The organism is Mycobacterium marinum, from assembly GCF_003391395.1.
In the GTDB taxonomy this organism is placed as follows: domain Bacteria; phylum Actinomycetota; class Actinomycetes; order Mycobacteriales; family Mycobacteriaceae; genus Mycobacterium; species Mycobacterium marinum.
Map to the genome: position 1 here is coordinate 113,646 of NZ_CP024190.1, position 57,671 is coordinate 171,316.

The following is a 57,671-nucleotide window of genomic DNA, read 5'->3' on the forward strand; positions in this document are numbered from 1 at the left end:
TCGACGGCGGCGATGGGGCTGCGGTCTCAGTGGAGCTCGCCGATGCCGCGGGGCTACCGGTGTTGTCAGTGGATTCGCTGGTCACCCGTCCCGTCACCGCCAACCAGCTCAACGCGGCGATAGCCGCGGCAGCTGGTGCACCCGATCACAAGCTCTTGGAAGTGGCGTGGTCACCAATAGCGCTCAACGACCGCACCATTGGTGGCCGCGGTGACCTCCCAGTGATGCTGTGGGATGACTACCGCGATGATGACGCGCACGGCGCTGGCACCGTGGTGATCTGGGAAAGCTGTTGCGCCGCTGATGATGATGTAGTGCGGTCGGCGTACGCCGCTACGCATGCTGCTCTTGCCGTCCTGCAATCATGGCTAAGTGGGGACCGGCCAGGGACCCTGGTGATAGTGACCCATGGTGGCGTGGCACTCACCGATGAGGGTGTCAACGATCTGGCTGCCGCGGCGGTGTGGGGATTGGTGCGTTCAGCGCAATCCGAACACCCCGGGCGAATTGTGCTGATCGATACCGATTCGGCACCAACAGATCCCGAAGTGTTGATGGACTTGGCGAACCTGGCCGGCCGCGGCGAACCGCAACTACTGGTCAGTGGTGATGCTGTGTACGGCGCCCGGTTGGCCCCCATCCCACCGGCGCTGTCCGCCCCTGATGGGGATTACCCCACATCGGATGGTCCGGCCGAACTGGCGTCGGTGCTGGATCCGGCCGGAACGGTGTTGATCACCGGAGGTACGGGGATGGCTGGCGGCGTGCTAGCGCGGCATGTGGTCGGTGCTGGTGGGGTACGCCATGTCGTATTGGCGAGTCGCCAGGGTGAGCAGGCCCCAGGGGTGGCCGAGCTGGTGAGCGAGCTCTCCGCGGCCGGTGCTGAAGTACTGGTGCTCGCCTGCGATGTGGCTGATCGTGACGCGGTCGCCCAGATGATGGAGCAGGTAAGGCGACGGTGTCCGCCTTTGACCGGGGTGATTCACGCCGCTGGTGTTCTCGACGACACGGTGATCGCCTCGCTGACTCCCGACCGGATGAATCCGGTACTGCGGGCCAAGGTCGACGGCGCGTGGCACCTGCATCAGCTCAGCCGTGGTCTGGGGCTGTCGATGTTTGTGTTGTGTTCCTCGATCGCCGGCGTGATGGGTTCTCCCGGACAAGGCAACTACGCAGCGGCGAACACGTTTTTGGACGCGCTTGCGGCCCACCGGCGCGCTACGGGCTTGGCCGGCCTCTCCGTGCAATGGGGTCTATGGGAACAAACCAGCGCGATGACTGGCCACTTAGGTGAGCGTGATCTGGCCCGCATACGTCGTAGTGGCCTGGCGCCGATGAGTATTGGTCAGGCAGTGGAACTACTTGACGCCGCTGTGTTGCTGGATCGCTCCACGGTGGTCGCCGCGTGCCTGGACCGCAACGCGCTGGCCAGCCCGGCTGTCAGCGCCGAGCTACCAATGCTGTTTCACTCGCTGCTGCCTCGACCGACCCGGCGCGTGATCAACAAGGACGCCACCACCCACGAGTCGGGGCTGACTCAACGGCTGCAGGCGTTGAGCCCCGACCAACAACACCAGCTGCTGGTGGAGACCGTGAGAAATCAAGCGGCAGTGGTGCTGGGACGACCCAGTGGTCAAGACATCGACCCCGAATGCACATTCCAGGATCTGGGCCTGGATTCACTCACCGCCGTGGAGCTACGCAACCGGCTCAAAGCCGCTAGCGGCCTGAGCTTGTCGCCCACTCTCATTTTCGACTACCCCACCCCGGTCACGCTGGCCAGGCACCTCGCCCAACAGCTCATCGGTACCGGCACAACCGGCAGCGCACAGATCGAAAGTCAACTCAAGACACTTCAACAAACACTGCTGGCAATCGAGGACGGCGATAAGCAACGTGTGGCCGCACAATTGCGCAAATTCCTCACCAGACTGCTGGCCCCTGCCGAGAGTGGACGCCCGCTGGATGACCGAATCAAAGACGCGACGAGCCCGAGCGAGATCCTCCAGCTAATCGACGCGGGATCCATCGAATCATGAAAGGAGCAAAGACCATGAACCCTGAATGCATGGACCCGGAGCACAACAACCTATTCGAGGCGTTGAAAAGGGTTGCGGTCGAGCTGAACCAGACACGAGCACAGCTGCGGGAACACGAGGAGCGCGCGGATGTGCGGGTGGCGATTGTGGGTGTGGGGTGTCGGTATCCGGGTGGGGTGGAGTCGGCGGGGGGTTTGTGGGATGTGGTGGTGGGGGGTCGGGATGTGATTTCGGGGTTTCCGGTTGATCGGGGTTGGGATGTGGAGGGGGTTTTTGATCCGGATCCTGATGCGTTGGGTAAGACGTATTGCCGGTTGGGTGGGTTTTTGGATGGTGCTGATCGGTTTGATGCGGGGTTTTTTGGGATTGGGCCTAGTGAGGCGTTGGCGATGGATCCCCAGCAGCGGTTGTTGTTGGAGTGTTCTTGGGAGGCGTTGGAGGACGCGGGGATTGATCCGGTGTCGTTGCGGGGTTCGGTGACTGGGGTGTTTACCGGGTTGATGAGTTCTGATTATGGGGCGGGGCGGGTGTCTGGGGATTTGGAGGGTTATGGGTTGACGTCGGCGGCGGCGAGTGTGGCTTCGGGGCGGGTTGCGTATTTGTTGGGGCTAGAAGGTCCGGCGGTGTCGGTGGATACGGCGTGTTCGTCGTCGTTGGTGGCGTTGCATTTGGCGGCGGCGTCGTTGCGGTCGGGGGAGTGTGATGTGGCGTTGGCGGGTGGGGTGACGGTGATGGCCACACCGGCAACGTTTGTGGGGTTTTCTCGGCAGCGGGGATTGGCGGCTGATGGGAGGTGTAAGGCGTTCGCGGGGGCTGCGGATGGGACGGGGTTCTCTGAGGGTGCTGGGGTGGTGGTGCTGATGCGGTTGTCGGAGGCGCGGCGGCGGGGCCTTGCGGTGTTAGGGGTAATCGCGGGATCGGCGGTGAATCAGGATGGTGCTTCTAATGGGTTGACCGCACCCAATGGGCCTGCGCAGCAGCGGGTGATCGAGGCGGCGTTGGCTAACGCGGGGTTGACCGCTGCGGATGTGGATGTGGTGGAGGGCCACGGGACGGGCACCACGTTGGGTGATCCTATTGAGGCGCAGGCGCTTTTAGCGACTTACGGGCAGGCTCGCCCGGCCGATCAGCCGTTGTGGCTGGGTTCGATCAAGTCGAATATGGGCCATACTCAGGCCGCGGCGGGAATCGCTGGGGTGATCAAGATGGTGCAGGCGATGCGCCATGAGCTGATGCCGGCGACATTGCATGTGGATGTGCCTTCCCCGCATGTGGATTGGTCCTCGGGGGCGGTGTCGTTGTTGACCCAGCCGCGGCCCTGGCCGGCGGTGGATGGCCGGCCGCGTCGGGCGGGGGTGTCGTCATTTGGGATCAGCGGCACCAATGCGCATGTGATCGTGGAACAGGTTTGCCCTGAGGTGGTGGCCGAAGCCGTTGATGTGTCCCCGGATTCGCTGCCGTGGGTGGTTTCGGGCAAGTCGGAGGCCGCGGTAGCCGCGCAGGCAAAGCGGCTACTCGCTGCCGTGCAAGCCGATGAAGGCCTCGATCGGCTCGATGTGGGCTTCAGCTTGGCACGGCGCACGGCGTTTGAGTATCGGGCCGTCGTCCTGGGCGAGGACCGTCCGCAGCTGATATCGGGATTGACCGAACTGGCCGCCGGGCAGCCCGGCCCAACAGTACTCAACGGCCGAGCCGCCACGGTAGGCAAGACCGTCATGGTATTTCCCGGCCAAGGCTCGCAATGGCCGGGAATGGGCCGCGAATTGTTAGCGGCATCGCCGGTGTTCGCGGAGCACATGCGCTTGTGCGCAGAGGCGTTGGGCGAGTTCGTGGATTGGTCGTTGCTCGATGTGGTCAACGGCGTCGCGGGGGCGCCGACGCTGGATCGGGTGGATGTGGTGCAGCCCGTCTTGTGGGCGATGATGGTGTCCTTGGCCCAGTTATGGCGCTCGGTGGGCGTGGTTCCCGACGCGGTGATTGGGCACTCGCAGGGTGAGATTGCTGCGGCGTGTGTGGCCGGGGCTTTGTCGCTGCGTGATGGCGCGGCCGTGGTGGCCTTGCGTAGTCGGGCGCTGGTAGATCTGGCTGGCACCGGCGGCATGGTTGCTATCGCATGCGGTGTCGAGCGGGTGCGCGAGTTGCTGGCCGACTACGGAGATCGGCTGAGCTTGGCTGCGGTTAATGGTGTTGCGGCGGTAGTGGTTTCCGGCGAAGCCGAAGCCTTGCGCGGATTGACGGGGCGTTGCGAGGCCGCGGGCATGAGGGCGCGCCGTGTCGAGGTGGACTATGCGTCGCATTCCGCGCAAGTGGAATCGATCGGTTCTAGCCTGGTGGCAGCCCTGGCCGGGGTGCGGCCGCGTTCGTCAGACATCGAATTTGTCTCGACGGTGACCGGTGCGTCGGTGGATGGCGCTTCGTTGGACGCCGACTACTGGTATCGCAACATTCGGCAGACGGTGCGCTTCGATCGAGCGGTGCGTTACTGCCACGAGCAAGGGTGCCGGACCTTCGTTGAGGCCAGTCCCCATCCGGTGTTGCTGGGCGGTATCGAAGAATCGCTGGCCGAGGGGATCGGGCGGCCCGATTCCGCTGGGGTGATCGTGATTCCGACATTGGGCCGCAATGAAGGCGGCGTAGAGCGGTTTTGGATGTCGCTAAGCCAGGCGTGGCTGGCCGGGGTGGGGGTGGATTGGTCGGCGGTGTTTGCGGGCTCGGGTGGTCGGCAGGTGGAGTTGCCGACGTATGCGTTCGCGCGGCGGCGGTTTTGGCTGGACGGCTCGGCCAGCGCTGCCGATGTGGGCGAGGCGGGGCTGGTAGCGGCTGGGCATGCGTTGTTGGGTGCGGTCGTTGAGCAGCCCGATACCGGTGCCGTGGTGCTGACCGGACGGTTGTCGTTGGCGCGTCAGCCCTGGCTGGCCGATCACCTGGTCGGCGGCGCGGTGCTGTTCCCCGGCACCGGATTCGTGGAACTGGCCATTCGCGCCGGTGATGAAGTCGGATGCGGTGTGGTCGAGGAGTTGACGCTGGCGACGCCGTTGGTACTCAATGCCGGCACCGCGGTACAGGTGCAGGTGGTGGTGGCTAGTGCCGGGCAGTCGGGGCAACGGTTGGTGTCGATGTACTCCCGCGCGGACCAACCCGATCAGCATTGGGTGTTGCATGCGCAAGGCAGTGTGGCACCCGCAGCGGTGCAGCCGGCCCCGGCCGCCTCGGCCGAGCTGTCGACCTGGCCCCCGGCCGGTGCAGAGGCGGTCGATATCGGTGGCCTCTATGAACGGCTGGCGCGACGAGGCTATGGGTATGGCCCCGCCTTTCAGGGACTGCGCGCGGTCTGGCGGCGCGGCCGCGACGTCTTCGCCGAAGTCGGCCTGCCCAACGACGAGGGCCTGGACCTGACCGACGTCGGGATCCACCCAGCACTGCTGGATGCGGCATTGCACGCATGGCTGTGCGTGGGTGGCGACGGCGAGGCGACGGTGCTGCCATTTTCCTGGCAGCACTTGTCATTGCACGGCTCGGGCGCTTCGCGGCTGCGAGTTTGCATCGCGCCGGCTGGACCGAGCGCGGTATCGGTGGAGTTGGCCGATGGTGCGGGTCTTCCGGTCCTATCGGTGGGTTCGCTAACTACCCGCCCGGTTGGCGCCGCGCAGCTACGGGCCGCGATGTCAGCGGGAGGCGATGGCACCGGCCGGGAGCTGTTGAATGTGGTGTGGACGCCGATCACGTTCGAGCGCGACAGCGTTCAGCGCGAAGGCGAACGCCGGGTGGTCTCCTGGGATGACTTCCTTGCCGGGCGTTGTGCCGCTGCGCGGGACCTTGACGGGGACGTTGCGGTTGTGTGGCAGTGGGAGTCCGGCGGCGCGGAGTCGGTGGTGAACACGGTGTATGCGGCCACCCACCGAGTCCTAGAGGTACTGCAGCGCTGGTTGGCTGACGACCTGCCCGCCGTGTTGGTGGTGTGTACGCGGGGGGCGATGGGGCTCGCCGGCGAAGCCATCACTGACCTGGCCGGGGCCGCGGTGTGGGGGTTGGTGCGGTCGGCCCAGACCGAACACCCGGGTCGCATTGTGCTGATCGACACCGACACATCGATGGCCCTGCCCACGGTCATCGGCGTAGGGGAACCGCAGTTGGTGGTGCGCGCGGGTGATGTGTACGCCGCCCGGCTTGCCCGAGGCAGGGCGGCGCTGCGCACACCGGACGCGGGCCAAGGGTGGCAGCTGGCCGCCACCGGCGGGGGCACCTTTGATGACGTCGTGTTGGAGCCGTGCCCGCGGTCGGATGAACCACTGGCGGTGGGCCAGGTGCGGGTCGCATTGGCTGCGCTTGGGGTCAACTTCCGGGACGTGCTGGTGGTGTTGGGGCTGTATCCCGGCAACAAGCCCACCCTCGGCGGCGAGGGCGCCGGGGTGGTGGTCGAGGTCGGCCCGGGAGTCAGCGGGCTGGAACCCGGTGATCGCGTCCTGGGACTGATGAGCGGCCGTTCGGAGTGTGTGGTTGATCAGCGGCTGTTGGTTCCGATACCGGCAGGGTGGTCGTTTGCCGAGGCGGCCAGCGTGCCGATCGTGTTCCTGACGGCCTTTTACGGGTTGTCGGATCTGGCGGGGCTTCGTCGTGGAGAGTCGGTGTTGGTCCATGCGGCCACCGGCGGGGTGGGCATGGCAGCGATTCAACTGGCGCGGCTATGGGGGGCGCGGGTCTTTGTGACTGCCAGCCGCGGCAAGTGGGACACATTGCGCGCAATGGGTTTTGACGATGATCAAATCGCGGACTCCCGCACGTTGGAGTTTGAGGAGAAGTTCTCGGCGGCCACCGGCGGCCGTGGAATCGATGTTGTGCTGAACGCGCTTGCGGGAGAGTTCACCGATGCCTCGCTGCGGTTGCTGGCCGACGGGGGGCGCTTCATCGAGATGGGTAAGACCGATATCCGTGACGCCCAGGAGGTTGCTCAAGAACATCCTGGCGTCAGCTATCGGGCATTCGACCTGGCTAACGAGGTTGCGCCGCAACGCCTTGGGCAGATGCTGGCCGAATTGATGACGCTGTTTGCGGCCGGGAAGCTGCATCGGCTGCCGGTCAAGACCTGGGATGTGCGGTGCGCTCCGCAGGCCTATCAGTTCGTCAGTCAGGCCCGTCATATCGGCAAAGTGGTCCTCTCCGCACCAACGGAACTGCGCGATGCGCTGGCGGCAGGCACGGTATTGATCACTGGCGGCACCGGGCTGGTCGGCTCGGTGTTGGCTCGCCATTTGGTCAGTGCCTACGGCGTGAGGAATCTGGTGCTGGTCAGCCGCATGGGCGAACAGGGCGCGGGTGTGGCCGAGCTGGTGGATGAGCTCTGCGAAGCTGGCGCCCGCGTGCTGGTGGCCGCTTGCGACGTGGCCGATCAGAGTGCGGTGGAGAAATTGATAGCCGGCTGGGGCCGGGAGTATCCGGCGCTAACTGGGGTCATTCATGCGGCCGGGGTGCTCGATGATGCGGTAATCACCTCGATGACACCGGATCGAGTCGATTCGGTGCTGCGGGCCAAGGTCGACGGGGCGTGGAATCTACACCACGCGACTCGTGGTCTCGGGCTGTCGATGTTCGTGTTGTGCTCCTCGATTGCGGGGGTGGTTGGGGCTCCCGGTCAGGGGAATTACGCCGCGGCCAACGCGTTTTTGGATGCGCTCGTCACAGACCGGCGCGCACACGGGTTGGCGGGCGTGTCGTTGGGGTGGGGGTTATGGGAGCAGGCGAGCGGCATGACCAAACATCTGCGCGGCAGCGATGTGAGTCGGCTCAGTCGCGGCGGGTTCGCGGCGATATCCGCCCAGCAGGCGCTCGATCTATTCGACGCCGCGCTGATTGTGGATCAACCCACAGTACTGGCCGCCCGTCTCGATCGCAGAGCGTTGGAAAACCCGGCGCTCAATGCCGACTTGCCGACCCTGTTTAGCGACTTGATTACTCGGCCCATGCGGCGCAACGTCGATAACGACGGCACACCAACGGAATTGGCGCTCGTCAACCGCTTGAACATGATGACCCCGGATGAGCAGCACGACCTGCTGACCGAAGTTGTGTGTACCCAAGCGGTGATGGTGCTGGGCCGGCTCAATGCCGCCGACATCGACCCAAACGCTACCTTCAGCGACCTCGGGTTCGACTCGCTGACAGCTATCGAGCTTCGCAACAGGCTCAAAACCGTTACCGGGCTGACTTTGCCGCCCACTTTGATCTTCGATCACCGAGCCCCGAGCGCGCTCGCCCAACACCTCGGCCAACAACTGTGCGCCACCCATCAGCACGAATCTCACAACGCCATGGCGCCCGCCGATTCTGAGGACGAAAAGCTGCGGTCCATCCTCAGTGCGATCTCGGTTGCCGATCTGCGAGATGCCGGCCTGCTGGACAAACTGCTACGCCTGCGGAAAGACCCCGATCGAAATCTCCGGGTGGACCGGGTGGACAACGTGGGAACCAAGCAGCAGGAACTCGAAGGCATGATCAACTCGTTAAGCCCCGAAGAATTGGTAGCGATGGCGCTCGCCGAGCCCTCCGGAGGCAATCGCATAGATAGCGGCGGTTAGCCCTCGGGCCCGATGCGATGCAACAACTGGGTCCGAAGTGCGCTCGCGGTCAGCTGTCGCAGCCGGATAGGGCGTGGCTCGATACGGCGCGTTCGTCAAGGTCCCAGCCGAGCACCGACCGGCTTAGCGCGCTCAAACTCAGCGGGTCACAGTTGTCAGCCACCGGCGCTCGGGCAATAGGCCAGTCGACCCAAATATTTCCCCGCCACGTTTCCAAGTTTTCGCTGTGGTCAACGTCATCGGGGTGCAACCCCGACTTGAAATACATGTTTGCGTTGGGGGCGATGCCTTCAAAAAAATGGGATACGGGGCAGCATGATCGTGCGGCGCAGCGTTTTGATGGGATGGAGCCAGGCCCACGAAGCGCCGCCGAGCCATACACTTGCCGCGTGAACATCAGCAAGGCCATCGTCGGCGCAGCGACAGCACCTATCCGGGCCGGCGTCGCGGTGGCCGACGCCGGACTCAGCGTTGCGGCCGTCGCGCTCGGGGCTGTGAAGCAATCCTTGGGTGAGGAAAGCCCGAAGACGGTAGACCCGATCACCGACCTATTTCCGCTGCGCGGCGCAATCGTGGGCGCCAACCGAGTTGCCGAGTTGACCGAAAACGACAGGGCGATGGGGCGCGCTCTGGTCCGGGGCGGGGCGGCGGACAAGCTGATGCGTCCGGGTGGGATTGTTGACCTGTTGACCGCACCCGGGGGTTTACTCGATCGGGTATCAGCTGCAGACAGTTCCTCGCTAGAGCGGATCCTGGCGCCCGGGGGGCTCGCTGATCGGCTGCTCGCTGAGGACGGGCCGCTGGAGCGGATGTTCGCCGAGGACGGCATTATCGAGCGGATGTTCGCCGAGGACGGCGTCATCGACAAGCTGCTGGTCAAAAACGGGCCGCTCGAGCAATTCACCGAAGCCGCCGAAATCCTGAGCCAGCTCGCGCCCGCCGTGGACAAGTTGACGCCCACCACCGACACCCTCGAGTCCGCTGTCGTCACCCTCAACAAGATGGTCAACTCGCTCAGCGGCATCACCGATCGCATTCCACGGCGGCGGTCGACGCGGCCGGCGGTGCGCGCCAAGCGCACCACGGACCAAGCTGGCGTCGATGAGTGAGTCGACCGGCGCACCGGCACACCCCCGCTAAGCCATGGTGTCCGCCTGGCGAGCCCGTAGGTGATGGCGGTGGGGGAGTGCACCACGCTGATTGCCTGGGAGGCCTGGCGTTTCCGGCGCGGTGACGGCGCGGCGATCTCGCGGCGCCAACGGGCCCGATTGCAGATGCTGGTCCGGCATGCGCGAACGGCGTCCCCGTACTATCGCCGCCTGTACCGGGACATTCCTTCGGGGCAGGTCCCGCTGGCGTCACTGCCTGTCGTGTCCAAGCGCGACCTCATGGCGCATTTCGACGACTGGGTGACCGACCCGGACATCACCATCGAGTCCCTGCGGCGCGACTTCTTGTCCGACCACTCGCTGCTGGGGGCCCGCTATCTGGACCGTTACCACGTCGCGACGACATCGGGAACGAGCGGAGAGCCGGCCATCCTGATTCACGATGACGCGTCGTGGGCGGTGTTCCAGTTCGTGGGCCGCCGGGGCGAATCGCGGTTCATCGCTCGACGAGAGCTGCTGTCGGGGGTGCTGCGGCGCGGTCTGCGTGCTGCGGCGCTGTTCGTTGCCGACGGGCACATCGGTGCCTCGGCCGCGTTGGCCGCTGCGCGACGCCGCAGCGCCTTTCTGGCCAGCCGCGCACGGGTCTTCTCGGTGCTGCGACCGGTGCCGGATCTGGTGCGGGAAATCAACGAGTTTGAGCCAACGATCGTGGAGGGCTACCCGAGCGCGTTGGCGCTGCTGGCCGGCGAACAACGCGCTCGGGTAGCGATTGAGCCCCTGCTGGCGATCGCCGCAGGCGAGCAGCTGACGCCCGCGCTGCGCGCCGACATCGAGTCGGCGTTCGGCTGCCCGATCCAAAATCGTTATGCCTCAGCCGAATTCCCCGGCTTGTCGATGGAATGTCGTTACGGGTCATTGCATGTCAACACCGACTGGTATCTATTCGAGCCGGTCGATGAGAACTACCAACCCGCGGCAGCGGGGGCTGTCTCCCACACCGTTTTGGTCACCAACCTGGCCAATCGGGTGCAGCCGCTCATCCGCTATGACCTGGGTGACCGGGTGAAACCGACCGGCACCCCGTGCGCGTGCGGCAATCGGCTACCGGCCATCACGGTAGAAGGGCGCGCCGCCGATCTGCTCTCATTCGAGGCGCCCGATGGGACCGCGATCACGGTGTTGCCGCTGGCCCTGGTGACCGTAATCGAAGAAACCCCGGGTGTGCACCGGTGCCAGGCCATCCGCACCGGTCCACGGGCCTTGACGGTGCGGCTGGAGATGTCACCCGGCACGGACCCGGGCCAGGTGTGGCGTGCGGTCGACGAGCGGTTGCACGCGTTTTTCGCCGCGCAGCAAACCGCACCTGTTGCGGTGGAACACGCGGTCGAACCGCCCGCCGTCGACCCGCGCAGCGGCAAGTTCCGCCAGGTATGGTCAGCGCACTGATCGTCACCACCATCGCGAGTTCTTTTCGAACGCAACATGTTTGCGGTCATGCCCGGCAGGTGAAGGCAACGGCGACGCTGGGTCAACAGGGCTAGCGCCGCTTTGTCACGACAGATGGCCCCGGTCGATTTCCCGCTGAATCTGCTCTTCGGCTATCGGTCGCATGCCCAGGAATACGCCGAGGCCGTGAAAGACGAGGCCGATCCCCCAGCCCAGCGCGGGCCATATCGGCCAGAAGTACCCGCCGGAGGTAAAAAACCAGATCGCGACCAGCGCCGCGTTGCCGAGGATGTAAGCGCCCAGGTGCCACCAGAAACTGCGCTTCGCATGGATTCGGGCTGCGCCTGGCGTCGCTGTTCATCGGTCATATCGCCTCGTTCGAGCCGGCAATCTCCAATGTCCTCGAGCATACGGGCAGGCTCGACGGAAACGTAGTGCCTTGCTCGAGGTCGGGGCCCCTTTGCCGTCAGTGACGTAGCCGGCGCGCGCACCGGCTGGTCGGCTGTGGCCCGAAAACGCTTGCCCGGGTGAGTGGTCCAGATGCCCTACCGCGTGGGGCCCACCGGGGCCGCGGTCAGCTGAAGCGAACGTTCAGAGTCGCGAGGCCGAAGATCTTGCGGCCACCGGACTTTGCGGCGACGATGACGACGCCGGTGCGGGTCGCCGGGTCCAGCGACTTGATCCGGCCGCTGTATTCGATGTCCGCGCCTTCGGCGGCGGACACGATGGCGGGCTGGGACAGCCGCACCGCATAGCGGGTAACCGCGCCCGGGTCCCCCGACCATGCGGAGAGGAATCCGGCACCCAATCCCATGGTCAGCATCCCGTGGGCGATCACATCGGGCAGCCCCGCCAGCTTGGCGATGTTTTCGTCCCAGTGGATCGGGTTGGCGTCGCCGGCGACGCCGGAGTAGTTGACCAGGTCGCCGCGGGACAGTCGCGCGTGGCGGACCGGCAGCTCGTCGCCCACCTGCACGTCATCGAAGGACGGCGTACCCGGTGTGCGGGTCGTGCCACCGTCGGCGATGCGAATCTCGCCCTCGGGGCGCACCGTCTTCTGATATGCGGCATCGGCTGCGGCGATCTCGAGGATGTTCACGTCGTGCATGATCGTGTTCTGCACGGCCGACTTGATCGCCGGATCGACATCCTCGGCGGTGATGCCGACGACGGTGGTGTGCAAGGTGTGCACCCGTTCGCCGGCGGTGTCGGTGAAGGTGTTGGTCACGGTGATGAGGTCTCGGCCGGCGATCCTGCGTACCGAGGACAGTTCGACATCCACGTGCAGTTCGTCATCGGCCACGATCGGGCGGTGCTGCTCGAAGACTTCTTCGGTCTGCATGTAGGTGTCGTAGCCGACGACCACCGACTCGAACAGGTAGCGATTGGCGGCCATGGCCGGTATCGACGTGAAGGTCAGCGGCGTCACCAGACCGGAGTAGCCCAGCTTTTCGGCGGCGGCCATATCCCAGTGCGCAGGGTGGTAGTCCTGCACGGCGCGGGCATATTCGCGCACTTTCTCGCGGCCGACTCGGTAGGTTTCGTCCAGCCGGTAGTAGTGGCCGACCCGCGATTCCATCGCCGACGCTTCTGCTGCTGCGGTCATGAATTTGCTCAACTTTTCTATCGGCTTGTTCGGTGTGGCCGACCAGAGCACAGTAACGCGCCAAGGCCGCGTTAATAGACACCGATGGGGTTTGCCTGGCTGCTGTGGCCGGCGGCGGGGGTGTGCCGATGACCGGCCTGATCAGCCCGCCACGCCGTCCATGTGGTCCACCCCGGCGGCGCCATCGAGAATTTCTGTTCCGTCCGCGCTACGGTCCCTAATTGGCGTTTGTCGAATTGTGGCACTATTTTGCTGGGGTGATGTCCTCAGCTTTTGGTGCACTCGCACGCCGGATCGCTCCCTTCCTGGCCGTTTCGGCCGCCGCATACCTGGCGTTTTTTGCCGCCCCGGCGCCGGTCGTTCCGGCCCCGCCGATGACCCTGGTCGACGGGGCAAACCCGCTGGCCGGGCAGCCCTTCTACGTCGATCCCGGCTCGGCCGCAATGGTCGCGGCGCGCAACGCCAACCCGCCGAGTCCTGAGCTGAACGCCATCGCCAACACTCCGCAGTCCTACTGGCTCGACCAAGCGTTCCCGGCCTCCACCGTCGGCGGCACGGTTGCCAGGCAGACTGGTGCCGCGCAGGCCGCCGGCGCCATGCCGATTCTGACGCTCTACGGGATTCCGCATCGTGACTGCGGAAGCTACGCATCGGGTGGATTCGCGACGGGTGCCGACTACCGCGCATGGATCGACGCCATCTCGTCGGGCCTGGGCTCGGCGCCCGCGGCGATCATCGTCGAACCCGATGCGCTGGCCATGGCCGACTGCCTTTCGGCCGACCAGCGCCAGGAACGCTTCGACTTGGTGCGCTACGCCGTCAACACGCTGACCCGTGATCCGGCCGCTGCCGTCTACGTCGATGGCGGGCATTCGCGCTGGGTGAGCGCCGAGGAGATGGCCGCCCGGCTCAACCAGGTCGATGTGGGCCACGCGCGGGGTTTCAGCCTCAACATCTCGAACTTCTACACCACCGATGAGGAAATCGGCTATGGCGAGGCGATATCGGGGATGACGAACGGTTCGCACTACGTGATCGACACGGGCCGAAATGGTGTCGGCCCGGCCCCGGAGTCCCCGCTCAACTGGTGCAACCCTGACGGCCGCGCCCTGGGCGTGGCGCCCACCACCGCCACCGCCGGCGCGCATGCCGACGCGTACTTGTGGATCAAGCGGCCGGGTGAGTCCGACGGGTCGTGCGGCCGCGGTGAGCCTCAGGCGGGTCACTTCGTCAGCCAGTACGCCATCGACCTGGCCCACAACGCGGGCCAGTAGCGGTCTCACGTACCGGCCCATGCCGGGCCGGCCGGTCCCGTTGCCGCCTGGCTCTACCATATGGTAGGTCTATCTTTCCGGATTAGGTCTACCAAGCGGTATGGCTATTCCTCTGTGAGGGCGGGATAGGGGGGCGAGTGCGATGATCTCCACCAGCGGCACCGAGCGGCGTGCCGACGGCCGTCAGCTGCGCTATCAGCACCGGCGCGGCGAAATCTTCGACGCGGTCATGGCCCATGTGCTCGAACACGGGATCACCGGCCTGTCGTTTCGCACGCTGGCCGCCGCGGTCGGCGTATCGCATGTGACGCTGCGCCACCACTTCGGCACCAAGGACCAGCTGCTGGTCGAAATTCTTGGCGCGATCGGCACTCGGATCGTGATTCCGGAGCAGCTCGGCGCCGATGATGTCGAGGCGCTGTGGCGGCGTTGGAACGAGCCGGGAGCGCAGCGGCGGTCTCAACTGCTTTTCGAGGCCTACGCGCAGGCCGTGCGCCACCCAGACGAGTACCGCGGGTTCCTCGACCGCATCGTCACCGACTGGATCGAAACGATCCGTCAGCACGCTGTGCAGGCCGGATGCCCCAGCGAGGAGGCCGAGAATTTCGCCACGCTGCTCATCGCCCAGTTGCGCGGCCTGCAATTCGACCTGCTTGCTAGCAATGACCGAGCCCGTGTGGCCGTGGCACTAGGCACCGTTGTCGATGGCGTCCGCGCCAAACGCGCCGAATGGGACGCAAGTCGCTAATGGTGCGGTGAGACCGGAGGCTGGCGAATTTATGGAGTTCGGCGAAACGTGACGAGTCCGCAGCCCGAGTAGTACCGTGACGCGTCAGTCCTTCTTCACTATCCGGGAGTGGGCATGCCGAATATGGATATTCCATTTCAGCCGCTGCGAAATTCGTTGTACACGTCCCTAGAGCTGATGGGCGGCTTCGATCCGGAACGGCCACTCAGCGCCGCCGAAACGTTGGACTTTCAGACCTATCGTTACTTCACCGCCAATGGCGGGGCGTGCCCGAATGACCCCTACGCCGGGATGATGCAGGCATTGCACGATCACTCGATCATGCGCGCAATATCGAAGTTCTTCACCAGCGTCGACGTGCCCACGGTGGCGATCATGGGCGGCCATGACGTGCCGCGTAGCGCCGCAAGATACCTAGATGTCGTGCACGTTGCGCGGACCCTGACCCAAGGTGGATGTCTGGTCGCCAGTGGCGGTGGACCCGGCACGATGGAAGCCACCCACCTAGGTGCGCTGCTGGCGACCGCCTCGGATCAGGACGTGGCAGATGCGGTGCAGCACCTGAGGTCGCGGCCGACGTTGCCCGACACCACGTCGGTGGTCTCGCAGACCGGTGAGGTCGACACCGCGATCGTGCGCCAGTTGCACAGTTGGGCCAAACCCGCCTTCGAGATTGCCCAGACATTCACCGATCCCGGAGGGCGCAGTCTGGCCGTTCCCACCTGGCACTACGGCTGCGAACCGCTGACACCGCTGGCGACCCATGTGGCGAAGTATTTCCAGAACAGCCTCCGCGAAGACATGCTGCTCTCGCTGGCCGCTAACGGGATCATATATACCCCCGGCGCATCGGGAACACTGCAGGAGGTTTTCCAGAACGCCGCCCAAAACTATTACCCGAGATCCGGCCAGGAATTTTCTCCGATGATCTTCTACGGCAGGGAATTCTGGACCGAAAAACTACCGGTGCTGCCGGTTCTTGAAGGCCTATTCGTGGGTAATGCGAAGCTGACGCCCGAGGAATTCGGCCGGTTGATTCGGGTGGTCGATACCGCCGAGGAGGCGGTCAACGCCCTGCTGGAGCATCGCCCGTCGACCACCAAGATGATCCATCGGATGCAAGCCGAGGGATTTGGGCCGATCCTGGCGGCCGCCGCCGGATCCGCTGAGGCGGCCACGAGTGTGCTGGGGGCGCGCTAGGTTCTTGGCGCCAGTGCCCGCGCTCAACTAGTCGGGCGGGGTAACGGTTCGAGCACGTTTCGGTCGTGACGCGACAGGTCGTTCGGTGCCCTGGTGGTGCTGCCTGAACAATGCGGGCATGAGGCAATTGGCCGGCCCGCACGCGGCGGGGGCCTGACATTGGCGCGTGAGATCTCGCGCCAGGCGTTTTTGCGTGGTGCCGCCGGTGCGTTGGCCGCCGGTGCGGTGTTTGGTTCGGTCCGCGCCGCCGCCGAGCCGAATCCCTCCGGCTGGGAGGGGCTTTCTTCAGCCCTCGGCGGGAAGGTTCTACGACCCGACGATGGACCCCAGTTCGCAACGGCCAAACAGGTTTTCAACACGAACTACAACGATTTCACGCCCGCGGCGGTCGTGACCCCGACATCGGCGGCAGACGTGCAGAAGGCGATGGCCTTCGCGACCGCCCACAACCTCAAGGTCGCCCCGCGCAGTGGCGGACACTCCTACATCGGCGCGTCCACCGCCAACGGTGCCATGGTCCTCGACCTGCGACAGCTTCCCGGCGACATCAACTACGACGCCGCCACCGGGCAGGTCACCGTGACACCGTCGACCAGTCTGTATGAGATGCACCAGGTGTTGGCCGGGGCGGGGCGAGGCATCCCGACGGGCACCTGCCCCAGCGTCGGCGCCGCCGGGCACGCGTTGGGCGGAGGCCTGGGCGCTCATTCCCGGCACGCGGGCCTGCTTTGCGACGCGTTGACCTCGGCGGCGGTGGTGCTGCCCAGCGGCCAGGCGGTCACCGCGTCCGCCGCGAGCAACCCGGATCTGTTCTGGGCCTTGCGCGGCGGCGGTGGCGGCAACTTCGGCGTCACGACCTCGCTGACCTTTGCCACATTCGCCACCAAAGACCTCGACGTGGTGAACCTCGACTTCCCGCCCGAGTCCTTCGCGCAGGTTCTGCTGGGTTGGCAACAATGGCTGCGCACCGCCGATCGAAACAACTGGGCCCTGGCGGACGCCACCGTCGACCCGATGGGCACGCATTGCCGGATTCTTGCCACCTGTCCGGTGGGGTCAGGTGGCAGCGTGGCTTCGGCCATCACCTCCGCCGTCGGGGTGCAACCGATCGGTACCGACCACCACACATTCAACTACTTGGATCTGGTGCGGTACTTGGCCGTCGGGAACCTCAACCCCGCACCGCTTGGCTACGTTGGCGGGTCCGACGTGCTGCCCACCGTCAACGCGGGTGCGGCAAAAGGGATCGCCTCGGCGATCGACGCCTTCCCGCGCGGTGCGGGCCGCGCGTTGGCGATCATGCACGCACTCGACGGTGCCCTGGCCACTGTGGCGCCGGGGGCCACGGCCTTTCCGTGGCGCCGGCAGTCCGCGCTGGTGCAGTGGTATGTCGAAACCCCGGGCTCCCCGGCCGCGGCGAGCGGCTGGCTCAACACGGCACACCAAGCCGTGCAACCGTATTCGGCTGGTGGCTACGTGAACTATCTGGAGGCAAACCAGCCGGCGTCGCGCTACTTCGGTCCGAACCTGTCCCGGCTGAGCGCCGTTCGGCAGAAGTACGATCCCGGCCGGGTGATGTTCTCCGGACTGAATCTCTAGCGGCCAAGTGGCCGGCAATCCCGGGCTGCCCGATGGCTAGGGGCCTAGCGACGTCGCGAGCAGTTCCGGCACATACTGCACCAGGCTCGGGACGAGGCCGCCGACCGGTGGGCCGGTGATGGTGAGTGAATTCAGCAGGGGTAGCACCGGTGTCGTCGCCGTCAGGGAGAGTGGCTGTAGGGGACTGAGCAGGCCGGAGAACGGAATGTCAGCGGCCACGGACAGCCCGGGAAGCGACAGCTGCATCGATAGCGTCTGGCTGCCGTTGAGGAATCCGTTGGCGATATTGGCGGGGGTGTCGGCGAGCGTGCTGATTGCACCCATCGTGTCGCCGGCCTGTAGCGCACCGAAAATTGCTGTGCCGCTTGCTCCGGCGGCCAGGCCCGCATTGACGGGGGCGCCCAAAGCGTTGAGGGCCAGAAGCTGCGGTAGTCCGAGCCCGACCCCGAGCGATATGCCCGACGGAGTCAGCGACGTCAACGACAGCGAGACCGGGCTGCTGAACGCTTGATACAGGGTGGCGGAGCCCTGTGCGAGGTTTGCCGGTATCGCCAGCAGCGGCAGCACGTTGCCGCTGGCCAGTGAGGTGGAAATCAGCTGCGGATACCCGGTGACGGCGTGTGTCAGGATGGGCACCGTTTGGTTGGTCCAGGTGTCTGCAATGGTCTGCAGATTGGCGGTGGTGTTGGCGACCAGGCTCGGGAAACCGCCGGTTGTGACGGTGGCGGTAGCTGCGGTCTCGGCGCTGAGGTAGGCACCACCGCTTGCGGTCAATAGATCGATCAGCTGCTCGTGAAAAGCCTGCGCCTGGGCGCTGATCGCTTGGTAGTCGGAGCCGAAGGCACCGAACAACGCCGCGATCCCGGTCGATATCTCATCTTCGGCCGCGGCCGCTAATGCTGTTGTGGGGGCGGCAGCGGTCGCGCTTGCCTCTCCCAACGTGGAACGAATAGCCGCCAAGTCTTGGGCCGCCGTCGTCATCAGCTCCGGTGTCGCGAGTACAAAGGACATTTCCTTCTCCCATCGACGCATTACCGTGGGTGCCCGACGATAAGGGCGAAAATGAGCGTAACGGCACCTCAGCTCGCCGGGTGGGAAAACTGATTTTTGACTGATTGGGCAATTTGGTCCCGCGCGTTTTCCGGCAACGCCGTTCAATCACCATTCATTTGGGAGTGGCTCTGACAGCATGCCGGGTACGGGCAATGTTGAAGGCCCGAACCGTGGGGTTAGCCGCGTTGTGGGAGAAGGGACTTGAGCCCAGTGCCGGCTGGGGCGCCACCGATCGACTGCCGATACGGCCTGCCCGGCTACTACGCTCGAGTCCAGGCATTCTCGCCGACCCACTTGGAGGCTCCGATGACCGAGATCGATCCCACTCCACTCACCAAACGCCGCCTGGCCGTTGATGGCAAGCAAATGGCGTACCACGAAAGCGGTGAGGGCCGTACGGTTGTGTTCCTGCACGGCAATCCGACCTCATCGTATTTGTGGCGCAACATCATTCCGCATGTGTCCGATCGCGCGCGCTGTATCGCTCCCGATCTCATCGGGCAGGGTGACTCGGACAAGCTCGATGACACCGGACCGGGCAGTTACCGCTTCGTTGAGCATCGGCATTACCTCGACGGCCTTCTTGACCAGCTCGACCTCGGCGATGATGTCGTTTTGGTGATCCACGACTGGGGCTCGGCCCTCGGATTCGACTGGGCCAATCGCCACCGCGAGCGGATCGGCGGCATCGCTTTCATGGAGGCCATTGTGCGGCCGGTGACTTGGGCGGAGTGGCCCGAGTCCGCAGCGGGAATCTTTCGGGGGTTCCGCTCGGATGCGGGTGAACAGATGGTCATTGACAAGAACCTGTTTGTGGAGGCGGTCCTGCCCGGTTCCATCCTGCGCGGTCTCACCCCCGCCGAACACGACGAGTACCGGCGCCCGTTCGTCGAGCCGCGACACCGCCGGCCGACGCTGAGCTGGCCGCGTGAGATACCAATCGAGGGTGAGCCTGCCGACGTGCATCAGATCGCTTCCGACTACGCCCAGTGGCTGCCCACCGCGGATTTCCCAAAGCTGTTTATCAACGCCGAGCCCGGTGCCATTCTCACCGGACCGCAACGCGAGTTCTGCCGAAGTTGGACCAACCTGACCGAGGTGACGGTGCCCGGTAGCCACTTCATCCAAGAGGACAGCCCGCATGAGATCGGCCAGGCGATCGCTGACTGGCTGTCGAGTCTCGGCTGAACGCGCAACATGTCGCGATGTCTCGTTTCCAGAGATTCGGGAGTGATCGCTTTCTGTCTCAGCCCCCGTGGGCGGTGTCGTTTCTTCGGCGGTCTTGAATTGGCCTGAATAGCCCCTCCACGTGACCTCGACTTAGACTCACCCGGATGGGATCGGATCAACTGCTGGTCGTACTTGATCAGCTCGGGGTTGCGTCCAGCCAATGGCAGAGCCTTGGCGCCCGACTCGCTACCGGGGCAACACCGCCGGCACCGGGCCAGCCATTCCAAGCCACTACGGCGACGGTGAAGGGCATCAACGCAGCAATCGCCGGCGCTGCGGCGGCCTTGGCCACCCGAACTCAGGCTACGGCTACCGGGGTGACCGCTGCGGCCGCAAGTTACGCCAACCAAGAGGCGACCGCAGCGGGCGAGATGGCCGCCGTGACGCAGGTGAGGGTGGTGTAGATGCCGGCCACCCTGTCGCAAATCCGGGCGTGGAGCACCGAGCACCTCATCGATGCGGCCGGCTACTGGACCAAGACCGCCGATCAGTGGGAAAACGCGTTCTTCCAGATGCGAAACCAGTCCTATGCCCTGGGCTGGAGCGGCGCTGGCGGGGACGCGCTACGGGAACGGACCAGCGCCGACCTGCCGATTGTCGGCGCAAAAGCCGACATGCTGCGTCAGGCGGCCGGGATCGCGCGCAATGGTGCCAGCGACATCAGCGCAGCCCAAAGGCGAGTTCTCTATGCTGTCGAGGACGCCCACAACGCGGGATTCACTGTCGGAGAAGGCTTATCGGTCACCGACACCCGCGCTAGCGCTACGGCCGCCGAGCAGGCCGCTCGACAGGCTCAGGCGCAAGCATTCGCCGGTGACATCCGCTTGCGCGCCGAACAGCTCGACGGGGCCGAGGTCAAGGTTGCAGGCCAACTTGCCGCCACCACCGCCGGTCTCAGTAGCGTCACCTTTGCGCAGAACGGCGGCGGGGTTCAGTTGGTCGACTTCACACGAGACGACGCCACCGACCCACCCCCATTTGCACCATGGGACACCCCCGATGGAACACATGGAGCACCGCCTGGTGCTGGCCTGAGCCCTAAGTTGCAGCAGATGCTCCTCGGCGATGATCAAGCCAACCTGACCGGCCAGGGTCTTGTGGACAATCTGCAACGGCTCGTGCAGTCGCTGCCCGAAAACGACCCCAAGACCGCGTGGTTGCGCGGACAGGTGGCGGATCTACAGGCGCACGTCAACGACATCGACTACGCCCGCACCCACTGCAGCACCAGTGACTGGATCGGACGGACCACACAGTTCGCCACAGGTGTGATAACCACCGGCATCGGCGGGCTCACAGCAGAGACCGGGGCGGGAGTCGCCGTCGCTGTGGCCGGCGGTCTCAACACCCTCGTGGCGGGCGGGGGTCTGCTGCAATGCCTCACGGGAAGCAAATAATGGACGTACTAGCGAACGCAATCCTGACTGGCGCGTTTGGTCTGGCGCTGTGGGGTGCCTGGCGCCCGCACTACCGTGCAGCCTCCTACCTCGTGGCCGGCGCCGTCGTTGTAGCGCTGATCGCGGTGCTGGTGGCCGCCGGCCAGACCAACTTGGTCATCGTCTCGGTGGTGCTGTCGTTGCTGCTGTTCGGTCCGGCGGTGGTTTTCAACCACCGCAGATCGCAGCGTAGTCGAGGTTTCTCCAAAGACCGCAAGGCGTAGCGATCGTCGGCTGCTGACCATCTTCGGTGAACGTAACGACCCCTTGGGCTTTCAGCGACGATGGGCCGCGCTGTTTCCCGACACGGCACAACGGGGCCCTCGCGGGCGGCAAACCGGACGCGGCTACCGACGGCCTTCTGATGCGCGGTGTCCATCAAGGAATGCCGCGACCAGGGCACCGAAGTCTAGTTGCGATGCCAGTGCTTCGGCCCCGGTGCGCGACCACAGGCCGGCGGCCATCAGCGGTCCAAGCAGCATCACCAGCTTTTGGTAGGGGTCACCGGGTGCCAGTTGGCCTTGGGTCTGGTGCGTTGCGATCACCTGCGCCGCGTTGTGCAGGTTGGGCATCAGCGCCGCCATGGCCGTACCGAGTTCGGGATTGCGGGGCACCTCGACCGCCAGAGTCACCACCGCGCCCCCATACTTCTGGACGGTCTCGGCATAGGCGGTCACCAGTGCAAGGAGGTCGCCCCGGACATCATCGGTGGCCACCACTCGCGCGAATGGGGAGTTCGCCAAAGCGTGGGTGAGCGCGCTGTTGATCAGCGTGGCCTTGTTGCCGTAGCGGCGAAACAGCGTCACCTCGTTGACGCCGGCCCGGCGGGCGATCTCCTGGGTGGTGGTAGCCCGGTACCCGCACTCGGCGAAAACCGTCACCGTTATGTCGAATAGGCCATCGACGTCGATATATCTGGGCATTTGCCTCCGAACGTCCGGAATCAGAGCGTAGCCAAAGCGCTTAATGCAAGTGTACGCTTGCATTAAGCGGGCTCCGGTGGGACCAGATGGAGAGGTCGACGATGACTGACGCGCAGCAGCTGCCGCAGGACCACGACACGTACCCGACCCAAAGGTCGCGGCGCTCCATCCTGTGGCGCACCAAGGTCCGGTTGCAGTTCACCGGTTGGCTGCAATACCTGATCACCGCGGTCGTTGCGGGTGTGTTCCTCGCTGTCGCGGGGCTCGGATGGTTGATCGGGGTGTGGCAGCCGCTGCTGTTGTGGACGCCGTTGGGAATCGGCCTGCTCTTGCTGGTGATATCGATCCTCGATGTCATCACCGTGAAGTGGGGGCTACGGCCCGCCGAGTCGTTACCGCGGCGCAGCGATCATCCGAATGCCTTCGACATGATGCGCGCACGACGCTCGTGCCACTCCTTCCAAAAACGTGACCTCACTGAGCGTGATCGGAGCGAGCTGATGCGAGTGGCAGCGGCGTGCACTGATCGCGACCGGCTGATCGGCACCAGCCCAATCCGTTTCGAGTACATTCGGGCCACGCGGCTGGCCTGGACGGTCGAGGGAGCCCACGAGTTTCTGGTGGCCATAGCACCGCGAAACTACGACCGGCTAGCGCTGCTCGACGTCGGCCGCAGTCTGCAGAAGGTGGTGCTGCACGCCACCCGGACGGGGGTGGCCACCTGCTGGATCGGCCCGGGCGCCAACCAAACCCGGGTTGTCGAACACTTGGGTGATCGATTCGACCCCAGCCAGGATCACGTGGTCTGTATCTGTGCCTTGGGTTACCGATCACGGTTCCTGCCCTTGTTCATTCGGCTGATAGAACGGATCCAGAACCGTCGCCTGCCGCTGGCGTCCTTGTTTTTCGCGGACCCGAACCTGCGCGTGCCGCTGGCCGTCGACACCGCGCCGTTCGCCGCATTTGGCCGCTGCTACGAGGCCTGCCAATGGTCGCCATCGTCCTACAACGCCCAGACCACCCGATGTGTTGCGGTGACCGAATCCCGCAATGGCTCAACGCGAGTCGCGCGGCTCGACTTTTTCGCCACCACGACATCGCGCTTCTATGCACCCGTTGCGGTGGGCATCTGGTGCGCCAATTGGGAAACCGGCTGTGCGGCGCTGGGCATCCCGGGCCACTTTGCGGTACTGCCAGCGGATGCCCCGGGCATCCGGGGCTACCCGGACGTGCCGCACTATGACGTGAGCTGGATCGCTGATCCCAAGAGCTGAACAGCATCTCGGGCGGGCCGAGGGCGCCGGGCCGCAACAAAATCGGTTGACCGTCTGCTGGCCGGGTGTGATCCTGGTCCGTTGACCATTGCCCGACCAGTATCCAACCCGGTACCCGACCAGCAGACAGCCATGACCCTGACCAACGATGAACTGACCGACCTGACCACCGGCCTAACCGGCGGTGATGAGGCGCGCCGCCAGCCCATCACGGACGTCAACGCGTGGCTGGACGGGCTGGAGTACGGCGTCCGGCCCGCGCTGCGCGCACTCGGCGAGTTGCTGATCGGCGTCGCCGAGCGCGAAGGTTGCGAGAACGCCGATCGCTTCATCGCACGCTGTCTGGGCGTGCCGGATTCCGGGCACCTTCTGGACGAAGAACGCGATCTCAATCCCGTTTCCCGGTTGACCACCGCGCTGGCGCTGGCCGAATGGATCGAGCAACACGCGGACGCCTGCGAAGTCGGCCCGGGCGAGCACGCCTACCCGCCGAAGTGGACCCAGACCGAGATCGGTGGCCGCCGCTACCGCCACCCACTGTGCTTGTGCGTGCACTTTCCGGCCGGGACGCTGCTGGCTGAGACGGGTTGCGTCATCCACATCGAGGCGCGCGAGACGGTCATGCATTCCGCCGAGGTCAGCGCGTACGTAACGCCGGACAACCAGGCCCATGCCCGAGCCGTGCTGGATCGGCTCGCCGAACGGGCCAACGAACTCAACCCATACCGGGGCGAAGCGGTGCGCGCGACCAACAACCACGGCCTGAACTTCAGTGTGATCGACCTGCCATCGACGGCGACCCGCGACACCGTCATCGTCCCCGACGCGGTGTGGACCGAGGTAGATCTCGGTGTCGCCTCGGTGCGCGACCGCCACGAGCTGCTCAACGCGCACGGCCTGGGAGCACGGCGCGGTGTGCTGTTGTGCGGCCCGCCCGGCACCGGCAAGTCGGCGGTCAGCGCGGTGGTGGCGGCCGAGGTGGTCGGTGAATTCACCGTCATCTACGTCGAGGCCAAAGCGGGGGCGGACCTGCTGACCGCCGTTGTGGAAGAGGCCCAGCGCCTCGGCGGTCCGGTGCTCATCGTGTTGGAAGACGTCGACCTGTGGTGCCGGGACCGCCGGGCCGGTGATGGCGGCCTCTCGGAGCTGTTGGCGGCAATGGACATTCGGCCCGAGGCCCGCATCCTGACCCTGGCCTCCACCAACGACGCCGAGACCCTGGACAAGGCGGCGGTGCGCACCGGGCGGTTCGACTCCATCGTCGAGGTCGGCTACCCCAACCGCGCCGACGCCGCCCGCATTCTGGCGGCGTTGATCCGCGACATTCCCGGGGGAGCGGCCGTCGACACGGCGGCGGTAGTGGCCGCACTCCCCGAGCGGACCAGCGGTAGCGATATCCGCGAAGTCGTCCGCCGCGCCGTGCTGGCCGGCGATCGCGGCTCCGTGAGCACGGCAGCGCTGCTGGCTGAACTGGGCAGCGGGCGCTACCGGGCGACGGTGCCGCACGGGATGTACCTGTAGAGCCGCGGGCGGGATTGGTGCCGGTTCGCCACCACCGCCTCGGCGAAAGCCATTGCTTCAGTGGACCTTAGCCCGGTCCGGCGCGCGAAGGGCGCGGCGGCGAGTTTCGCCGCGGCCGGTTGGCCTGCCGATGGACGCGCCCGGCGATGTAGTTTGACGAGGTGGCCTTCCAGCGCTCGGCAGCATCTGGTGACGTTCCCGCCGAATACGACGAGGACTCGATCACGGTCACCTCGCCCAAACGCGAAGCCGCGGGTGTGCGCGCGGTGCTGGTGTCGCTACAGCGTGGCCTGGAACAGATGGGCGCATTTCGTACCGCGGCCGCGCTGGCCCGCCTGAATCAGCGCAACGGCTTCGATTGCCCGGGCTGCGCGTGGCCCGAAGAGCCAGGTGGCCGCAAACTGGCCGAGTTCTGCGAGAACGGCGCCAAGGCCGTTGCCGAGGAGGCCACCAGACGCACCGTCACGCCGGAATTCTTCGCCCGGCATTCGGTCACGGAATTGTTGGCCAAGCCCGAATACTGGCTTTCCCAACAGGGCCGCCTTTCCCATCCGATGGTCCTGCGGCCCGGCGACGACCATTACCGGCCGATCGGCTGGGACGAGGCCTACCGGCTGATCGCCGAGCACCTCAAGGCGCTGGGAAGCCCGGATGAGGCGCTGTTCTATACGTCGGGGCGTACCAGCAACGAGGCCGCCTTCTGCTACCAGCTTCTGGTCCGCAGCTTCGGCACCAACAACCTGCCCGATTGCTCGAACATGTGCCATGAATCCTCGGGGTCGGCCCTGAGCGAATCAATCGGGATCGGAAAAGGATCGGTCACCGTCGAGGACGTCGAGCATGCCGACCTGATCATCATCGCCGGGCAAAACCCGGGCACCAACCACCCGCGCATGCTGACGGTGCTGGAGAAGGCAAAAGCCAACGGCGCAAAGATCATTGCCATCAATCCGCTACCCGAGGCCGGGTTGATCCGGTTCAAAGACCCGCAGAAGATGAACGGGGTGGTCGGGCACGGTGTGCCCATCGCCGACGAGTTCGTGCAGATCCGCATCGGCGGCGACATGGCGTTGTTCGCCGGGCTGGGCAGGCTGCTGCTGGAAGCCGAGGAACGCGCCCCGGGCACCGTCGTCGACCAGGCCTTCGTCGACCAGCATTGCGCCGGGTTCGATGAATATCGGCGTCGTACCTTGCAGATCGAGATGGACACCGTGCTGGCCGCGACGGGCGTTGGCGCGCCGCAGCTCGAGCGCATCGCGGCAATGGTGATGGCCTCGCAGCGCACGATCATTTGCTGGGCGATGGGCTTGACGCAGCACAGCCACGCGGTGGCCACCATCGGCGAGGCCACCAACCTGCTGTTTCTGCGCGGCATGATCGGCAAGCCAGGCGCGGGTGTGTGCCCGGTGCGCGGACATTCCAACGTGCAAGGCGACCGCACGATGGGCATCTGGGAGCAGATGCCCGAACAATTCCTGGCGGCGCTGGATCGCGAATTCGGCATCGACAGTCCGCGCAAACACGGCTACGACACCGTGGCCGCGATCCGGGCCATGCGCGACGGGCAGGCGGCGGTGTTCATGGCGATGGGTGGCAACTTCGCATCGGCCACTCCAGATACCGCCGTCACCGAAGCGGCCTTGCGCAGTTGCGCACTGACCGTGCAGATTTCGACGAAACTCAACCGCAGCCACCTGGTGCACGGCAGCACGGCGCTGATCCTGCCGACCCTGGGCCGCACCGACCGCGACCTTCGCGACGGCCGTAAGCAGGTGGTGTCGGTGGAGGATTCGATGTCGATGGTGCACCTGTCGCGCGGCAGCCTGCATCCGCCCAGCGACCAGGTGCGCAGCGAGGTTCAGATCGTCTGCCAGCTCGCACGCACCCTACTCGGAGCGCAGCATCCGGTTCCGTGGGAGCGATTCGCGAGCGACTACGACACCATCCGCGACGCCATCGCCTCCGTGGTGCCCGGATGTGCGGACTACAACCTCAGGGTGCGTCAGCCCGACGGCTTCCAGCTGCCCCATCCGCCGCGCGATGCCCGCGAATTTCCCACCAGCACCGGAAAAGCGAACTTCTCGGTCAGCCCACTGCAGTGGGTTCCGGTGCCACCGGGACGACTGATCCTGCAAACGCTGCGCAGCCACGACCAGTACAACACCACGGTGTACGGGCTCGATGATCGCTATCGCGGGGTGAAGGGTGGCCGGCGGGTGGTGTTCATGCATCCCTCCGACATCGAAGCGCTGGGACTGACGGCGGGGGAGCGTGTCGATTTGGTGTCGGAATACCACGATGCGGGCGGCAATCTGCAGGAGCGGCGGGCAAAAGACTTTCTGGTGATTGGCTATTCGACTCCGGTCGGCAACGCGGCGGCCTACTATCCGGAGACCAATCCACTAGTGCCGCTGGACCACACCGCGGAAAAGTCGAACACCCCGGTCTCGAAGGCGATCGTCGTGCGGGTGGAGCCGGCCTCGGGTGGCGACGACCGCCGGTAGTGCGGCTCGGCGCGGCTCAATGCCCGGCGTCGAACTCGATCGGCAACGTTGTCGGTCCGCTCAGCCCGGTCAGCGACTTCCATGGGGCAGCGCCGGTGCGCCGGGCTCCGGGCATGCGCTGGGTGATGATCCGGAGGGCTTCGGTGAGTTCGCGGCGGGCGAGATTGGCGCCCAGGCAGTAGTGCATACCGGCACCGAAGGTTTGGATGGGCCCCGCGATCGGGCGGCTGATGTCTAGCCGGTCGGGATCACGGTAGAGCGCCGGATCGCGGTTGGCGGCGCCGGTGTTGGCGATCACCAGCGTGCCGGTCGGGATCATCACGCCGGCCAATTCGACGTCGTCCAGCGCGATTCGCAATGTGCTGAAGGTGATCGGCGAGTGGCGCATCGTCTCTTCGGCGGCGTTGGCCGCCAGGTCGGGATGTTGGGCCAGCAGTACCCATTGGTCAGGGTGATCGCATAGGGCTTGCACCGAGGCGGCGAGCTGGTTTCGCGTGGTGTCGGTGCCGCCGATGAGCAGCCCCGCGACGAGCATCCGCAACTCGTCGGAGCTGAGGCAATCACCGTCGTCTTCGGCGCGGATCAGCGCGGAGATCAGGTCCTCGGTCAAGCTGCCGCGCCGCGCGGCCACCATGTCGTCGATGTAGGCGTCGAGCTCGTCCCAGGCCGCCAGGATGGCTGGCTGCTGGGCGGCGGCATCCCAGCTGAAGGCCTTGAGGATGTCGTCGGTCCAGCCGGAGAACAGTTTCCAGTCACCCGCCGGTGCTCCCAGCAGCGCGCAGATGATCGGGATCGGGTACCGGCGAGCGATATCGGCGACCACATCACAACGTCCACGATCGGCACAGCGGTCGACCAAATCGGTGATGACCTCGGTGATCGTGGTGTTCAACCGCCCGGTCGCGCGGGGGGTGAAGGCCTGCGACACCAGCCGGCGCAGCCGATGATGCGCGGGGCCGTCAAGACTGATCAGGTTGGCGGCAAGCCGATCCCACAGAGGTCCGGACGTGATGCCCTGGGCGGCAAGGAACATGCCCGGCGGCATCCGGAATCGAGGGTCGCGCAGCACGGTGTGCACCAAGTCGTAGGTCAAGAGTTCGGGCCCATGCGGGCCGAGGGCGATCGGCGACCGGCACCGCGCTTCGGCGAGGATCTGGTGGGCCTCATCGGGGCTCTGTGCGTTCTGGTAGTCAATGTTCGGCAGACCGGCGGCAAAGACATTCGGGGCGACCTGGCGGTCAACGGTGCTGGTCATGATCTCCTCCTCGGGCGCGTCTCGGGCTCAACGATGAGGCTGTGCGGACCGCCGACCATCGGCCACGACGCGTAGATCTGCGCCAGCGGGGTCGTAGATTTGCGCAGTGCCGAGAGCGCACCTACGCGCTGACGCCGATGTTTCGCCACCTACACCCCAGCGATGCTGGCTAGCATGAGCGAGATCGACCCACGCGCGGAAGCACCGCTGGTGGACTGGAGTGATGTCGACATGGGCGAGCTGCTGCCGACCGGAACGGTCACCTTGCTGCTCGCCGATGTCGAAGGCTCTACCCGGCTGTGGCAGAACCAGCCCGAGCCGATGACGGCAGCCGTCGCGCGCCTTGATTCCGTGCTGGCCACGACCGTCGCGACTCATCATGGGGTGCGGCCGGTCGAGCAGGGTGAGGGTGACAGCTTCGTGGTCGCCTTCGCTTCCGCTCGCGAGGCCATCGCATGCGCGTTGGACTTGCAGCGATCACCGCTGGGGCCGATCCGGCTGCGCATCGGCGTACACACCGGCGATATCCAGTTGCGCGACCCCAATGACCCGACCAACTACATCGGACCCACCATCAATCGCACCGCACGCATACGCGAACTGGCCCACGGCGGCCAAACCGTAATATCCGGTGCCACGCAACTGCTGGTTGTCGACCAGCTGCCGGATGGGGCCTGGCTGGCTGATCTAGGGCTGCACCCGCTGCGGGACCTGCCCCGGCCGGAGCGCGTGGTGCAGCTGTGTCATTCCGGCCTGCAAAATGACTTCCCACCGCTGCGGACTACCAAATCCATTGCTGTGCACCGGATGCCGGCGCGACTGACCCGGTTCGTGGGGCGTATCGCGCAGATGGCGGACGTGCGGTCCCTGTTGGCGGACAACCGGCTCGTCACGTTGACCGGCGCTGGGGGTGCTGGCAAGACACGCCTCGCGGTGGAGATCGCGGCCAGCGCGGTGGACGAATTCGGTGACGGCCTCTGGTACGTCGACCTCGCGCCGGTCAGCCACGCCGAGGCCGTTCCGGTGACGGTGGCCCGCGCACTGGGCCTGTCCGATCAACCGGGGCGCTCAACGGTGGATGCGCTCGCTCGGTTCATAGGTGAGCACCAGGTGCTCGTCGTGCTCGACAACTGCGAGCACCTACTGGATGCGACGGCTGCCCTGCTGCTGGAATTGACCGGCCGCTGTCCGGCAGTGCGGCTACTCGCCACCAGCCGAGAACCCCTCGGTGTGCCGGGCGAGGTGACGTTCCTGGTGCCGTCGCTGTCGGTGACCGAAGCCACTGAGCTATTCACCGACCGGGCGCGGCGCGTTCGCCCGGACTTCGCGGTGACCGACGACAACACGACCGCGGTCACCGAGATCTGCAATCGGCTGGACTGCATGCCGTTGGCGATCGAACTGGCCGCCGCGCGAGTCCGAGCCCTGTCCATCGAGGAGATCCGCACGGGCCTGCATGACCGGTTTCGGCTACTCACCGGTGGCGCACGAACCGTGGTGCGTCGCCAGCAGACCCTACGGGCGTCGGTGGACTGGTCCCATGCGCTGCTGACCGAGCCGGAGCGGGTGCTGTTCCGCCGAATCGCAGTCTTTCTCGGGGGCTTCGACCTCGACGCCGCCCAAGCCGTCGCGGGTGACTCGCAGGTGCAGCGCTACCAGGTCGTCGACGAACTCGCGCTGCTCGTCGATAAGTCGCTTGTGATCGCCGAAAGCGGCGGGGGCCCAACGCGCTACCGGCTTCTCGAGACCGTGCGTCAATACGCCCAAGAGAAGCTCGCGGAATCCGGCGAAGTCGAGGCGGTTCGCTCGCGCCACGTCACTTACTACAAGTCAGTGGCGAAGCTGTTGGACGCGCCCACAGGCACCGACCATGAACGCAGGCTCGCGCAGGCCGAGGAGGAGCTCGACAATCTACGAAGCGCGTTCGGATGGAGCCTGGAGACGCGCGACTTCGACAGCGCACTGGAGCTGGCCACTTCGCTTCACCCGGTGTGGATGACGCGCGGCCAGGGCCGAGAGGGACTGGCCTGGTTGGAAGCCGGGCTGGGTAATGAAGCTGGGCTGGGTAATGAGGATGTCCAGGTTTCTCCTTCAACCCTGGCGCGCGCGCTCGCCGACAAAGTGACGTTGTTGGCGTGGACGGGGTCGATGGCAGGGTTTGATGACGCCGAGCGTGCCCTGACGATTGCGCGAGAGCTGGCCGACCCCGCACTGTTGATCCGCGCGCTCGTCGCCCGCGGAGTGATCACGGCCTACGACGCCGACGTCGCGCGCCCCTACTTCGATGAGGCGGCCCAGCTCGCGCGTGAACTCGGGGATTCCTGGCGATTGAGCCAGATCCTGAGCCTGCAGACCCGGGCGGCGATGGCCGCCGGAGACCCGATTGCGCTCGAGGCGGCGGGCGAGGAGGGGCTGCGGATCGCGGAGGCGATCGGCGATCGCACGACGTCTCGGGAGTGCCGCGGTGCGCTCGGCTGGGTGCGGGCCTGGCGGGGAGATCCAATCGGAGCACTGCACCAACTCGGCGAGGCAATCGCTGAAGCCAGCGCGGCCCACGATCTGTTGCTGCTGATGATAAGTCAAGTGGTGCAGGGATTTACCTATGCCTACGTCGGTGACGCAGACGGTGCGTGCGCCTGCGCGGATGCCGTCTTCACCAGTTCGGCGGAGCTGGTGGGCGCCAACGAGGGGCTCGGCTATGCGACAGCCGCAATTGCGTGCCAGGCCGCAGGGGATGCGACGGCGGCCTGGCAGGCCTATCAGAAGGCCCGCGAACTCGTGGGTATGGACCCGCAGATGGCCGGCGTTTTTCCCTTTGGGGCGTTGGCGCCGTTGGTGAGTGGGGACCTGAGCGCGGCGCGCCGTTGGGCCGACGACGTCGTGTCGACCAGCTACGGCTGCTACCTATCGGTGGCGCTGACGGCCCGGGCGCGGGTCGCGCTGGCGCAGGGTGAACTGGGGCAGGCCGATCGGGATAGCCATGCCGCCCTGTCGTGTAGCGCGGCCAACGGGACGACTCTAGGAGTCGCCGACACCTTGGAATGTCTCGCCGAGCTGGCAGCCACTGAGGGCGATCGCCGAGAGGCCGCCCGGTTGTTAGCTTCCGCTGAGGCGATTCGGCACCGCACCGGCGAAGTCCGCTTGAAAATCCTCGACGCGCACTGCGAAGTCGTTCTCGCCGAACTTCGCAACGAGTTGGGGGAGCAGGACTTTGCCGCGGTGTGGGGACAGGGCGCGGTCATCTCGACGGACGAGGTGATCAGCTATGTGCGGCGTGGCCGGGGCACGCGCAGGCGGCCCAGCAGCGGATGGGGTTCGCTCACCCCCACCGAGCATGACGTCGTTCGACTGGTTCAGGAAGGGCTGTCCAATAAGGACATCGCCGCGCGGATGTTCATCTCACCGCGTACCGTGCAAACCCACCTCACCCACGTCTACACCAAACTCGGGCTGACCTCGCGGATCCAGCTCGTTCATGAGGTCGCCCGTCACGCCTGATCCGGATTACGGCGGGCGGCGCGGGCGCCGACGGAGGTATCGCGCTGTTGGCGGTCTAGGGAAGAAACACAACGCGCCGGTCCGCGCCCAGCGGGCGCGTCCAGGCCGACGTTACGTCGCTTAGTGGCATCGCCTGGGTACGGACCTCGAATTCGCCCGCGGCGACGGCTTGGGCGATCCCGGGAATGTCGTTGCGGATGTCGCGTTCGGATACGGAGCCGATGCCGCTCCCGACGATCTGCAGGCGAGTGGAGCGCAGGGCCGCCGAGACGATATCGGCGCTGGGGCCACCCGTCGAGCCGATTTGGATCCAGATGAGCTCTTCGTGCGGGTCGCGACGATTGGTGACCAGGTCGACCATGCCTTTGGCGGTGGGCGGTCCCCACACATAGTCGAGGACGACGTCGACATCGCCGGCCGCTCCGAGCTGATCAAGGGTGAGTGTGCGGTCGGCGCCCAACGAGGTCAGTTCGTTGAGCCGCTGACGATTGCGTCCGGCGGCGATGACCTCCGCGGCTCCGAAACGTTTCGCGACCTGGATTGCCATGCCCCCGGAGCTGCCTGTCGCGCCGAGGATCAGGACTCGTGATCCGGGTTTGAAGTTGATCCGATTTCGTAGCGCCACCCACGACGAGAGCACGGGGTTGACCGCGGCGGCCACCGTGACCGGATCGGCGTCGTCGGGCAGCGCGACGGCCCACTGCTGGTCAATGATTGTCCGCTGCGCCATGGTGCCCAGCGTGGTGTCCGCGAGATGGGCGTAGTAGAGCGTGCCCTCGGCGTCGCGGACCACGGCATCGATACCGGGCACGAACGGAAGCTCGCCGGTGCTGGTGTAGTGCGACCCGTCGGCTTGGGCGCGAACCCGCGGATGCAGTGCCGTGGCGACGACGTCGACGATCAGTTCCCCCGGCTTGGATGAGGTGGGATCGGGGAAGTCCCCGAAGTGGGGCGGCTCATCGAAGGTGCGGACGATCGCGGCTTTCATGGTGTCCATTTTCTCCCCGGTCTTGCGCGGCGCGGGCGACTCCGCGCGATTGCCAGGGGTGGATTCGAGTAAAAATATGGTACTACGAACTATTATAGTTCGCAATCCAATCTATTTGGATATGGTTGTCGCCATGAGTGGTGACGGTTCGCCCGGCAAACAACTCGCGGATGATCTGCGAGATGCGCTGGTGCAAACATCTTTTGCGCTGATGGCGGTGCTTACCGAAGTGGCCGCCGAACACGACCTGTCGCTGACGCAGTTGCGCGTGCTGGGCATCATGCGCGATCGCGAACCGACGATGGGCGAGCTGGCGAGCTACACGGGCTTGGAGCGCTCCACGGTCAGCGGGCTGATCGAGCGCGCGGCGGCGCGCGGCCTGGTCGTCAAGACCGCCGATGAGAACGACGGCCGCGCGGTGCGGGTGAACCTCACCACTGGGGCCCGCCGCCTGGAGCAGGAAACCACCAAGGCGATTGAGCAGCGGATCGCACCAATGCTGGGGCGGTTGAGCACCAGGGAACAGCAGCGCCTGGCGGCGTTGCTGAGTAAAACGCTGGAGCGCTGATGTTGCGGTCGCGCCGCGCAAACGCGCCCGTTCAGCTGGCTGCGCTGGCCTTCAGCGTCGCCAGGGCATCGGTGCTCAATCGGGCCAGCTCGTCGGCCTCGCCATCGTCGAGCGCGGCACCGAAAATCTCGGCCATCCGGCGGTTGGTCGCCTCCTCGACCGCGGCGTAGCGGTCCTTCTTGTCCGTGCCATCGGCGAACGGCTCGGGCCAGCCGAACATGGTCGTGTACTCATGTCCCTTGTTGAGCATGTGTGCTTCGACCGGGGTGATGCCGGAAATGGTGAGGGCGTTGAAATGAACACCGGCCCGCAGCTCCCGCAAGACAAACATCACCTGCAGCGCCCGCGCCGCGGCGTCGTCGGCCAACGCCATGGTGCGCCACCCGGCATACAGCGGCAGGCCCGCGTCCGGTGTCGCCGCGATGATCTTCTCGCCCAGCGCCGCGATGCGATCCAGCCCCGTGGCGGCGGCCAGATACTTGCGGGCGAAGCCGGCGACCTGGTCCCAGTAGAGCTCGGCCGCACCGATCGCGCCGCGAACCGCGATGCCCGTTTCCCACATCCCATGGATGAAACTGGGTTCGAATACCGCGAAGACCGAATGCACCGTGACGCCGGTGGTCTCGCCCAGTACACCGGCGCGGCCTGCCACATATCCCGCGAACGGGTGCTCGTATCCGGCCTCGATGCTTTCGGCGAAGGTGTCCGGGTGCAGCATGAACACCGCGATCGCTTGTTCGATGGGTGAGCCCGCGGCACGGGCGGCGTCGAACATGTCGCTATCGCTCATGAAAATTCTCCTTCGCGGGGGTTTCCAACCTACCAACGCGGTGCGCTGGCCAAGCATGAATGTTTGACCTCAGTCGTGGACGATCACGCCGCGAATGTTCTTGCCGTCGCGCAGATCTTGATAGCCCTGGTTGACATCTTCGAGTCGATATTGGGTGGTGATCAGCTCGTCGAGTTTGAGTTGGCCGGCGTCGTAGAGCCGGAGTAGGCGCACGATGTCGTATTGGGGATTGGCCGATCCGAACAGTGTGCCCTTGATCGTCTTCTCGTTGAGGGTCAGATCCAGGCCCGACAGTTGCACCGTGAGCTTCTCCGGATTCGCCAACCCGGTGATGACCACGGTGCCGCCCTTGCCGATCACCGCAGCCGCGGCACTGACCACTTCCGTGTCGACCGTGCCGACCAGAATGAGCGCTTGGTCCGCGCCTTGGCCCCAGGTGATTTCGTTGACCTTCGCGGCCGCGCTGGCCGCGTCGGGGAAGGCATGGGTAGCGCCGAATTTCAGCGCGGTGTCCCGCTTGAACGCAACCGGATCGACCACCACGACGTGTTTGGCTCCGGCGCTCACCGCTCCTTGTACGGCGTTGATGCCCAGCCCGCCCGCGCCGTAGATGACCGTCGTGTCGCCGGGCCGCACGCCCCCGGCATATACCGAGGTACCCCAGCCGGTCGGAACTCCGCAGCCCACCAGCACCGCGGTGGTCAGTGGCAACCAGTCGTCGATCTTGACCACCGAGTGCTGCGAGATGGTGGCGCGCTCGGAGAAGGTGCCGAGCATGCACATCGCACCGAAGTCCACCCCCTTGCGGTGGAAGCGGAAGCTGCCATCGCTCATGCATCCTTCGAGGATGGTCGCGCCCATGTCGCAAAGGTTCTGCCGTCCGGTGGAACAGTATCGGCAGGTGCCGCAGTTGGGGATGAAGGAGCACACGACGTGGTCCCCGGGTTTGACCTTGCTGACCCCGGGACCGACTTCCTCGATGACGCCCGATCCTTCGTGGCCGCCGACAATCGGATACCGCGGTGGCAGGTCGCCGTCGGTCAGGTGCAGGTCTGAGTGGCACAAACCCGCGGCGGTGTATTTGATCAGTACTTCGCCGACGCGGGGGCCGTCGAGTTCGAGTTCCATGATCTCGAAGGGCTTGCCCGCTTCCAGCAACACGGCTGCTGTGGTCTTCATGATGCGCTCCTGATCGAATTGCGTTGTTGGAGAGCTTCTTAGAGGGCTATGTGGACGGCGTGGCCATGGTTGTCATCAGATACCCCCGGCACGTTGCTGGTCAAGGTGGTTCGCCGGTTTGGTGGTGCGCGGTGTCATACCGAGATCGATTCCACGGCCGGATAGAACCTGTCGGCGTGGATGCGCGCCTCGGGCAGGCCCTTCGCCTCTAGGAGCCGGCCGACGTCGTTGCACATCTCGGGCGCGCCGCACAGGTAGGCGGCATAGGGTGAGGCGTCCCTGATGTCGGTGGCGATGGCCCGGGTGACGCGCCCGGATCGACCGTTGGGCACCGGGTCGGGCGCCTGCTGCGACAGGCACGGAATGAACCGGAAATCCTTCAATCGCGTCGAGAGCGCCGCGATCTCATCCAGGTACACCAGATCGCGGACGAAGCGTGCTCCGTAATAGAAACGGAAGGGCACGTCCGGGTGCTGTTCGGCGGCATCGGTGAGCATGGACAGGATGGGCGCGATCCCGGAGCCGGTCGCGACGGCGATCACCGGATGCTCGGTGTCGCGCAGAAACATGGTGCCGAACGGCGCTTCCAGATGCAGCGTGGAGCCCGGTTCGATCCGGTCCAGCACCTTGTTGAACAAGCCATTCGGCACGCGTTTGATGCAGAAGGTCAGCTCGCGCGCCGAACTCGGCGGGTTGACCAGTGAGTAGGAGCGGCGTTCACCGCTATCCAGGGTGAACTCCGCATACTGACCGGCGCGAAAGCTCAGCGGATCGTCGAGTTCCACCCGCAGCTCGATCAGGTTCGAGGTCCGGGTCCGCAGCCCGAGGACCTTCGCCCGCCTTCGGCTGGGCGGGGTCATCGGTGGCAGCGCCTCGGCGCCGTCGTTCTGGTGGATCTCGATGACCAGATCACTGCGGGCAAACGTGCAGCAGAGCAGAATCGCCCCGTTCTCGCGTTCGTCCCGCGGGATCGCGTACACCGAGGCCGCCGAGTCATCGACGTCACCGTCGATGAGCCAGTGCTTACACGATGAGCAGTTGCCGTGCCGGCATCCGTATTGCAGATTGATGCCGCTACGCAGGGCCGCAGACAGAATGTCCTCGTCGGGGCCGACCAGGAATTCCTCGGCCCCGGGCTCGAGGGTTACCCGCGCCATGGTGCTGCTCAGCTGCTCGCCGGTTCGAGCTGGGACATCTCGGAGGTGATGATGAACGCGTCGTCCTCGACCCGGGCGCGCCCGTAGTAGCTCGACATGACCACCAGAAAACGCGACATGGTCAGCGGCTTCCCGAGGAACTCTTCGACCTCGGCCAACGGGATGCGGATCATGCCCTCGGTCTCGCACAGGTAGAACGTGTGTCTGTCCTGGATCCGGACCTGCGGGCATTCCGCGGTGAAGTAGGCGACGGTCGCGTCGGCCTCTTCGCTCTTCATCAAGACGATGCCGACGGTCGTGGACGCGTGCTGTTCGCTGGCGCTCATGACGTCACCTCCACCGGCGCGCGCAGGCCCGCCAGCTCGAGGATGTCTGCGGTCGCGCTGACGACGCGCCGTTTGGCCTGTTCACCACCACCGGAACCGACCGGGGCGGCGTCGAAGACCGGCAACAACGCATCGACGGCGGCCAACGCGTCCGGATACCAGGAATCCACCCAGCGCTGCATGAGGTCGCGGTTTTCTGCCGCCGGTACCGGCCGGCCCGCGCGGTCGGTGTCGGCGGTGAGCATCTTGACCAGCGCTTGCGTTGCGGCACGGTTGCGACGCCGGTCGGCCTCCACCGTCATCTCGATCACCGCGGTGACCGGGTCCCCGTGCAACGGGGCCAGCCGGCGGAAGAACTCGCTGCCGATCACCGTGGCAATCAGCGGCTCCACCACCAGATTGGTCATCGTCACCATCTCGCCCCAGTCCCGCAGCGAAAGGAGCCGTTCGACCAGGCGGCGGGCCCCCTGGCAGGCCGGGTCGTTGAGCCAGGCCTCCCGGCCGGCCCCTTCGGTGTAGCCGGGCGCCTGTTCGTAGAGGCCCAGGCTGTAGAGAGCGATGTCCTGCTGGTGCCGAAGCCGGTCCATCGCGCTGAAGGTGTATGTCATCGACAGCGTGTCCGACAAGGCCTCCCTGGTGACGAACGCGTGCGCCTTGAACATCCCCCACTCGAAGGAGCCGTACGCCTCGTAGTAGCGCGCCACGAGGTGCAGCCAGTCCGGTGCGATCTCGCCCAATGCGCCGTTGGCCTTCGCCGATGAACTTGCCCCGGCGATGGACCGTTCCTGTTGGGCCGCCATGTTGATGTAGGACCGCTGCCACAGCCCGGATGGGTCGCGATAGTCGAACCAATTCGGGTGGACCAGTGCGGTTGTCCGGGCGTCCTGGCAGCCCAGCCCGTCCGGGCGCAGTAGATACCAACCGCCGGAGTCGAACTGGCCCATGTCGGGCTGGGCGTTGCAGATGACGGCCTCGTATTCGGACAGTCGGCGCTTCTGGGGCTGGATGTAGGTCAGCTCGCGCTCCGAGTAGAACCCCTCACCAATAGCCTCGGGAGTCGCGCCTTCGGAAATTGCTCCGGTTGTCATCAGATCTCCGTGAAGGCTTCGGCGGGAAGCGCTTTGAGCGGATCCTGGATGGCGACCCCGGTGCGCCGAATGTCGTCGATGGTCCACAGCCAGCGTTCGTCGGTGTGCACGTGCGGCTGCCCCATCAGCGTCTTGCCATCGGATCGAAGCAGATGATTGATCTCGATGTAGCGCCACAGCTCGATGCCGTCATTGACTTCCCACCAGGTCTTGCCGGTGTGCCGATGCGGGGCCTGGCGGAAGATGTGCTGGCAGGCCTGCGAGCAAAATGCGTGCCGCTGGCCGGCCTTGTCGACCGATAGCCGGATCTCGTTGACGTCAATCCTGGGGAAGACCGCAGGCATCTGGCATACCCGACAGATCGGGGGCATGGCCGGGAACAGTCCGAGCGCGAGTTGGCCGTTGCGGGGATCGGCCATCTGCCGGTACGCGCGCCAGAAGTCGCCGTAGTACTTCTCCCAGCCGGGGTACTTGTCTTCGAAGAAGGTGAAGTCCTCGTCGGTCATGTAGTCCGACCGCCAGGCATGCACCGGCCACAACGCTGCGGACACCATCGCCGCCGTGTGACCGCCCCATTCCACGTGCCGTTTGGCGTCGTCCATCCACCGGGGCACATGCAGGCCGAACGGCTCCAGCCGCTCGATGTAACTACCGGCCCAGTCCTCCCAGATCCATTGCTGCCAGAACTCTTTGTAGGACTTCACCCGAGCCTTCGAGAAGTAGTCGTTGACGCCACCGAGGAAGTTGTCGATGAAGGCGTGCTGACGCCAGAACGCCGTGTCGAAGTCTTCCTGGAGCATCGGCAAGTTGTCGGGTTCGCTCAGTACCGCCGCCAGCGTCGCATAGCCGTTTGCCATGTGCCGCGCCTCGTCGGACTGGACCGACAGGAAGACCGACGGGGTCGCCTGATCCCCGTTCGCGGCCGCCACCTCGGTCAAAGACACGAACAGCGGGTTGGTGTAGGCGGTCTCGGCAACGACCTGAAGATTGAGCGAATTGGTGATCGGGTCGTCGTTCATGAACGCTTCGAACACGGCCCGCGCCGGTCGCCCGATCGGGTCGTTGGCGCGCATCTCGAAGCCGGAATTGAACCCGGCGGGGTCGGGCGCGTGCTTGGCGAAGTAGCGCATCAAGTACGCCTCTTGATTGGTATGGCGCACTTCATCGATCATCTGGGCCAGGTACCCCTGGCGCAGTTCGGGGTTTTCCACCGTGTCGATGAGCATGGCCGTGCATTTCATCGCGGCGTACTCACCGAAGTCGACGAAGGCCAGGACCGGCTTCAAGACCTCCATGAAACGCGGCTCGACCTGAGCCGAGTTGTTCATCCGGCTCAACGCATCTTCGAGCGCACCGTATTGGCGGCTGTCTTTTTCCTCCTCCATGCCCACGTACTCGCGCACCAGGGTGCGGAACGGGTCTTTGGTCCTTGGCGGGATCTTGTACTTGGTCGGGTACAACGCGTCTCGATGGAAGTAGCTGGGCTCCCAGTCGAAAGACTTGATCTTCTCGTGCTGGGTTGTGATCGATGCCGTCATTGGCGTTCTCCTCTTGCCCCTATGTACAAGCCCGTGCGCAGTTCAGCACTGCTGAGACCAGGATCACACCACCCGCCGGTCTGCACTACCTCCGATCGGAGGTCGCGACGACGGCTTTTGCCCGGGAGCCAACCGGCATGGGGCTACAGTCGAATCGTGCATCCGCACGGAGGAAGCCAGGACGGCTCACTTGTGCATTCCGCTGCCGCGAACACAGCCCCTGAGGCGGTGCGCGTACTCGTGGTCGATGACCATCCGATCGTGCATCTGGGCGTGGAGCGGCTCGTGCAGGGCAACCCGAGGGTCCAGATGTGCACGGGCGCACGCAATGTGAAAACCGGCGTCGCGGTCGCCGCTGCCGAACGGCCGCACGTGGTGTTGTTGGATCTGCATCTGCCCGACATGGCGCTGCCGGAAGCCGCCGCCGCGCTGCGAGGGGCTTGCCTGGGCGTCAAGCTCATCTTGTTCACCGGGGACAGCAAGCCGACGGTGAGTCAGGTTGCGGGACTGGTCGGGATGGACGCGGTGGTGCACAAGGACAACGCGTGCGCCGTACTGGTCACCGCGATCGAAGAGGTCGCCGCCGGACGGCGATTCTGCGACCCGGTGATCAGCACCGGCAATCCGCTGGAGCTTTCCCGGCGCGAGTATCAGGTGCTAGAGCGGCTGGCGATCGGCGAGACCAACGCGCAGATCGCCCAAAAGCTGCAGCTGGCACCCAACACCGTGAAGTCCTACGTGCAGTCGCTGTTGGCGCACCTCGATGCCCGCAACCGATTGGACGCGGTGATCAAGGCCCAACAGGCCGGAATGCTCTAGCCGCGGGAACCCACGCCTGTACGGTGCCGCCGCCCTCCTCATTGGCCGTGCACGACAACCACCCGCCCACCCGTTCGATGCGCTCGACGGTGGCCCGCAGCCCCAACCCGCGCCGGTGCTCGGACGCGATGTCGGGGGCCGTACCGTCGTCGGCCACGGTCAGCCCGACACCGTCTTCTGCGCGGTAGAGGCTGACCACCACCGAGTGAGCACCGGCATGTTTTTCCACATTGAGCAGGGCTTCGCGGGCGGTGCGACGCAGCGCATCGGTCCTGGCCGAATCCAGAAGCGGCAGGTCGCCCAAGACCACCAGTTCCGCGGCGGTACCGGTGCGCGTGGCGAAGTCCCGGCAATCACCTTCCAGCGTGACTGCCAGCGCCTTGTCCTCCGGCAGGTCATGCAACGACAAGGTCTGAGCCCGCAACTCCGACGTCGCGCGTTCGGTGAGCACCAGCGCATCCGACAGCAGCTCTTCGCGACGGCCGGGCTCGGTTTCCTCCTGCGCCGACATCAACGCCACCCGCAGGCTGAACAACGTCGCGCCGACGGAATCATGCAACCGGATCGCCAGGCGTTGGCGTTCGCCGAACGCGGCGACCTCGGCCATCTCCCGGGCGCTGTCGGCAACCTCCATGGCGACCGCCGTCTGCCGCGCCAGGGAAAGCAGCTCCGCCCGGTCACGGTCGGTCCAGGCCACCGGCGACCGCCGGGCCGCGTAGAGCAGCCCGTAGAGCCGGTGGGCACGCACGATCGGGGCAACCATCGCCGCCCGCAACCCCTCCGCGCGCACCGCGTGGTCGAAGTCGTGGGTGATGTCCCGGCTCATGCAGTAGTCGTGCACCGCGACAGTTCGGCGGAGCACCGCCGCCTGCCCGCCGAGCCCTTCCTGCGGCCCGATGACCAAGCCGTTGAGTTCTTCGGTGCGGCCGCCCACGACCGCGACCACTTCCATGGTGTCGTCCTCGGCGATCCGATTGGCTCCGGCCGCCAGGTCCGCACCCAAGCGCCGGTGCACGACATCGGCACCATGGCGCAGCGCCGCTGTTCTGTCGAGCAGCGCCAACACCGCGTTGAACTCAGGATTGGTGTCCAGGTGCGTGGACCTCCTTGGCCAGCTTCGCCGTCGTTGGCGCTGGTTGACTCGAAATTAATCTCCTGCGTCCCGTTCGGGCAATATGTCCTCCCCGATGCTGGGGCAGCGCCGTCTGGAATCCCGGAACCCAGCTGGGGTTGCCCCGGCTGTCGCCGCCCGCGGCGGCCTTCGCGGCCGACACCGACGAATCGGGTGAATGTCCGAGCGGGGGTTGACATTTGGCGGCTAAACGACGGGAATCGCGGGCTCGCTGCCGCTTCCCCGGCACGCGCTTGCCGGTTCGTGACTGGCCGAACGCGGGCCGAGACGCCGGTGGTCAAACCTCCGATCGGAGGTGTCGCGCATCGATGACTTCGTGCGATGTTTGGTCCGTGCACCGTATGCAAAGCCATGCCGAGATGCCCAGCATCGATACCGCCCAGCTTTGTGGCGTGCGGGAGGTTCGGATCACCAAGGCCGCCGCCTATCTCCACTTCGATGACGTGGACATCACCATCAAGGTGGTGGCGCCGCCGCGTGCCGGGGCGGCCGTGCTGGAGACGGTCTGGGATGTCACCGCCCGGGAACCCGGTCCCGGCCTGGGCACGTGGTGGGGCAGTTGGCGCCGATTCCTGCCCGCGGGTCAAGACCAGCCCGAGCGTCGCGTCGCCGAGGAGATCCGCGACGCCGTCGATCGGATCCGCCAGATGTTGGACGCCCACGCGCAACAGGTAAGCCACCGGGGTGGTGGCCGGGCATAGGGTCGACCGGTGACGATCACCTATGACGAGGCGCTGCGTTTGCGGATTCGGGCCCGCCTGACGTCGCACGAGCGCCGCGCCGTCACCGATCCGACCAAGCGGCACGCGGCGGTTGCGGTGGTGCTGGTGGACTCCGAAGTCGGCGAGGACCGGGTGGATCCGGCGCCGGTCGACGAGTGGATCGGGGGGCGCCCGATGCCGGAGCCCGGACTCGACGGCCGCATGGTCGACGTGTCAGGGGGTGCGGCGTTCTTCCTGTGTCGCAGAGCATCTCGGCTCCGTGCGCATGCCGCCCAGTGGGCACTGCCGGGCGGACGCGTGGACCCGGGAGAAACCGCGATCGAGGCCGCGCTGCGCGAATTGGACGAAGAGATCGGCATCAGGCTGCCGGACTCGGCGGTGCTGGGCCTGCTCGATGACTACCCGACCCGATCGGGATATGTCATCACCCCGGTGGTGATCTGGGGTGGGGGCCGCCTCGATCCGCACCCGGTGCCCGACGAGGTGGTGGCGGTCTACCGGGTGGGCCTGCACCAACTGCAGCGTCAGGATTCGCCGCGGTTTGTCGCCATCCCGGAGAGCCCCAGGCCGGTCGTTCAAGTCCCGTTGGGAAACGACCTCATTCATGCGCCGACGGGTGCCGTGCTGCTGCAGGTGCGCTGGCTGTGCCTGGAAGGGCGAGACGATCCGGTCGACGAACTCGAACAACCGGTCTTCGCCTGGAAATAGGTCGGTGGGTAATCAGGCCGCTGCGGTGTGGCGTCCGCACACCCGGCGCTGGCTTCGGATCGCCAGTAAGTTCATTCGAAATGCACACTCAACACACCGAAGCGCACCAGCTGCCCCCCTTGGGAATGCCTGCGGCGGGCGACTTCAGGTGACCGCCGATGACTTCCGGTAGCGCGCCGCAATGGCTCACCCGAAACCTGCGGGTGCTCTCGCTGGTGTCGCTGCTGCAAGATGCGGCCAGCGAGCTGCTCTACCCGCTGCTGCCGATTTATCTGACGACCGTATTGGGCGCGCCGCCATCGGTGGTTGGGGCGGTGGAAGGCGCGGCCGAGGGGGCCGCCTCACTCACCAAGATCGTGTCGGGCCCGCTGGGCGACCGGTTCGCCCGGCGCCCACTGATCGCGAGCGGCTACGGGATGGCGGCGCTGGGCAAGCTCATCGTCGCGGCCGCCGGCGCCTGGCCCGGTGTACTGGCCGGTCGGGTTGTGGACCGATTGGGCAAGGGACTGCGCGGTGCGCCTCGCGACGCGTTGCTGGTCGACGGCGTCGAGCCGGCGCAGCGCGGTCGCGCATTCGGGTTTCACCGCACCATGGATACGCTCGGCGCGGTCATCGGCCCGCTGCTCGGGCTGGCCGGATACGAACTGTTCGACCACCAGATCGGCCCGGTGCTCTACCTGGCTGTGATTCCCGCTGTGCTCAGCGTGCTGCTCATCGCCTGGGTTCGGGAACCACCGCGCAATCTTGCGAAAGCCAAGCCTGCATCGATACTCGACGGGACTCGGCGGCTGCCCCGTCGATACTGGGCGGTGGTCTCGTTTCTGGTCTTGTTCAGCATCGCCAATTTCCCGGACGCGTTGCTGCTGTTGCGGCTCAAGCAGATCGGCTTCTCGGTGGTGGGCGTCATCATGGCCTACGTCGGCTACAACGCGGTGTACGCACTGGCGAGTTTTCCGGTGGGGGCGCTTGCCGACCGCTTGGGCCGGCCGGTGGTGTACGCGTTTGGGCTGGTGTTTTTCGCGGTCGGCTATCTCGGGCTGGGCATCACCACCGACACCGCAACCGCATGGGCGCTGATCGCGGCCTACGGGCTGTTTACCGCTTGCTACGACGGTGTGGGGAAGGCCTGGATCTCGGCGATTGTCAGTGTGGAGCTACAGTCCAGCGCCCAAGGTGTGTTCCAAGGGCTGAGCGGATTTGCGGTGCTGGCGGCGGGACTGTGGGCCGGGTTCCTGTGGGGTGTGGACGGGCGGCTGCCGCTGCTGATCTCGGGTGGGGCCGGAGCGGTGTTCGCGCTCGCGCTGCTGGCCGCCGCGGCCGGTACGCGGCGTCGGGCGAGGTGATCGGGGTTCGAGTCCGGACCGGGGCAGCGCGCACCGGGTTACGCTGACCTGGTGAGCAGCAAGCAAGTGCCCGGTGGGGTGGTACACGCGCTGCCCCCAGACCTGCGTGAGGCGTTGGTGACCAACTCCACCGCGCTGGCCGCCTGGAACGACATCACGCCCTTGGCCCGCAACGAGTTCATCTGCTGGGTCGAGGATGCCAAGCAACAGAAGACGCGTGAGCGCCGTATTCGCCGGACACGCGAAGAGCTGGAAGAAGGCCAGCGCCGGCCCTGCTGCTGGCCGGGGTGCAAGCATCGCGAGCGCACCGGCAAGTGAGCCCGGCGCGCTGAATCTCCGGGCCGGACCGATCGGCTGTCATACCGGCCGGCGGAGAGCCAATTCGAGGCCGTTGTCACGCATGACGGCGCGACACTGGTCGGGCGCGTAGTCGAAGTTCTGCAGATCCTTGATGTAGGAGGCGGGTTCGGCCAGTCCTTCGACGTGGGGGTAGTCCGAACCCATGATGATGCGATCCGCACGCGTTTGAAGGTCTCCCGGGGGTCTTCCTGATAGATGAAGGGAATCTGGCCGTAGGACTTGGTCAGCTTCTCGAACAGGTGGAAGACCCAGGCCGAGCCGCTCTCGATGCAGGCCATCCGCAGGTTGGGGAACCGGTGAAAGAGGCCCTTGTGCAAGTGGTTGGCGAAGGTGTCCTGCAACGGATCCCCGGAGAACAACGACCGAAAGCCCAGCAGCGCCTGAAAAGACATCATGTAGTCCGCTTCGCCCCAGGCCGGCATGAACTTCGAGTAGTAGGTCTCGCCCGAGTGGTAGCACACGGTGATGCCGGAGTCGTTGGCCAACTGCCAGAACGGGTCGAACAGTGGATCACCGGGCGCACGCATGCCGACCTCGGTGGAGACCGGTCCGGGAACCATGACGATAAAGCGCGCGTCGTGGCGCAGCGCCCACTCGAGCTCCCGCACGGCGTTATCCGGTATGCACAGCGTGATGTATGGGGCGGCGAAAATCCTTTCCTGATAGGCGAATCCCCAGTCCTCCTGCATCCAGCGATTGAAGGCGCGGAAGGTCGCCGCCGTGGCCTCCCGGTCGGGCAGCAGCGCTTGCTCCATCCCGACCCCGAGGGTGGGCAGCATGATGCAGCCCTGCATGCCCTGTTCGTCCATGGCCGCCAGCCGAGCGTCGCGGTCACGGTATTCGGGGCGAATCGGCTCCAGGTCGCCGAACAGTGCGTTGAGGTCGGCGCCTCTGAGATTGCGGCCGCGGAAGTACTCGTCGAGCGCGCCGGGCTTGCCGACCGGGTCGAAGGTCGGATTCGGGATGAACCTGTTTACCCTGCCCCCGACGATCAGCCGCGCTCTGCCGTCCAGCTGGGCCCACTGGATGGCACGCCTTTTGTATTCGCGCTCGATGTGGCGGGTGAACGCGTCCACCGCCTCGTAGTAGTGGTTGTCGCAGTCGAAGAACGTGAACCCGAGCTCGGTCTTCATCGCCGTCGTGTCCTTTCCGTGGCCGGACCCGATCCAGCCGAGCCAGGCCGCATCATCGAAGGCTAGAACGATGTTTCACTTTGTACAAGCCAAATGCGCGTTATAGCGCTCATCTATCCGGGAAAATGCAAGAACGGTGTTCTGTTTAGTGAAGCTATTTGCGGGGAAGGCCGAGGATCATCGAAGCGATGACGGTCAGCTGGATCTCCGCGGTACCCCCGCCGATGAGCTCGGAAGGCATGTCGAAGTACGGCCCGAGTACGGCCGGATCCGAGTCCTCCAGCATCGCGACGCGCCCGGCCAGGCCCAGCGTTGCGGTCCAGACCCGCCGCAGCAGCAGCACCATCGCGTACTTGGCGATGCTGGAGGTCGGGCCGGCAACTTGTCCCTGGATCTGTCGCAGCGTCTCGCGCAACACCATCGCCTTGATGGCGGTGGTGTGGGACTCGACATCGCCGACCGCCCGCAGCGCCGCGTCCTGGTCGAGCCCATCGGCCATCGCCACGTGTCGAAGTACCTGCGTGCGATCGATATTGACGTAATTACCTATCGCCGTGCGTTCGACGGCCATGGTTGCCACCGCCAGATCCCAACCGTCGCCCGGATTTCCGACCAACATGTCGTCGGCAACGAACACATCGGTGAAAAAGACCTCGTTGAAGTCGAACCGGCCACTGGCCTGCTTGATCGGTGAGACCTCGATGCCCGGGGACGCCATGTCGACGAGGAAGTAGCTGATCCCGCGGTGTTTCGCCGCGTCGGGGTCGGTGCGCGCCAACAGCGCCCCGAACTGTGCCCGGTCGGCGTGGGAGGTCCAGATCTTGTGCCCGTTGACCAGCCATCCCCCGTCGACCTTGACGGCGCGGGTGCGCAGCGACGCCAGGTCTGAACCGGCTCCCGGTTCGCTGAACAGCTGGCACCATCTTTGGGTTCCGCGCAGGATGGGCCACCCGAACCGGTCGCGTTGCAGGTCGGATCCTCGGTCGAGAATCGTCGGGAAGATCCACTCCGCGATACCCAGGGATGGCTTGGTCACGCCGGGGCGCTTGCTGAACTCCTCGGCAATGATCACCTGCTGCACCGGCGTCGCGGCCAGGCCCCACGGCTTGGCTAGATGTGGGGCGGCCAGACCCGCCTCGGCCAGCAGATCCCGTTGTGACCCGTGCGCCAGGCCGGGATTCCTGGAGTCATCGGTGGGATGCTCGTTGGCTAGCGCTTGTGCCCGGTCCAGTGTGGCCGCTACTTGGGCCCGGAACTCGGATTCGACGTTGCCCAAATTGACTGCGGTAGAGCGACTCAGCGTGCGGGCCAGCTCGCCGGCCGCACGGCTGAAGCGGGTTGTCGGCCCCAGCGACGCGGCCAGGCTGATCGCGCGGCGCCAGTACAGGTGCATGTCGTGTTCCCACGTGTAGCCGATCGCGCCAAACATCAGCAGGGCATCGAGAGTCAGGTCGGGGGCCGGACCCACCGCCACCAGGGCAGCCGACGCAGCGGCCAGGCGGTGCTGCTCGAGGGGCTCGTCGGCGGCGCGCACCGCGTCCCAGGCCGCTGCCGCGGCCAGTTCGGCGTTGACCAGCAGCACAGCGGCTTTGTGCTGCAGGGCCTGAAAGGCCCCAACGGGTTTGCCGAACTGCTCGCGGGTGCGGATATAGTCCACGGCGGCTTCGGCGCCGCGGCGTACCGTCCCCGCCGCGGCGCATGCCGCAAGGGCCACCACCAGGCAGCGAGCCCGCGCGGTCGCGATCCCAGACACCAGTGACTCGGCCGGGACGACATGGTCGGCGAGGGTCAGCACACCCACGTCGGTGCACAGATCGGTGCCGCGCTGCGGCTGGACCGAAAGGCCCGAACCCGGCGATCGCGGGTCCAGCACGAACCACAGCTGGGCGCCGTCTTCGGAACGTGCGGCTAGCAGAACACGTTGCGCCGCACAGATTCCCAGCGTCGTATGAGACGAGCCATCAAGGCGCCAACCGGCCGCGACCCGGGCGGCGCGCACGTCGCAATGTTCGGGCAGCACGACGGCCGCGGTAGCGCCGCCAGCCAGCTCCGCTATCAGTGCTGCCGCGGATGTGTCCGCCAACCCCGCGACCGCGCTTGCCGTCGCGGTGCTCAACAACGGCCCCGGCAGCAACGCCGCGGCGGCCGCCTCGAGCACGCAGGCCATGTCCGCCAGCGTGCCGCCCTGGCCGCCGGCGTCCTCGCTCAAATGCACGGCATGAAAGCCGTGCGCGGTGAATTCCTCCCACCACGGCGGCAATTCGCCGGCCGCGATCGAGTCCCATGCGGCCCGGGTCTTGTCTATCGGCGCATGCCGGGCCGCGAACTGAGCGACGGCCTGGGCCAGTTGCTCTTGTTCGGCCGTGATCGCCAGCGCCACTGGATGGTCAGCCCGTCAAGCCCAGAATTCGAGCGGCGTTGCCGTAGAGGAACTTCGGCCAGACTTCGTCTTTGAGGCCGACCTTGGGCAGCTCGCTGAATATCCGTTCCAGTGACAACCCCATCGGGAAGTAGCCGGCATAGAGAACCTTGTCCGCGCCGCGCGAATTCGCGTAGTCGATGATGGCCTTCGGGTAGTACTTGGGTGCGAAGGCAGAGGTGGAGTAATACAGGTTGGGCCACTTCAGCATCAGCTTGACGGCTAGCTCCTCCCAGGGTTCGCAGCCGTGGCGAGTGACGAAGACCAGATCGGGAAAGTCGAACATCACGATGTCGATCCGGGAAACCTCCTGGGGCCGGAAAGGAAGCCGCGGGCCGGGGATGCCGGCGCAGACGAAGATGGGTATGCCGAGTTCGACGCAGGTGGCATAGATGGGATACATCTTCGGATCATCGATGGGGACTTGGGGGAAGGTGCCGGCCGGAAACACTGAGGTCGCGCGGATGCCGAACTGCTCGTATTCCCGACGGATCGCGGCGACCGACCCCATCACATCGTTCGGATCGGCTATCGCTCCGGACGGGATGAACCGGTCGGGGAATGTCTCGAGTGCCAGCTGCGCGGAGTCCTCCCGGACCCCGATCATGGCCTTCTCGATGTTGAACCGGTCCATCTGCTGCAGCACCAGGGACACCGGATCATCGGTGGGCAGGCCCTTGGGCACGTCCTTGAACATGTACTCGACGGGGAACTCGAAGTTCTCTTTGGACTCACGGTCCTTGGTCTGCTTGCGAATGAAGTCATATTGGGCGGACCCCTCGTGCGGGAATCCGATCATGGTGTCGATCACCGGCAAACCGACAGGTCCGGCCATTGCGTCCTCCGATCAGGCGCGAGTCTTCGACACTAGCACCGCGCCTGACACAATGGTGAAACCGAGTTCTACCTACGTCAAGGACGGTGGTGGGCGAAAGCTGGCACAACAGGCCGGATATGCCGTTTGTATGCCGTAGCATTTGGTCAACACAAAGAAGGGCGTTCTGGAAACGGGGCCCGTTCTTGCCGTCGGGTTGAATCGGAGGTCGCGCCATCGGTACATCAGCCCCCGACCTGACACCGTCGCCCGAGGCGGCGCAGGGCCGCTCGCGGATCAATCGCGCCAACCCCGACGTCGTTCCGCTGGCGGAGATGACCGCCAGCCAGCTGTTTCGTCGCGCAAAAGTGATCGAAGAGGTGATCGATCTGATCGCCGATGTCGGCGCCGACGCGGTACAGATGCGTGACGTGGCCCAGCGTTCGGGAGTGGCCCTGGCCACCGTCTATCGCTACTTCAGTTCCAAGGAGCACCTGTTGGCGGCGGCGCTTCAGGACTGGCAGATGCGGCTGACCCGCCGCATTCTGAGTGCCAGCGGCTCACCCGATCAAGACCCGCTGCCGGGCATCCTGGACTACCTGCGCCGAGCGTTGCGCGCCTTTCATCGCAATCCCGAGATGACGGCGTTGATGCTTCAGATGATGACCTCTACCGATCGGGACGCGAAAGCGACGATCGACCAGATGGATCGCACCAACGTCGAGATGTTCAATCGCCTACTGCACGGTGTTGCCCCAGCAGACATTTCGAATGTCAGCTTCGCTCTCAACGCCGCACTTAGCGGTGCGCTGACCGGGTTGCTGACCAGCAGGCTGACCTTGGAGGAAGCGCTCGGCCATGTCGAGTGGGTCGCGCGTGCTCTGCTCGATGAAGGCCGGCCGCATCCGTGAAGCGGGGCGTTAGGCCGCCGACCTTTCCAGGATGTGCACGCCGCACGCAGAGCCCAAACCGATCACGTGAGCCAGCCCGACTTTGGCGTTGTCGATCTGACGGTCGCCGGCCTCGCCGCGCAGGTGATGGCAGATCTCCCAGACGTTGGCGATGCCGGTGGCCGCGATGGGATGGCCCTTGGACTGCAGCCCGCCGGACACGTTGACCGGCGCGGAGCCGTCGCGCCACGGGGCGCCTGACTCGAAAAAGTCTGCGGCACCGCCCTGTTCGCACAGCATCAGGTTGTCGTAATGCACCAGCTCGGCGGTGGCGAAGCAATCGTGCAGCTCGACTAGATCGAGATCGCTGGGGCCAATGCCGGCCTGCTCGTAGGCGGTCTTGGCGGCGTTGCGGGTCAACGTGTTGACGTTTGGCAGGACCTGGCAGCCCGGCTCGTAGGGATCGGTGGTCAGCACCGATGCCGAAACCTTCACCGCGCGTCGACGCTGCCGTGCGGACAGAGACTTCAGCGTCTCGCCATTGCACACGATCGCGGCGGCGGCGCCGTCACAGTTGGCCGAGCACATCGGCCGGGTGTTGGGGTAGGCGATCATGACGTCGTTCATGATCTGCTCGAGCGTGAACCTCTTCTGATAGGCGGCCAGCGGGTTCAGTGTCGAATGGGCGTGGTTTTTCTCGCTGATCTTGGCGAACAGCTCGAAGCTGGTGCCGCCGTACTTGTGTCCGTATTCGGTGCCGATCTGAGCGAATACGCCCGGCATGGTCTCGGTGCCGATCCGCCCATCCACCGGCGCGACCGCGCCGTAGCGACCGGCCGGGGTCCAGACGTCGGCGTCGCTCTTCTTCTTCTTACCTCCCCCACCGAGCAGCCCGGCGCCGGACAACTTTTCGACCCCGACAGCCATGCCGTAGTCGACCTCGCCGGCCTTCACCGCCATGATGGCGGTCCGCAATGCGGTGGCCCCGGTGGCGCAGGCGTTGGCCACGTTGTACACCGGGATGCCGGTCTGGCCGATCTGTTTTTGTAGCTGCTGACCGATCCCGGCGTTGGCGGCCATCAGGTTGCCGGCCGCGAGTACGCCGATGTCGGCCATGCTCACGCCGGCGTCATCGAGCGCGCTCATCGCGGCCTGGGCCGCCAGGTCGACGGTGTCGAGGTCGGGGTGCTTGCCGAACTTGGTCATCCGGATCCCGAGGATCCAAATCTCGTCGCTGGCGCTCATCGTCGTTGCCCTTTCCGCGGTGCCGGATGGTCAAGTGGCGGGCTCGAAGCCGAAGCCGATCGCTTCGGTCCCCTGCGCGTCGGTGCCGATCGCGTAGGTGGCCAGGCGCACCTTCATCCCGTCGTGCACGTGCTCGGGATCGGGGTCGACGTTGATGAGATTGGCGCGGACCTGGGTGCCGTCGCAGTCGACCACGGACGCGATGAACGGGGTGGGGATCCCGGGTGCGGCGAAGGTGACGATGGTGAACGTGCGCACCGTGCCCTCGGTCGGCACCGGCACGGTGGTGAACTCGGTGGCAAAGCAGTTGGCGCACGCGTTGCGGCGGTCGAAGAAGCGGGCGCCGCAGTGGGTGCATTCCCGGGCCATGAGGTGCGGATCGCCGTCGTCGAGCACCAGGTAGTCGACCAACGGGATCTGCTTGGTCATGTGAGCACCTCCGCCATGTCTATCCCCGGTCTATCCCGACCGTAGCGAGTGCGCGCCATCAGCGACAGATGCGGCGACGGCCGCGCTCGAGGCGGTTAGAACGGGCTGCTGTTGGACTGCCAGCGCGCCTCTTCGGGCCGCGGGCCGTAGCGGCGAGCGTAGTCGTCGTGCATCCGCGCCTGCTTCTTCTGTTTGAGCACGTCAACCAGGTTGGGATCCAGACCGTGCTGGGCCAGCCGGTGCCGGCGCCAGACCTTGTTCAGGGCCAGCGAGATCAACAGCGACCAGATGTAGAGCGGCACCGTCATCTCGGAATGCACATACAGCGAGGCCGGTAACAGCCACAACGGGGCGAGGATCAGAATCGGGGGAAGCGCCCACCTGATCATGTGCCGGCGGATGGCTCCCTTGCCGGCCAGGTCGTTGGCAACCCAGCTGCGCATCGAATCGGGTAGGCACTTCCCATACGAGTAGGCAATGTACTGCCAGAAATTCGGTTTGTCGGCGGCCATCAGGACTCCTATAGGGACAATTTCGAACTGTTAGGACTGCGGTGCGTCGGCCGCCAAGGCCGCCACATTGATACGGGTGAGCACACGGTGGAGCTGCTCGAGTTCGGTCGGGTCGACGCCCAGGCGCGCGATTACGGCAGCGGGTACCTCAGCCGCCCGTTCGCGTAGTGCGATACCGAACCTGGTGAGCTTGACGTCGGTGGAGCGTTCGTCGGTCGAGTTTCGGGTCCGCGTGACCAGGCCGAGTGCTTCGAGGCGCTTGAGCATCGGCGACAGCGTGGCCGAATCCAGCTGCAGGGTCGCGGCGATCTGCTTGACCGCCAGCGCCGAACCCTGTCCCGATGATGTTCTCTGGTTATCCCACAAGGCCAGCATCACCAGATATTGTGGGTGGGTCAGGCCAAGCGGTTCCAGTAGCGGGCGATAGACGGCCAGGACGGCCCGATTGGTGATCGCGAGCGCGAAACACACCTGCTGTTCGAGGGCAAGTGGATCGGCCTGCGGCGTCGTTGGTGCGGCCATATCTACATCGTGCCCTAATAGTTAGTGCACTAGCAATAGGGCCATTGGTCACTTTCTCGGCTTGAGCGGCCGCGATGGGGTGCGCCGGGGGTGCTCGGGCGCGCCGCGCCGGTTTTGGATTAGCGTGGCCAGGTGCTGGTGACTGTCGCGGTGGAGAACTACCGGTCGCTGCGCCAGCTGGTGGTCCCGCTACACCAGCTCAATGTGGTCACCGGTCCCAACGGAAGCGGCAAATCCAATCTCTACCGCGCGTTGCGCCTGATGGCCGACTCGGCCCGCAACGGGGCGGTGGCCGCGTTGGCCCGCGAAGGCGGGTTGAGTTCGACCATGTGGGCCGGGCCGGCGGTAATCGGCAAATCGGTGCGTCAGGGTCGCCACCAGGTCCAGGGGACGGTTCGCACCGATTCGGTTAGTTTGAAACTCGGCTTCGCCGGATCAGATTTCGGCTATGCGATGGATCTTGGTCTGCCGCAGGCGTCGATCAGCAAGTTCAAACTCGATCCCGAAGTCAAAGTGGAGGCGCTCTGGGTCGGGCCGGTGTGGCGCGGCGCCACGGCGATTGCCGAACGGGGTGGCCCGGTCGCGCGGCTGCGCGACGGTGACGACAACTGGCACCTGATCACCGATGCGCTGCGGCCCTTCGATTCGATGCTCAGTGAGTTGGCCGATCCGGTGCGGGCCCCGGAACTCATCGAGATGCGTGAGCGCATCCGGAACTGGCGCTTTTATGATCACCTGCGCACCGATGCCGACGCACCCGCCCGGCAGGCCCGGATCGGTACCCGCACCACGGTGCTCGGGCACGATGGGGCCGACCTGGCCGCCGCGTTGGAAACGATTCGCGAGATTGGCGACGAGGCGGCGCTCGATGAAGCCATCGATCGAGCATTTGAGGGCAGTCGGATAGACGTCGCCAGCGACAACGGCCGCTTTGAACTGGCGCTGAAACAGCCCGGAATGCTGCGGCCATTGGGTGCCGCGGAGCTCTCCGACGGAACACTGCGATATCTGCTGTGGAGCGCAGCCTTGCTGTCCCCTAGGCCGCCGCAGTTGCTGGTGCTCAACGAGCCCGAGACCAGCTTGCACCCCGAGCTGCTGCCGGCGTTGGCGTCGCTGATCGCCACGGCCGCCCAACGCAGCCAGATAATCGTCGTTACCCATTCCGAGCCCCTGGTGGCGGGCCTGCAGCAGGCCGCGGAGGTGCACACCATCCGCCTGACCAAAGAACTCGGTGAAACCCGGATCGTGGGTCAGGGCATGCTCGATCAGCCGTCCTGGCATTGGCCGCCCCGCTAACCGCTGATGGGCCGGACGCGCTCAGGATGCGGGCATGGTGCCGGTCAATATCAGCATCAGTACCAAGCCGGGCAGTGAGTTGGTCACTTGGTGCGCGACGATGCTTGCCCACAGGCCGCCGGAGTACAACCGGGCCAGCGCGATCGGGACGGCGATCACCAGCAGTAGCGGTGCTCGGGTGAACTCGAAGTGCGCCAGTGCGAACACCGCGGTGGAGACCACCAGCGCGACCCACTGCCCCCAACGCCGCTCCAGCGCTCCCCAGAGCAGCCCGCGGTAGAGGATCTCTTCACACAGCGGTCCAACGAACACGACGACGATGAACACGGCCACCGCCCACGGCCATGAGGCCCGGACGTCACCAAACACCTTGTATAGGGCCGAATTCGCGTCGGGTCCGGTGATCGAGGCGTAGAGCATGGACGCGGGCACACTGACCACCAGCCCGCCGAGACCGAAAACGAGTCCCAAGCGCACGTCGCGCCACGTCCCCCCCAGGCGTAGGTCGGTGCGGGGACCATTGCCCCGCCGCATCGTGATGAATACGGCCAGCCCCGCCGCGATGACCGTGGGAGCGGCCACCGCCAGTGAAATGAGCGCGGCGGACCGGGGCCCCGCGCTCGCCACGACGAGCGCCAACAACGTGGAGCTGAGTAGGTAGACCAGCTCTACCAGGACGAAGGCGCCCAGCCCCCAGCGATGTGCGGGCGCCGCGGTTGGCCGAAGGGCCGGCGCATCCGGCGTGCTCGACGAGGTGGGCAGCAACGGGTCATCGCCGGGTTCTGCTTGCACTGCCGTGACGCTAGCGCACTAGCCGCCTCAGCTGCGCCGGTCGACGTGAGCGGTGTGCTCGAGCAGGTCGGCCGCCATGGCAATGCTGTGGGCGGGTGGGGTCATCTGGGCCGCCACCGTGCGGGCACGGGCGATGTGCTGCGCGGCCAGGATGCCACCCAGGCCGGCGGCCAGCGACTCCGAAGTGGTTGCCGAAAAGGGCTGTCCGACACCGACTCCAAGCTGTTCGATGCCAGCGGCCCAGATCGGCTGATCGAGCCATAGCCAGCGAATCAGCATGGGGATGCCGGCGCGCAGGCCGGCTGCGGTGGTTCCGGCGCCCCCATGATGAACTATCGCGCGACAGGCCGGAAAGACCGCCGCGTGGTTGACCGCCGGTGCGACCATGACCTGCGGGGAATGCGGCATCTCGCCAAAGTCGTTCGGCCCGGCGCAGATCAGCGCCCGCTCACCCAGCTGAGCGCACGCGGCACTGATCATGGCGAACTGCTCCGCCGGCGAGGTCAACGGGGTGCTGCCAAAGCCGAAGTAGATCGGTGGGGCTCCTTCGGCAATCCAGGCGAGGATCGCGTCATCGTCATCGGTGGGCGACTGCAACGTCAGCGCGCCGACGAATGGGTGTCGGCCATCGGCTTGCACCCACCGGCCCGGTGGTCCGGGCAGGACGATCTGGTCATAGGCCTGGATTTCGAGCGATCCCTGTTCCGCGACCCGCTGCGGGACGGATTCCGATGCCGGCGGCAGTCCCAGCGCCTGGCGTTGGGCGTCGTCGGCGGCTTTCGTTGCCAGCGTCGAGAGCATGCCCGCCGGCAATGCCGGTGCGGGGAAGAAGTGCAGCCCGGTCAGCGGAATGTCGTAGTACTCGGCGACATTGGCGGCCACCGCCTGCTCGTTGAAGCCGGCCACAAGCAGGTCGGCACCGTCCGCCAGCGCGGTCAGCGTCTCACTCTTGGCCGCGTTCACCCGGGTTAGGTGTTCAATGAGTTTGGGCACCATGGTGATTGGGTGCTGGGCCGTGGCCGCTAAGTCGCCAACCAGGTTCGCGGCGGGGTCCATCTGCTGGTGTGAATCGGGGCCATAGGCGACCGTGGTGAGCCCGGCCGACTCGAGGAAGCCGACCAGGTTGGGTGGGGCCGCCACCCACACCTCATGGCCACGTCGCAGCAGCTCGCGCGCGGCGGCGGCGCAGGGCTCAACGTCGCCGCGGCTTCCGTAGCTTGCGACCACAGCTTTCATCGGCGGAAATCTCGGCTGCGAACGTCTACCGGATCATCAACGGCCGTCGGCGCTACCGCACCGAGTGCTCATCGGATGGGCAGCCCGGTCAGCGCTCGCGATATCACCAGGCGCTGGATCTCGCTGGTGCCCTCGAAGATGGTGAAGATCTTCGCATCGCGGTGCATCCGCTCAACGGGGTAGTCGCGGGTGTAGCCGTTGCCCCCGAGGATCTGAATGGCCTCGTCGGTGACGTAAACGGCGGTCTCACTTGCCACCAGCTTGGCCATCGATCCCTCCGCCGAATCGAAGTTGTGATTGTTGCGGGCCATCCATCCGGCTCGCCACACCAACAGACGCGCCGCATCGATGCGCGCTTTCATGTCGGCTAGTTTGAACGCCACCGCCTGGAACTCGCCGATCTTGCGCCCGAATTGTTCGCGTTGGCAGGCGTATTCCAGGGCGTACTCATAGGCCGCTCGGGCCACGCCGACCGCCATTGCCCCTACGGTGGGCCGGGTGCGCTCAAAGGTCTTCATCGCGGCCTGCCCGCGCGCAGAGGCGCCGGACTTGACCCGAGCGATGCGCGCCTCGAACTTCTCTCGCCCGCCGAGGATCGCGTCCTCGGGCAGACGCACGTTGTCGAGCACCACCTCAGCGGTGTGGGAAGCGCGGATGCCGTGCTTCTTGAACTTCTGCCCTTGGGTCAGGCCCTTGGTGCCGGGCGGGATCACGAACGTGGCCTGCCCGCGGGTGCCCAGTTCGGGGTGTACCGATACCACCACGATGTGCACGTTGGCGATGCCGCCATTGGTCGCCCAGGTCTTGGTTCCGTTGAGAACCCACTCCCCGGCCGCCTCGTCGAAGTGCGCACGGGTGCGGATGGCGCCGACGTCGGAGCCTGCGTCGGGTTCTGAGGAACAGAACGCTCCGAGCTTGGGATCGCCGGGGGTGCCAAACATCTCCGGCAGCCAGCGGCCCAGCTGTTCTGGAGTTCCATTGGCGGCCAGGGCCGCGGCGGCCAGCCCGGTGCCCATGATGGAAATCGCGATACCGGCATCGCCCCAGAACATCTCCTCGAACGCGGCGAGAATGCCCACCCCGGACGGCTCGACGGACTGCTGGGCGAAGAAGTCGGGCGAGTAGAGCCCCACCTTCGCGGCCTCCTGGATCACCGGCCAGGGAGTCTCTTCACGTTCATCCCATTCTGCGGCGGCCGGACGGATGACATCGGCTGAAAATTTGTGCACCCAGTCGCGTACTTCGATCACGTCGTCGCTGAGTTCTAGTGAGAAGGTCACAGTCTTACTCCTGGAATTTGTTGTCGGCCTAGGATTTTCTGGAGGGCGCGGGGTTGGTGTATTGAGAGAGCATGCTGACGGTCTGATTGACCCACGCC

46 protein-coding genes and 2 pseudogenes (2 of these 48 cut by a window edge) are annotated in these 57,671 nt (G+C 65.7%); 24 read left to right on the plus strand and 24 right to left on the minus strand.

Annotation, left to right across the window (positions count from 1 at the left end; genetic code table 11):
* The 4 genes and pseudogenes from CCUG20998_RS00465 to CCUG20998_RS00480 form a co-directional block, all read left to right on the plus strand.
* Nucleotides 1–2,039: pseudogene (locus CCUG20998_RS00465) on the plus strand (SDR family NAD(P)-dependent oxidoreductase) (it extends 5,295 nt beyond the left edge of the window).
* Nucleotides 2,040–2,068: 29 nt separating this feature from the next.
* Nucleotides 2,069–8,611, plus strand: coding sequence for a type I polyketide synthase (locus tag CCUG20998_RS00470; protein WP_240642870.1), 6,543 nt, complete (start codon nucleotides 2,069–2,071; stop codon nucleotides 8,609–8,611).
* A 389-nt stretch (nucleotides 8,612–9,000) separates the two neighbouring features.
* The gene (locus CCUG20998_RS00475) at nucleotides 9,001–9,720 is read left to right on the plus strand and encodes a hypothetical protein (protein WP_020731255.1); all 720 of its coding nucleotides are present in this window, start codon (nucleotides 9,001–9,003) and stop codon (nucleotides 9,718–9,720) included.
* Nucleotides 9,721–9,783: 63 nt separating this feature from the next.
* Complete coding sequence (locus CCUG20998_RS00480) at nucleotides 9,784–11,166, plus strand: phenylacetate--CoA ligase family protein (RefSeq protein ID WP_231389807.1); 1,383 nt, start codon at nucleotides 9,784–9,786, stop codon at nucleotides 11,164–11,166.
* Between the two features lie 105 nt (nucleotides 11,167–11,271).
* On the opposite strand, the gene CCUG20998_RS00485 is transcribed toward CCUG20998_RS00480, so the two are convergent.
* Nucleotides 11,272–11,499, minus strand: coding sequence for a 2TM domain-containing protein (locus CCUG20998_RS00485; protein WP_321572221.1), 228 nt, complete (start codon nucleotides 11,497–11,499; stop codon nucleotides 11,272–11,274).
* A 241-nt stretch (nucleotides 11,500–11,740) separates the two neighbouring features.
* The gene (locus CCUG20998_RS00490; protein ID WP_036451725.1) at nucleotides 11,741–12,772 is read right to left on the minus strand and encodes a fused (3R)-hydroxyacyl-ACP dehydratase subunits HadA/HadB; all 1,032 of its coding nucleotides are present in this window, start codon (nucleotides 12,770–12,772) and stop codon (nucleotides 11,741–11,743) included.
* 260 nt (nucleotides 12,773–13,032) lie between these two features.
* Here CCUG20998_RS00490 and CCUG20998_RS00495 point away from each other — a divergent pair, with 260 nt between their 5' ends.
* The 4 genes from CCUG20998_RS00495 to CCUG20998_RS00510 all read left to right on the plus strand — a co-directional run bounded on the left by CCUG20998_RS00495 (nucleotide 13,033) and on the right by CCUG20998_RS00510 (nucleotide 17,593).
* A complete protein-coding gene (locus CCUG20998_RS00495) occupies nucleotides 13,033–14,046 on the plus strand; it encodes a glycoside hydrolase family 6 protein (RefSeq protein ID WP_015353949.1) in 1,014 nt (337 codons plus the stop codon).
* A 142-nt stretch (nucleotides 14,047–14,188) separates the two neighbouring features.
* Nucleotides 14,189–14,794, plus strand: a complete 606-nt coding sequence (locus CCUG20998_RS00500) for a TetR/AcrR family transcriptional regulator (protein ID WP_020731258.1) — start codon at nucleotides 14,189–14,191, stop codon at nucleotides 14,792–14,794.
* 114 nt (nucleotides 14,795–14,908) lie between these two features.
* Nucleotides 14,909–15,994 carry an LOG family protein gene (locus CCUG20998_RS00505; protein WP_020731259.1) on the plus strand — a complete coding sequence of 362 codons (1,086 nt, stop codon included), beginning with the start codon at nucleotides 14,909–14,911 and terminating at the stop codon, nucleotides 15,992–15,994.
* Between the two features lie 159 nt (nucleotides 15,995–16,153).
* Entirely contained in the window at nucleotides 16,154–17,593 is a 1,440-nt protein-coding gene (locus CCUG20998_RS00510; RefSeq protein WP_036457136.1) for an FAD-binding oxidoreductase, read from the plus strand.
* Nucleotides 17,594–17,629: 36 nt separating this feature from the next.
* On the opposite strand, the gene CCUG20998_RS00515 is transcribed toward CCUG20998_RS00510, so the two are convergent.
* Entirely contained in the window at nucleotides 17,630–18,604 is a 975-nt protein-coding gene (locus CCUG20998_RS00515) for a PE family protein (protein ID WP_036456855.1), read from the minus strand.
* 348 nt (nucleotides 18,605–18,952) lie between these two features.
* On the opposite strand from CCUG20998_RS00515, the gene CCUG20998_RS00520 reads away from it, so the two are divergent.
* From CCUG20998_RS00520 to CCUG20998_RS00535, 4 genes are all read left to right on the plus strand, one after another.
* Nucleotides 18,953–19,834: a haloalkane dehalogenase gene (locus CCUG20998_RS00520; protein ID WP_036457138.1), complete on the plus strand. Its 882-nt coding sequence runs from the start codon at nucleotides 18,953–18,955 to the stop codon at nucleotides 19,832–19,834.
* Between the two features lie 146 nt (nucleotides 19,835–19,980).
* Nucleotides 19,981–20,280: a hypothetical protein gene (locus tag CCUG20998_RS00525; RefSeq protein WP_020731263.1), complete on the plus strand. Its 300-nt coding sequence runs from the start codon at nucleotides 19,981–19,983 to the stop codon at nucleotides 20,278–20,280.
* Nucleotides 20,281–21,273: a hypothetical protein gene (locus CCUG20998_RS00530; RefSeq protein WP_020731264.1), complete on the plus strand. Its 993-nt coding sequence runs from the start codon at nucleotides 20,281–20,283 to the stop codon at nucleotides 21,271–21,273.
* Nucleotides 21,270–21,536, plus strand: coding sequence for a hypothetical protein (locus CCUG20998_RS00535; protein ID WP_036451730.1), 267 nt, complete (start codon nucleotides 21,270–21,272; stop codon nucleotides 21,534–21,536). Before CCUG20998_RS00530 ends, CCUG20998_RS00535 begins: the two co-directional genes overlap by 4 nt.
* Before the next feature lie 123 nt (nucleotides 21,537–21,659).
* Here the strand turns inward: CCUG20998_RS00535 and CCUG20998_RS00540 are convergent, their stop codons facing one another.
* The gene (locus CCUG20998_RS00540) at nucleotides 21,660–22,235 is read right to left on the minus strand and encodes a TetR/AcrR family transcriptional regulator (RefSeq protein WP_020727627.1); all 576 of its coding nucleotides are present in this window, start codon (nucleotides 22,233–22,235) and stop codon (nucleotides 21,660–21,662) included.
* 101 nt (nucleotides 22,236–22,336) lie between these two features.
* Between CCUG20998_RS00540 and CCUG20998_RS00545 the strand changes: the two genes are divergently transcribed.
* The 3 genes from CCUG20998_RS00545 (at nucleotide 22,337) to CCUG20998_RS00555 (ending at nucleotide 27,534) form a co-directional block, all read left to right on the plus strand.
* The gene (locus CCUG20998_RS00545) at nucleotides 22,337–23,509 is read left to right on the plus strand and encodes a nitroreductase family protein (protein ID WP_020727628.1); all 1,173 of its coding nucleotides are present in this window, start codon (nucleotides 22,337–22,339) and stop codon (nucleotides 23,507–23,509) included.
* Between the two features lie 132 nt (nucleotides 23,510–23,641).
* Nucleotides 23,642–25,030 carry an AAA family ATPase gene (locus CCUG20998_RS00550; protein WP_051155134.1) on the plus strand — a complete coding sequence of 463 codons (1,389 nt, stop codon included), beginning with the start codon at nucleotides 23,642–23,644 and terminating at the stop codon, nucleotides 25,028–25,030.
* Between the two features lie 161 nt (nucleotides 25,031–25,191).
* On the plus strand, nucleotides 25,192–27,534 hold the full coding sequence (locus CCUG20998_RS00555; RefSeq protein WP_012392123.1) for an FdhF/YdeP family oxidoreductase: 2,343 nt from the start codon (nucleotides 25,192–25,194) through the stop codon (nucleotides 27,532–27,534).
* Between the two features lie 16 nt (nucleotides 27,535–27,550).
* Here the strand turns inward: CCUG20998_RS00555 and CCUG20998_RS00560 are convergent, their stop codons facing one another.
* Nucleotides 27,551–28,789, minus strand: a complete 1,239-nt coding sequence (locus tag CCUG20998_RS00560; protein ID WP_020731266.1) for a cytochrome P450 — start codon at nucleotides 28,787–28,789, stop codon at nucleotides 27,551–27,553.
* A 162-nt stretch (nucleotides 28,790–28,951) separates the two neighbouring features.
* Between CCUG20998_RS00560 and CCUG20998_RS00565 the strand changes: the two genes are divergently transcribed.
* Complete coding sequence (locus CCUG20998_RS00565; RefSeq protein ID WP_036456857.1) at nucleotides 28,952–32,287, plus strand: LuxR family transcriptional regulator; 3,336 nt, start codon at nucleotides 28,952–28,954, stop codon at nucleotides 32,285–32,287.
* Nucleotides 32,288–32,342: 55 nt separating this feature from the next.
* Here the strand turns inward: CCUG20998_RS00565 and CCUG20998_RS00570 are convergent, their stop codons facing one another.
* On the minus strand, nucleotides 32,343–33,275 hold the full coding sequence (locus CCUG20998_RS00570; protein ID WP_036457140.1) for a quinone oxidoreductase family protein: 933 nt from the start codon (nucleotides 33,273–33,275) through the stop codon (nucleotides 32,343–32,345).
* 133 nt (nucleotides 33,276–33,408) lie between these two features.
* On the opposite strand from CCUG20998_RS00570, the gene CCUG20998_RS00575 reads away from it, so the two are divergent.
* Nucleotides 33,409–33,843 carry a MarR family winged helix-turn-helix transcriptional regulator gene (locus CCUG20998_RS00575; RefSeq protein ID WP_020731269.1) on the plus strand — a complete coding sequence of 145 codons (435 nt, stop codon included), beginning with the start codon at nucleotides 33,409–33,411 and terminating at the stop codon, nucleotides 33,841–33,843.
* A 31-nt stretch (nucleotides 33,844–33,874) separates the two neighbouring features.
* Here the strand turns inward: CCUG20998_RS00575 and CCUG20998_RS00580 are convergent, their stop codons facing one another.
* From CCUG20998_RS00580 to CCUG20998_RS00610, 6 genes are all read right to left on the minus strand, one after another.
* Nucleotides 33,875–34,633, minus strand: a complete 759-nt coding sequence (locus CCUG20998_RS00580; RefSeq protein WP_020731270.1) for an SCO6745 family protein — start codon at nucleotides 34,631–34,633, stop codon at nucleotides 33,875–33,877.
* 69 nt (nucleotides 34,634–34,702) lie between these two features.
* A complete protein-coding gene (locus CCUG20998_RS00585; protein ID WP_012392129.1) occupies nucleotides 34,703–35,812 on the minus strand; it encodes an NDMA-dependent alcohol dehydrogenase in 1,110 nt (369 codons plus the stop codon).
* Between the two features lie 134 nt (nucleotides 35,813–35,946).
* Nucleotides 35,947–36,969: a 2Fe-2S iron-sulfur cluster-binding protein gene (locus CCUG20998_RS00595; protein WP_012392130.1), complete on the minus strand. Its 1,023-nt coding sequence runs from the start codon at nucleotides 36,967–36,969 to the stop codon at nucleotides 35,947–35,949.
* 8 nt (nucleotides 36,970–36,977) lie between these two features.
* On the minus strand, nucleotides 36,978–37,295 hold the full coding sequence (locus CCUG20998_RS00600; RefSeq protein WP_020731272.1) for an MmoB/DmpM family protein: 318 nt from the start codon (nucleotides 37,293–37,295) through the stop codon (nucleotides 36,978–36,980).
* The gene (locus CCUG20998_RS00605) at nucleotides 37,292–38,383 is read right to left on the minus strand and encodes an aromatic/alkene monooxygenase hydroxylase subunit beta (protein ID WP_020731273.1); all 1,092 of its coding nucleotides are present in this window, start codon (nucleotides 38,381–38,383) and stop codon (nucleotides 37,292–37,294) included. Before CCUG20998_RS00605 ends, CCUG20998_RS00600 begins: the two co-directional genes overlap by 4 nt.
* Complete coding sequence (locus CCUG20998_RS00610; RefSeq protein ID WP_012392133.1) at nucleotides 38,383–39,921, minus strand: aromatic/alkene/methane monooxygenase hydroxylase/oxygenase subunit alpha; 1,539 nt, start codon at nucleotides 39,919–39,921, stop codon at nucleotides 38,383–38,385. Before CCUG20998_RS00610 ends, CCUG20998_RS00605 begins: the two co-directional genes overlap by 1 nt.
* 240 nt (nucleotides 39,922–40,161) lie before the next feature.
* On the opposite strand from CCUG20998_RS00610, the gene CCUG20998_RS00615 reads away from it, so the two are divergent.
* Entirely contained in the window at nucleotides 40,162–40,740 is a 579-nt protein-coding gene (locus CCUG20998_RS00615) for a response regulator transcription factor (RefSeq protein WP_020727637.1), read from the plus strand.
* On the opposite strand, the gene CCUG20998_RS00620 is transcribed toward CCUG20998_RS00615, so the two are convergent.
* A complete protein-coding gene (locus tag CCUG20998_RS00620) occupies nucleotides 40,712–41,806 on the minus strand; it encodes a GAF domain-containing sensor histidine kinase (protein ID WP_020731274.1) in 1,095 nt (364 codons plus the stop codon). The genes CCUG20998_RS00615 and CCUG20998_RS00620 overlap by 29 nt on opposite strands.
* A gap of 407 nt (nucleotides 41,807–42,213) precedes the next feature.
* On the opposite strand from CCUG20998_RS00620, the gene CCUG20998_RS00625 reads away from it, so the two are divergent.
* The 4 genes from CCUG20998_RS00625 to CCUG20998_RS00640 all read left to right on the plus strand — a co-directional run bounded on the left by CCUG20998_RS00625 (nucleotide 42,214) and on the right by CCUG20998_RS00640 (nucleotide 44,963).
* Nucleotides 42,214–42,573: a hypothetical protein gene (locus tag CCUG20998_RS00625; protein WP_012392136.1), complete on the plus strand. Its 360-nt coding sequence runs from the start codon at nucleotides 42,214–42,216 to the stop codon at nucleotides 42,571–42,573.
* 9 nt (nucleotides 42,574–42,582) lie between these two features.
* Complete coding sequence (locus CCUG20998_RS00630) at nucleotides 42,583–43,302, plus strand: NUDIX hydrolase (RefSeq protein WP_012392137.1); 720 nt, start codon at nucleotides 42,583–42,585, stop codon at nucleotides 43,300–43,302.
* Nucleotides 43,303–43,460: 158 nt separating this feature from the next.
* Nucleotides 43,461–44,645 carry an MFS transporter gene (locus CCUG20998_RS00635; RefSeq protein WP_020731277.1) on the plus strand — a complete coding sequence of 395 codons (1,185 nt, stop codon included), beginning with the start codon at nucleotides 43,461–43,463 and terminating at the stop codon, nucleotides 44,643–44,645.
* 51 nt (nucleotides 44,646–44,696) lie between these two features.
* A complete protein-coding gene (locus CCUG20998_RS00640) occupies nucleotides 44,697–44,963 on the plus strand; it encodes a YdeI/OmpD-associated family protein (protein ID WP_012392139.1) in 267 nt (88 codons plus the stop codon).
* A 287-nt stretch (nucleotides 44,964–45,250) separates the two neighbouring features.
* On the opposite strand, the pseudogene CCUG20998_RS29140 reads toward CCUG20998_RS00640, so the two are convergent.
* The 3 genes and pseudogenes from CCUG20998_RS29140 to CCUG20998_RS00655 form a co-directional block, all read right to left on the minus strand.
* Nucleotides 45,251–46,138, minus strand: a pseudogene (locus CCUG20998_RS29140) (amidohydrolase family protein); the annotation flags it as partial.
* Nucleotides 46,139–46,292: 154 nt separating this feature from the next.
* Complete coding sequence (locus CCUG20998_RS00650) at nucleotides 46,293–48,518, minus strand: acyl-CoA dehydrogenase family protein (protein WP_020731279.1); 2,226 nt, start codon at nucleotides 48,516–48,518, stop codon at nucleotides 46,293–46,295.
* 7 nt (nucleotides 48,519–48,525) lie between these two features.
* A complete protein-coding gene (locus tag CCUG20998_RS00655; protein ID WP_020731280.1) occupies nucleotides 48,526–49,392 on the minus strand; it encodes an amidohydrolase family protein in 867 nt (288 codons plus the stop codon).
* A gap of 314 nt (nucleotides 49,393–49,706) precedes the next feature.
* Between CCUG20998_RS00655 and CCUG20998_RS00660 the strand changes: the two genes are divergently transcribed.
* Nucleotides 49,707–50,282, plus strand: coding sequence for a TetR family transcriptional regulator (locus CCUG20998_RS00660; RefSeq protein ID WP_011742432.1), 576 nt, complete (start codon nucleotides 49,707–49,709; stop codon nucleotides 50,280–50,282).
* Between the two features lie 9 nt (nucleotides 50,283–50,291).
* On the opposite strand, the gene CCUG20998_RS00665 is transcribed toward CCUG20998_RS00660, so the two are convergent.
* The 4 genes from CCUG20998_RS00665 to CCUG20998_RS00680 all read right to left on the minus strand — a co-directional run bounded on the left by CCUG20998_RS00665 (nucleotide 50,292) and on the right by CCUG20998_RS00680 (nucleotide 52,969).
* Nucleotides 50,292–51,506, minus strand: coding sequence for a thiolase family protein (locus CCUG20998_RS00665; protein WP_020731281.1), 1,215 nt, complete (start codon nucleotides 51,504–51,506; stop codon nucleotides 50,292–50,294).
* A 30-nt stretch (nucleotides 51,507–51,536) separates the two neighbouring features.
* A complete protein-coding gene (locus CCUG20998_RS00670; protein ID WP_020727644.1) occupies nucleotides 51,537–51,935 on the minus strand; it encodes a Zn-ribbon domain-containing OB-fold protein in 399 nt (132 codons plus the stop codon).
* 95 nt (nucleotides 51,936–52,030) lie between these two features.
* Nucleotides 52,031–52,447, minus strand: coding sequence for a DUF5313 domain-containing protein (locus CCUG20998_RS00675; RefSeq protein ID WP_020731282.1), 417 nt, complete (start codon nucleotides 52,445–52,447; stop codon nucleotides 52,031–52,033).
* Nucleotides 52,448–52,477: 30 nt separating this feature from the next.
* Nucleotides 52,478–52,969 (minus strand): MarR family winged helix-turn-helix transcriptional regulator, encoded by a 492-nt coding sequence (locus CCUG20998_RS00680; RefSeq protein ID WP_020731283.1) that lies wholly within the window; start codon nucleotides 52,967–52,969, stop codon nucleotides 52,478–52,480.
* 132 nt (nucleotides 52,970–53,101) lie between these two features.
* Between CCUG20998_RS00680 and CCUG20998_RS00685 the strand changes: the two genes are divergently transcribed.
* Nucleotides 53,102–54,265: an AAA family ATPase gene (locus tag CCUG20998_RS00685; RefSeq protein ID WP_020731284.1), complete on the plus strand. Its 1,164-nt coding sequence runs from the start codon at nucleotides 53,102–53,104 to the stop codon at nucleotides 54,263–54,265.
* 21 nt (nucleotides 54,266–54,286) lie between these two features.
* Here CCUG20998_RS00685 and CCUG20998_RS00690 read toward each other — a convergent pair whose 3' ends face one another.
* From CCUG20998_RS00690 to CCUG20998_RS00705, 4 genes are all read right to left on the minus strand, one after another.
* Nucleotides 54,287–55,030 (minus strand): CPBP family intramembrane glutamic endopeptidase, encoded by a 744-nt coding sequence (locus CCUG20998_RS00690; protein WP_012392147.1) that lies wholly within the window; start codon nucleotides 55,028–55,030, stop codon nucleotides 54,287–54,289.
* A 54-nt stretch (nucleotides 55,031–55,084) separates the two neighbouring features.
* Complete coding sequence (locus CCUG20998_RS00695; RefSeq protein ID WP_020731286.1) at nucleotides 55,085–56,293, minus strand: glycosyltransferase; 1,209 nt, start codon at nucleotides 56,291–56,293, stop codon at nucleotides 55,085–55,087.
* A 68-nt stretch (nucleotides 56,294–56,361) separates the two neighbouring features.
* Entirely contained in the window at nucleotides 56,362–57,573 is a 1,212-nt protein-coding gene (locus CCUG20998_RS00700) for an acyl-CoA dehydrogenase family protein (protein WP_020731287.1), read from the minus strand.
* Between the two features lie 28 nt (nucleotides 57,574–57,601).
* Nucleotides 57,602–57,671: the end of a TetR/AcrR family transcriptional regulator gene (locus tag CCUG20998_RS00705; RefSeq protein ID WP_020731288.1), read on the minus strand. The gene runs 551 nt beyond the window's last position; 70 of the gene's 621 nt are visible here — the last part of the coding sequence; its start codon lies beyond the right edge, outside the window; the stop codon is at nucleotides 57,602–57,604.

Coding starts and splice junctions, on each gene's coding strand:
- CCUG20998_RS00480 (WP_231389807.1), top strand. CDS start 9,784: ATGGCGGTGGGGGAGTGCACCACGCTGATTGCCTGGGAGGCCTGGCGT.
- CCUG20998_RS00525 (WP_020731263.1), top strand. CDS start 19,981: ATGGGATCGGATCAACTGCTGGTCGTACTTGATCAGCTCGGGGTTGCG.
- CCUG20998_RS00580 (WP_020731270.1), bottom strand. CDS start 34,633: ATGAGCGATAGCGACATGTTCGACGCCGCCCGTGCCGCGGGCTCACCC.
- CCUG20998_RS00505 (WP_020731259.1), top strand. CDS start 14,909: ATGCCGAATATGGATATTCCATTTCAGCCGCTGCGAAATTCGTTGTAC.
- CCUG20998_RS00655 (WP_020731280.1), bottom strand. CDS start 49,392: ATGGCCGGACCTGTCGGTTTGCCGGTGATCGACACCATGATCGGATTC.
- CCUG20998_RS00500 (WP_020731258.1), top strand. CDS start 14,189: ATGATCTCCACCAGCGGCACCGAGCGGCGTGCCGACGGCCGTCAGCTG.
- CCUG20998_RS00560 (WP_020731266.1), bottom strand. CDS start 28,789: ATGACCAGCACCGTTGACCGCCAGGTCGCCCCGAATGTCTTTGCCGCC.
- CCUG20998_RS00680 (WP_020731283.1), bottom strand. CDS start 52,969: ATGGCCGCACCAACGACGCCGCAGGCCGATCCACTTGCCCTCGAACAG.
- CCUG20998_RS00550 (WP_051155134.1), top strand. CDS start 23,642: ATGACCCTGACCAACGATGAACTGACCGACCTGACCACCGGCCTAACC.
- CCUG20998_RS00540 (WP_020727627.1), bottom strand. CDS start 22,235: ATGCCCAGATATATCGACGTCGATGGCCTATTCGACATAACGGTGACG.
- CCUG20998_RS00575 (WP_020731269.1), top strand. CDS start 33,409: ATGAGTGGTGACGGTTCGCCCGGCAAACAACTCGCGGATGATCTGCGA.
- CCUG20998_RS00595 (WP_012392130.1), bottom strand. CDS start 36,969: ATGGCGCGGGTAACCCTCGAGCCCGGGGCCGAGGAATTCCTGGTCGGC.
- CCUG20998_RS00515 (WP_036456855.1), bottom strand. CDS start 18,604: ATGTCCTTTGTACTCGCGACACCGGAGCTGATGACGACGGCGGCCCAA.
- CCUG20998_RS00610 (WP_012392133.1), bottom strand. CDS start 39,921: ATGACGGCATCGATCACAACCCAGCACGAGAAGATCAAGTCTTTCGAC.
- CCUG20998_RS00585 (WP_012392129.1), bottom strand. CDS start 35,812: ATGAAGACCACAGCAGCCGTGTTGCTGGAAGCGGGCAAGCCCTTCGAG.
- CCUG20998_RS00670 (WP_020727644.1), bottom strand. CDS start 51,935: ATGACCAAGCAGATCCCGTTGGTCGACTACCTGGTGCTCGACGACGGC.
- CCUG20998_RS00605 (WP_020731273.1), bottom strand. CDS start 38,383: ATGACAACCGGAGCAATTTCCGAAGGCGCGACTCCCGAGGCTATTGGT.
- CCUG20998_RS00490 (WP_036451725.1), bottom strand. CDS start 12,772: ATGACCGCAGCAGCAGAAGCGTCGGCGATGGAATCGCGGGTCGGCCAC.
- CCUG20998_RS00565 (WP_036456857.1), top strand. CDS start 28,952: ATGCTGGCTAGCATGAGCGAGATCGACCCACGCGCGGAAGCACCGCTG.
- CCUG20998_RS00545 (WP_020727628.1), top strand. CDS start 22,337: ATGACTGACGCGCAGCAGCTGCCGCAGGACCACGACACGTACCCGACC.
- CCUG20998_RS00660 (WP_011742432.1), top strand. CDS start 49,707: ATGACCGCCAGCCAGCTGTTTCGTCGCGCAAAAGTGATCGAAGAGGTG.
- CCUG20998_RS00665 (WP_020731281.1), bottom strand. CDS start 51,506: ATGAGCGCCAGCGACGAGATTTGGATCCTCGGGATCCGGATGACCAAG.
- CCUG20998_RS00530 (WP_020731264.1), top strand. CDS start 20,281: ATGCCGGCCACCCTGTCGCAAATCCGGGCGTGGAGCACCGAGCACCTC.
- CCUG20998_RS00625 (WP_012392136.1), top strand. CDS start 42,214: ATGCAAAGCCATGCCGAGATGCCCAGCATCGATACCGCCCAGCTTTGT.
- CCUG20998_RS00470 (WP_240642870.1), top strand. CDS start 2,069: ATGGACCCGGAGCACAACAACCTATTCGAGGCGTTGAAAAGGGTTGCG.
- CCUG20998_RS00635 (WP_020731277.1), top strand. CDS start 43,461: ATGACTTCCGGTAGCGCGCCGCAATGGCTCACCCGAAACCTGCGGGTG.
- CCUG20998_RS00570 (WP_036457140.1), bottom strand. CDS start 33,275: ATGAAAGCCGCGATCGTCCGCACCTTCGATGAGCCGCCCCACTTCGGG.
- CCUG20998_RS00520 (WP_036457138.1), top strand. CDS start 18,953: ATGACCGAGATCGATCCCACTCCACTCACCAAACGCCGCCTGGCCGTT.
- CCUG20998_RS00495 (WP_015353949.1), top strand. CDS start 13,033: ATGTCCTCAGCTTTTGGTGCACTCGCACGCCGGATCGCTCCCTTCCTG.
- CCUG20998_RS00600 (WP_020731272.1), bottom strand. CDS start 37,295: ATGAGCGCCAGCGAACAGCACGCGTCCACGACCGTCGGCATCGTCTTG.
- CCUG20998_RS00675 (WP_020731282.1), bottom strand. CDS start 52,447: ATGGCCGCCGACAAACCGAATTTCTGGCAGTACATTGCCTACTCGTAT.
- CCUG20998_RS00695 (WP_020731286.1), bottom strand. CDS start 56,293: ATGAAAGCTGTGGTCGCAAGCTACGGAAGCCGCGGCGACGTTGAGCCC.